The 56,464-nt window shown below is 63.7% G+C and carries 53 protein-coding genes (1 of these 53 cut by a window edge); 39 read left to right on the top strand and 14 right to left on the bottom strand.

Going from position 1 to position 56,464, the window contains the following annotated elements; genetic code table 11:
* The 5 genes in view from NOG11_RS08500 to NOG11_RS08480 are tightly spaced (at most 47 nt apart) and all read left to right on the top strand, a layout consistent with a single transcriptional unit that may run on beyond the window.
* Nucleotides 1–156, top strand: the end of a protein-coding gene (locus tag NOG11_RS08500) for a hypothetical protein (RefSeq protein WP_256619319.1). It extends 969 nt beyond the left edge of the window; 156 of the gene's 1,125 nt are visible here — the last part of the coding sequence; its start codon lies off the left edge, out of view; its stop codon occupies nt 154–156.
* 23 nt (nt 157–179) lie between these two features.
* Nucleotides 180–977, top strand: a complete 798-nt coding sequence (gene folP / locus NOG11_RS08495) for a dihydropteroate synthase (RefSeq protein WP_256619318.1) — start codon at nt 180–182, stop codon at nt 975–977.
* Between the two features lie 47 nt (nt 978–1,024).
* Entirely contained in the window at nt 1,025–2,389 is a 1,365-nt protein-coding gene (glmM, locus tag NOG11_RS08490; RefSeq protein WP_256619317.1) for a phosphoglucosamine mutase, read from the top strand.
* The gene (gene thiD, locus NOG11_RS08485; RefSeq protein ID WP_256619316.1) at nt 2,386–3,168 is read left to right on the top strand and encodes a bifunctional hydroxymethylpyrimidine kinase/phosphomethylpyrimidine kinase; all 783 of its coding nucleotides are present in this window, start codon (nt 2,386–2,388) and stop codon (nt 3,166–3,168) included. Before glmM ends, thiD begins: the two co-directional genes overlap by 4 nt.
* Before the next feature lie 21 nt (nt 3,169–3,189).
* Entirely contained in the window at nt 3,190–3,816 is a 627-nt protein-coding gene (locus NOG11_RS08480; protein ID WP_256619315.1) for a hypothetical protein, read from the top strand.
* A gap of 6 nt (nt 3,817–3,822) precedes the next feature.
* Here NOG11_RS08480 and NOG11_RS08475 read toward each other — a convergent pair whose 3' ends face one another.
* Together NOG11_RS08475 and NOG11_RS08470 are read right to left on the bottom strand one after the other, a co-directional pair.
* Nucleotides 3,823–4,494, bottom strand: a complete 672-nt coding sequence (locus tag NOG11_RS08475) for a uracil-DNA glycosylase (protein WP_256619314.1) — start codon at nt 4,492–4,494, stop codon at nt 3,823–3,825.
* Entirely contained in the window at nt 4,491–5,078 is a 588-nt protein-coding gene (locus NOG11_RS08470; RefSeq protein ID WP_256619313.1) for a LabA-like NYN domain-containing protein, read from the bottom strand. Before NOG11_RS08470 ends, NOG11_RS08475 begins: the two co-directional genes overlap by 4 nt.
* A 64-nt stretch (nt 5,079–5,142) precedes the next feature.
* On the opposite strand from NOG11_RS08470, the gene folK reads away from it, so the two are divergent.
* Together folK and serS are read left to right on the top strand one after the other, a co-directional pair.
* Complete coding sequence (gene folK / locus NOG11_RS08465; RefSeq protein WP_256619312.1) at nt 5,143–5,664, top strand: 2-amino-4-hydroxy-6-hydroxymethyldihydropteridine diphosphokinase; 522 nt, start codon at nt 5,143–5,145, stop codon at nt 5,662–5,664.
* 135 nt (nt 5,665–5,799) lie between these two features.
* Complete coding sequence (gene serS, locus NOG11_RS08460; protein ID WP_305888999.1) at nt 5,800–7,437, top strand: serine--tRNA ligase; 1,638 nt, start codon at nt 5,800–5,802, stop codon at nt 7,435–7,437.
* 218 nt (nt 7,438–7,655) lie between these two features.
* Here the strand turns inward: serS and NOG11_RS08455 are convergent, their stop codons facing one another.
* Nucleotides 7,656–7,946 (bottom strand): hypothetical protein, encoded by a 291-nt coding sequence (locus tag NOG11_RS08455; RefSeq protein WP_256619311.1) that lies wholly within the window; start codon nt 7,944–7,946, stop codon nt 7,656–7,658.
* Between the two features lie 126 nt (nt 7,947–8,072).
* On the opposite strand from NOG11_RS08455, the gene surE reads away from it, so the two are divergent.
* Nucleotides 8,073–8,825 carry a 5'/3'-nucleotidase SurE gene (gene surE / locus NOG11_RS08450; protein ID WP_256619310.1) on the top strand — a complete coding sequence of 251 codons (753 nt, stop codon included), beginning with the start codon at nt 8,073–8,075 and terminating at the stop codon, nt 8,823–8,825.
* A gap of 247 nt (nt 8,826–9,072) precedes the next feature.
* Complete coding sequence (locus tag NOG11_RS08445) at nt 9,073–9,423, top strand: hypothetical protein (RefSeq protein ID WP_256619309.1); 351 nt, start codon at nt 9,073–9,075, stop codon at nt 9,421–9,423.
* Between the two features lie 60 nt (nt 9,424–9,483).
* On the opposite strand, the gene trxB is transcribed toward NOG11_RS08445, so the two are convergent.
* Nucleotides 9,484–10,500, bottom strand: a complete 1,017-nt coding sequence (trxB, locus tag NOG11_RS08440; RefSeq protein ID WP_256619308.1) for a thioredoxin-disulfide reductase — start codon at nt 10,498–10,500, stop codon at nt 9,484–9,486.
* Between the two features lie 291 nt (nt 10,501–10,791).
* On the opposite strand from trxB, the gene NOG11_RS08435 reads away from it, so the two are divergent.
* Complete coding sequence (locus tag NOG11_RS08435) at nt 10,792–13,893, top strand: TonB-dependent receptor domain-containing protein (protein ID WP_256619307.1); 3,102 nt, start codon at nt 10,792–10,794, stop codon at nt 13,891–13,893.
* Nucleotides 13,894–13,987: 94 nt separating this feature from the next.
* On the opposite strand, the gene NOG11_RS08430 is transcribed toward NOG11_RS08435, so the two are convergent.
* Nucleotides 13,988–15,061 (bottom strand): mitochondrial fission ELM1 family protein, encoded by a 1,074-nt coding sequence (locus NOG11_RS08430; RefSeq protein WP_256619306.1) that lies wholly within the window; start codon nt 15,059–15,061, stop codon nt 13,988–13,990.
* A gap of 167 nt (nt 15,062–15,228) precedes the next feature.
* On the opposite strand from NOG11_RS08430, the gene NOG11_RS08425 reads away from it, so the two are divergent.
* Genes NOG11_RS08425 through NOG11_RS08415 form a run of 3 tightly spaced genes read left to right on the top strand, consistent with a single transcriptional unit; the run spans nt 15,229 to nt 16,342 of the window.
* A complete protein-coding gene (locus NOG11_RS08425) occupies nt 15,229–15,474 on the top strand; it encodes a FitA-like ribbon-helix-helix domain-containing protein (RefSeq protein WP_256619305.1) in 246 nt (81 codons plus the stop codon).
* Nucleotides 15,474–15,911 (top strand): type II toxin-antitoxin system VapC family toxin, encoded by a 438-nt coding sequence (locus NOG11_RS08420; RefSeq protein ID WP_256619304.1) that lies wholly within the window; start codon nt 15,474–15,476, stop codon nt 15,909–15,911. Before NOG11_RS08425 ends, NOG11_RS08420 begins: the two co-directional genes overlap by 1 nt.
* Complete coding sequence (locus tag NOG11_RS08415; RefSeq protein ID WP_256619303.1) at nt 15,908–16,342, top strand: DNA polymerase III subunit chi; 435 nt, start codon at nt 15,908–15,910, stop codon at nt 16,340–16,342. The genes NOG11_RS08420 and NOG11_RS08415 overlap by 4 nt, the downstream gene beginning before the upstream one ends.
* Here NOG11_RS08415 and NOG11_RS08410 read toward each other — a convergent pair.
* Nucleotides 16,314–18,482 carry a lytic transglycosylase domain-containing protein gene (locus tag NOG11_RS08410; RefSeq protein WP_256619302.1) on the bottom strand — a complete coding sequence of 723 codons (2,169 nt, stop codon included), beginning with the start codon at nt 18,480–18,482 and terminating at the stop codon, nt 16,314–16,316. The genes NOG11_RS08415 and NOG11_RS08410 overlap by 29 nt on opposite strands.
* 148 nt (nt 18,483–18,630) lie before the next feature.
* Here NOG11_RS08410 and dapA point away from each other — a divergent pair, with 148 nt between their 5' ends.
* The 3 genes from dapA to NOG11_RS08395 are packed head-to-tail and all read left to right on the top strand — an operon-like array spanning nt 18,631 to nt 20,322.
* On the top strand, nt 18,631–19,515 hold the full coding sequence (dapA, locus tag NOG11_RS08405; RefSeq protein WP_256619301.1) for a 4-hydroxy-tetrahydrodipicolinate synthase: 885 nt from the start codon (nt 18,631–18,633) through the stop codon (nt 19,513–19,515).
* Nucleotides 19,515–20,000 (top strand): SsrA-binding protein SmpB, encoded by a 486-nt coding sequence (gene smpB, locus NOG11_RS08400; protein WP_256619300.1) that lies wholly within the window; start codon nt 19,515–19,517, stop codon nt 19,998–20,000. The genes dapA and smpB overlap by 1 nt, the downstream gene beginning before the upstream one ends.
* Nucleotides 19,993–20,322, top strand: coding sequence for a hypothetical protein (locus tag NOG11_RS08395; RefSeq protein WP_256619299.1), 330 nt, complete (start codon nt 19,993–19,995; stop codon nt 20,320–20,322). Before smpB ends, NOG11_RS08395 begins: the two co-directional genes overlap by 8 nt.
* Nucleotides 20,323–20,325: 3 nt before the next feature.
* Here NOG11_RS08395 and NOG11_RS08390 read toward each other — a convergent pair whose 3' ends face one another.
* Together NOG11_RS08390 and NOG11_RS08385 are read right to left on the bottom strand one after the other, a co-directional pair.
* Nucleotides 20,326–20,682: a hypothetical protein gene (locus NOG11_RS08390; protein WP_256619298.1), complete on the bottom strand. Its 357-nt coding sequence runs from the start codon at nt 20,680–20,682 to the stop codon at nt 20,326–20,328.
* A gap of 207 nt (nt 20,683–20,889) precedes the next feature.
* Complete coding sequence (locus NOG11_RS08385) at nt 20,890–22,272, bottom strand: NAD-dependent succinate-semialdehyde dehydrogenase (RefSeq protein WP_256619297.1); 1,383 nt, start codon at nt 22,270–22,272, stop codon at nt 20,890–20,892.
* A 21-nt stretch (nt 22,273–22,293) separates the two neighbouring features.
* On the opposite strand from NOG11_RS08385, the gene NOG11_RS08380 reads away from it, so the two are divergent.
* Nucleotides 22,294–23,019 (top strand): TerB family tellurite resistance protein, encoded by a 726-nt coding sequence (locus NOG11_RS08380; RefSeq protein ID WP_256619296.1) that lies wholly within the window; start codon nt 22,294–22,296, stop codon nt 23,017–23,019.
* Nucleotides 23,016–23,804 (top strand): PhzF family phenazine biosynthesis protein, encoded by a 789-nt coding sequence (locus NOG11_RS08375; RefSeq protein WP_256619295.1) that lies wholly within the window; start codon nt 23,016–23,018, stop codon nt 23,802–23,804. The genes NOG11_RS08380 and NOG11_RS08375 overlap by 4 nt, the downstream gene beginning before the upstream one ends.
* Here the strand turns inward: NOG11_RS08375 and NOG11_RS08370 are convergent.
* A complete protein-coding gene (locus NOG11_RS08370) occupies nt 23,736–24,770 on the bottom strand; it encodes a DMT family transporter (protein ID WP_256619294.1) in 1,035 nt (344 codons plus the stop codon). The two genes, NOG11_RS08375 and NOG11_RS08370, sit on opposite strands and share 69 nt — an antisense overlap.
* A 235-nt stretch (nt 24,771–25,005) precedes the next feature.
* On the bottom strand, nt 25,006–27,279 hold the full coding sequence (locus tag NOG11_RS08365) for a hypothetical protein (protein ID WP_256619293.1): 2,274 nt from the start codon (nt 27,277–27,279) through the stop codon (nt 25,006–25,008).
* 413 nt (nt 27,280–27,692) lie between these two features.
* Between NOG11_RS08365 and NOG11_RS08360 the strand changes: the two genes are divergently transcribed.
* The 7 genes from NOG11_RS08360 (at nt 27,693) to NOG11_RS08330 (ending at nt 34,300) form a co-directional block, all read left to right on the top strand.
* Nucleotides 27,693–29,189, top strand: a complete 1,497-nt coding sequence (locus NOG11_RS08360) for a CoA-acylating methylmalonate-semialdehyde dehydrogenase (RefSeq protein WP_256619291.1) — start codon at nt 27,693–27,695, stop codon at nt 29,187–29,189.
* 51 nt (nt 29,190–29,240) lie between these two features.
* Complete coding sequence (locus NOG11_RS08355; RefSeq protein ID WP_256619290.1) at nt 29,241–30,782, top strand: MmgE/PrpD family protein; 1,542 nt, start codon at nt 29,241–29,243, stop codon at nt 30,780–30,782.
* A gap of 9 nt (nt 30,783–30,791) precedes the next feature.
* Nucleotides 30,792–31,178, top strand: a complete 387-nt coding sequence (locus tag NOG11_RS08350; protein ID WP_256619289.1) for a VOC family protein — start codon at nt 30,792–30,794, stop codon at nt 31,176–31,178.
* Nucleotides 31,179–31,685, top strand: coding sequence for a DUF421 domain-containing protein (locus NOG11_RS08345; protein WP_256619288.1), 507 nt, complete (start codon nt 31,179–31,181; stop codon nt 31,683–31,685). It abuts the gene before it with no gap.
* Nucleotides 31,686–31,688: 3 nt separating this feature from the next.
* The gene (gene prpB / locus NOG11_RS08340) at nt 31,689–32,600 is read left to right on the top strand and encodes a methylisocitrate lyase (RefSeq protein ID WP_256619287.1); all 912 of its coding nucleotides are present in this window, start codon (nt 31,689–31,691) and stop codon (nt 32,598–32,600) included.
* 6 nt (nt 32,601–32,606) lie between these two features.
* Entirely contained in the window at nt 32,607–32,909 is a 303-nt protein-coding gene (locus NOG11_RS08335; protein WP_256619286.1) for an antibiotic biosynthesis monooxygenase family protein, read from the top strand.
* Nucleotides 32,910–33,139: 230 nt separating this feature from the next.
* Entirely contained in the window at nt 33,140–34,300 is a 1,161-nt protein-coding gene (locus tag NOG11_RS08330) for a bifunctional 2-methylcitrate synthase/citrate synthase (RefSeq protein ID WP_256619285.1), read from the top strand.
* 217 nt (nt 34,301–34,517) lie between these two features.
* On the opposite strand, the gene NOG11_RS08325 is transcribed toward NOG11_RS08330, so the two are convergent.
* Nucleotides 34,518–35,969, bottom strand: coding sequence for a sigma-54-dependent transcriptional regulator (locus tag NOG11_RS08325; RefSeq protein ID WP_256619284.1), 1,452 nt, complete (start codon nt 35,967–35,969; stop codon nt 34,518–34,520).
* Between the two features lie 203 nt (nt 35,970–36,172).
* Here NOG11_RS08325 and NOG11_RS08320 point away from each other — a divergent pair, with 203 nt between their 5' ends.
* The 12 genes from NOG11_RS08320 (at nt 36,173) to NOG11_RS08265 (ending at nt 46,272) form a co-directional block, all read left to right on the top strand.
* A complete protein-coding gene (locus NOG11_RS08320) occupies nt 36,173–37,267 on the top strand; it encodes an NAD(P) transhydrogenase subunit alpha (RefSeq protein WP_256619283.1) in 1,095 nt (364 codons plus the stop codon).
* Between the two features lie 12 nt (nt 37,268–37,279).
* Nucleotides 37,280–37,747, top strand: coding sequence for an NAD(P) transhydrogenase subunit alpha part 2 (locus NOG11_RS08315; RefSeq protein ID WP_256619282.1), 468 nt, complete (start codon nt 37,280–37,282; stop codon nt 37,745–37,747).
* A 7-nt stretch (nt 37,748–37,754) separates the two neighbouring features.
* Nucleotides 37,755–38,924 (top strand): iron-containing alcohol dehydrogenase, encoded by a 1,170-nt coding sequence (locus NOG11_RS08310; protein WP_256619281.1) that lies wholly within the window; start codon nt 37,755–37,757, stop codon nt 38,922–38,924.
* Nucleotides 38,924–39,361, top strand: a complete 438-nt coding sequence (locus NOG11_RS08305; RefSeq protein ID WP_256619280.1) for an acyl-CoA thioesterase — start codon at nt 38,924–38,926, stop codon at nt 39,359–39,361. The genes NOG11_RS08310 and NOG11_RS08305 overlap by 1 nt, the downstream gene beginning before the upstream one ends.
* Nucleotides 39,362–39,501: 140 nt before the next feature.
* Entirely contained in the window at nt 39,502–40,917 is a 1,416-nt protein-coding gene (locus NOG11_RS08300) for an NAD(P)(+) transhydrogenase (Re/Si-specific) subunit beta (protein WP_256619279.1), read from the top strand.
* A 142-nt stretch (nt 40,918–41,059) separates the two neighbouring features.
* The gene (locus NOG11_RS08295) at nt 41,060–41,296 is read left to right on the top strand and encodes a hypothetical protein (RefSeq protein WP_256619278.1); all 237 of its coding nucleotides are present in this window, start codon (nt 41,060–41,062) and stop codon (nt 41,294–41,296) included.
* A 37-nt stretch (nt 41,297–41,333) separates the two neighbouring features.
* Nucleotides 41,334–42,521 carry an endonuclease/exonuclease/phosphatase family protein gene (locus NOG11_RS08290; RefSeq protein WP_256619277.1) on the top strand — a complete coding sequence of 396 codons (1,188 nt, stop codon included), beginning with the start codon at nt 41,334–41,336 and terminating at the stop codon, nt 42,519–42,521.
* Between the two features lie 49 nt (nt 42,522–42,570).
* Nucleotides 42,571–43,386, top strand: coding sequence for a metallophosphoesterase family protein (locus NOG11_RS08285; RefSeq protein WP_256619276.1), 816 nt, complete (start codon nt 42,571–42,573; stop codon nt 43,384–43,386).
* Nucleotides 43,383–44,306, top strand: coding sequence for a diacylglycerol/lipid kinase family protein (locus NOG11_RS08280; RefSeq protein ID WP_256619275.1), 924 nt, complete (start codon nt 43,383–43,385; stop codon nt 44,304–44,306). Before NOG11_RS08285 ends, NOG11_RS08280 begins: the two co-directional genes overlap by 4 nt.
* Before the next feature lie 33 nt (nt 44,307–44,339).
* Complete coding sequence (gene gpmA / locus NOG11_RS08275; protein WP_256619274.1) at nt 44,340–45,059, top strand: 2,3-diphosphoglycerate-dependent phosphoglycerate mutase; 720 nt, start codon at nt 44,340–44,342, stop codon at nt 45,057–45,059.
* 2 nt (nt 45,060–45,061) lie between these two features.
* Entirely contained in the window at nt 45,062–45,970 is a 909-nt protein-coding gene (locus tag NOG11_RS08270; RefSeq protein ID WP_256619273.1) for an alpha/beta fold hydrolase, read from the top strand.
* Nucleotides 45,967–46,272, top strand: coding sequence for a hypothetical protein (locus NOG11_RS08265; protein ID WP_256619272.1), 306 nt, complete (start codon nt 45,967–45,969; stop codon nt 46,270–46,272). The genes NOG11_RS08270 and NOG11_RS08265 overlap by 4 nt, the downstream gene beginning before the upstream one ends.
* Nucleotides 46,273–46,444: 172 nt before the next feature.
* Here NOG11_RS08265 and NOG11_RS08260 read toward each other — a convergent pair whose 3' ends face one another.
* A complete protein-coding gene (locus NOG11_RS08260) occupies nt 46,445–47,581 on the bottom strand; it encodes an acyl-CoA dehydrogenase family protein (RefSeq protein ID WP_256619271.1) in 1,137 nt (378 codons plus the stop codon).
* A gap of 54 nt (nt 47,582–47,635) precedes the next feature.
* The gene (locus tag NOG11_RS08255) at nt 47,636–48,790 is read right to left on the bottom strand and encodes a CaiB/BaiF CoA transferase family protein (RefSeq protein ID WP_256619270.1); all 1,155 of its coding nucleotides are present in this window, start codon (nt 48,788–48,790) and stop codon (nt 47,636–47,638) included.
* Nucleotides 48,791–49,001: 211 nt separating this feature from the next.
* Between NOG11_RS08255 and NOG11_RS15165 the strand changes: the two genes are divergently transcribed.
* Nucleotides 49,002–50,336 (top strand): glycosyltransferase family 4 protein, encoded by a 1,335-nt coding sequence (locus NOG11_RS15165; RefSeq protein WP_256619269.1) that lies wholly within the window; start codon nt 49,002–49,004, stop codon nt 50,334–50,336.
* 53 nt (nt 50,337–50,389) lie between these two features.
* Here the strand turns inward: NOG11_RS15165 and NOG11_RS08245 are convergent, their stop codons facing one another.
* On the bottom strand, nt 50,390–51,352 hold the full coding sequence (locus NOG11_RS08245) for a glycosyltransferase family 2 protein (RefSeq protein ID WP_256619268.1): 963 nt from the start codon (nt 51,350–51,352) through the stop codon (nt 50,390–50,392).
* A gap of 341 nt (nt 51,353–51,693) precedes the next feature.
* On the opposite strand from NOG11_RS08245, the gene NOG11_RS08240 reads away from it, so the two are divergent.
* Nucleotides 51,694–56,418, top strand: coding sequence for a glycosyltransferase (locus NOG11_RS08240; RefSeq protein WP_256619267.1), 4,725 nt, complete (start codon nt 51,694–51,696; stop codon nt 56,416–56,418).
* The last annotated feature ends 46 nt before the right edge of the window (nt 56,419–56,464 follow it).

Genomic DNA, 56,464 nt, shown 5'->3' with positions numbered 1-56,464 from the left:
CAGCACTTCGCTGAGGCTCCGGTGATGATGCGCCGTGACCGCGCGCCGGAAGAGGGGCCTGCCAGCGCCATGTTCGCCGCCGCTTCGGGCGAGCGGGCGGAGCCGCAAGGCAAGCGCAGCTCGATCTCCTTCGTGCGCCGCCGCTTCCGCGGCTAGGCGCCCTCTGATAGGCGGCGCCCATGAAGATCATGGGCATCGTCAACGTCACCCCGGACAGCTTCTCCGACGGCGGGCGCTATCTCGCAGTAGATGCCGCCGTGGAGCACGCCTTGAAGCTGGAAACCGAGGGGGCGGACATCCTCGACATCGGCGGCGAGAGCACGAGGCCCGGCGCTGGCAAGGTGCCTGCCGATGAGGAGCTTCTCCGGGTGCTGCCCGTGATCGAAGCCTTGGCGAAGCGCAGCCGGACACCCCTCTCCATCGACACCAGGAAGCCGGAGGTGGCCGAAGCCGCCGTCGCCGCAGGGGCCACGATCTGGAACGATGTCTCGGCCCTGACCCACTCGCCTCGAAGCCTCGAGACAGCGGCCCGGCTCGGCTGCCAAGTGGTCCTCATGCACATGCAGGGGCTGCCGGAGACCATGCAGCAGAACCCATGCTACGGCGATGTCATTTCGGAGGTGATACGGTATCTCTCATCTCGTATCGACGCCTGTATAGAGGTCGGGATCGCTAAGAGCCGCCTCATCGCCGACCCAGGCATCGGCTTCGGCAAGACGCTGGAGCACAACCTCGCTCTCTTTCGCGGGCTTGAGCGGTTCGGTGAACTGGGCGTGCCCCTCCTCATGGGCGCGAGCCGCAAACGCTTCATCGAGGCCATCGCCGGTCCGGGAGAGCGGCTGGGGGGCTCGGTGGCCGCAGCCCTTCGCGCGCAGCAGGCAGGCTGGGACTGGGTCAGGGTGCACGACGTGCAAGCGACCAGACAGGCGCTGCGCGTAGCCGACGCGATTGCCCCGCCCCGTTCTTCTAACGGTTAGGTTCTTCCGCTAGAGGGGGCGGACAAGCCCTGGAAGGAACAAGAGACATGGCCCGAGACGAGAAGCTGCGCGAGCGCAAGGTCTTCGGCACCGATGGTGTGCGCGGCATGTCGAACAAGGGGCATCTGACGCCTGAGGGCGTGATGCGCCTGGGGACGGCGGCGGGGCGCTACTTCCTGCGCGGCGAGCACCGCCACCGGGTGGTGATCGGCAAGGATACGCGGCTCTCAGGCTACATGATCGAGCCCGCGCTGACCGCCGGGCTGATCGGGGCGGGGATGGACGTCCTCCTTCTCGGGCCGATCCCGACCCCGGCCATGGCGATGCTGACCCGCTCGATGAGGGCGGATCTAGGCGTGATGATCTCAGCCAGCCACAACCCTTATCACGATAACGGGCTGAAGTTCTTCGGCCCCGACGGCTACAAGCTCTCCGACGAGACCGAGCTCGATATCGAAGCCCTGATGGAGGAGGACGCGGAGAAGGCGCTGGCGCCCGCGGGCAAGCTCGGCCGTGCCAAGAGGATCGATGACGCGGGTCCTCGCTACACGGAGTTTGCCAAGGCGACCCTGCCGCGCAGCCTCAACCTCGACGGCGTCCGCGTGGTGCTCGACTGTGCCAACGGTGCCGCCTACAAGGTAGCGCCCGTGGTGCTGTGGGAGCTCGGTGCCGATGTGAAGACCATCGGTGTAGAGCCGAACGGCACTAACATCAATGACGGCGTGGGCTCGACGCACCCGGAGAAACTCCATGCCGCCGTTCGCGAGTACCGCGCCGATATCGGCATCGCCCTCGACGGCGACGCGGACCGGGTCATCATCGCCGACGAGAAGGGCCGCATTGTCGATGGCGACCAGATCCTCGCCACCATCGCCTGCTCGCTGAAGAAGCACGGCAACCTCACCGGCGGCGGCGTGGTCTCGACCATTATGAGCAATATGGGCCTGGAAAAATTCCTTACGCGGCAGAAGCTCGACCTCGTGCGCACCAAGGTGGGCGACCGCTATGTGGTAGAGGCCATGCGCGAGCGCGGCATCAACCTCGGGGGTGAGCCCTCCGGCCACGTCATCCTTTCGGACTACGCCACAACGGGCGACGGGCTCATCACGGCACTGAACATCCTTCGGGTGATGCACGACAGCGGGCGGCCCGTTTCCGAAGTGACGAGCAACTATGAGCCCTACCCCTTGCTTCTGAAAAACGTTCGTTACACGGAAGGGAATCCGCTTGCGGCGGACAGTGTGAAGAAGGCGATCGAGGCGGCGGACGAGAAGCTCGGCGACAAGGGCCGCACGGTGATCCGCAAGTCCGGCACCGAGCCCCTCATCCGCGTGATGGCCGAGGGCGAGGACAAAGCCCTCGTCCAGAACGTCGTGGACGATATCTGCGAAGCGGTCGAGAAGGCTTCGTGAGAGGCAGGGTCCTCATCATCGCTGGCTCTGACTCGGGCGGCGGGGCCGGTATTCAGGCGGACATCAAGGCGGTGACGGCGCTGGGCGGTTATGCGGCGACGGCGATCACGGCGATCACCGTTCAGGACACGGTGGCGGTGCACGACATCTTTCAGATGTCTCCCGAGATCGTTCGTAAGCAGATCGAAGTAGTGCTCGACGATATCGGAGCGGACGCCTTCAAGATCGGCATGATCGGAACGGCTAGTGTCGCAGAGGCGGTGATCAGTATACTGGAAAGGAATCCTGCCGTCCCGGTGGTGTTCGACCCGGTGCTGGTGGCTACCTCCGGCGATGCGCTGGCGGGCGAGGGTCTGGCCGAGTTGTTTCTGAAGCGCCTGGTTCCTCTTTCCACCATCATCACGCCGAACATTCCCGAACTGCGCGCGCTGACGGGCGAGGTTGACGAGCAGAAGGCCGTCGACATGCTTCTCAGCCGCGGCGCGAAGCATGTCCTTGTCAAAGGGGGGCATGAGGAGGAGCAGACCGTGACCGACCGGCTCTACAGCGTCGGCGCCAAGGAGACCTTCGAGAGCGTTCGCATCGAGACGACCTCGACCCACGGCACGGGCTGCACCCTCTGTTCCGCCATCGCCGCGGGGATCGCCCAGGGTCTTTCCGTCAGTACAGCAACCGAGCGCGCCGTCCGCTACGTCCATGACGCGATCGAAGCGGCGCCGGGTTTCGGGCGAGGCCACGGTCCTATCGCCCACACGGTCTGGAACGCCGCCCGCTCCTAGAGCGGCACTGGAGATCACACCATGCTACTCCTTCTCCTCGCGATCTCTTCGCTCACCGACCACGTTGTCAGCGATGCGCCCGATCCCTCAGCCTGCTCTTATGAAATCACCATGGAGAGCAACAGCAACGGCGAGACCGAACTCATGACCATCCGCTACGATCAGGAGACGGACGAGCTCGAAGCCTTCGATGCCGATGGCGAGAAGATCGAAAGTGAGCGGGACGGGGATGACAGCGAGAAGCCCATGATGGGTTTTCCGACCTATGCCGATGTCGCCGAGAAGCTGGACCTGCCCTGGAGGGCGACGGACAACCCTGCGATCTATATCGCCGCCGACCTTCCGAAAGGCAGCGCCGATATGGGCGGGGTCGATCTATCGAAGAACGCGCTTCTCACCCTTCGGCTCGCCGATGAAGCCTCGCCGACATTCGTCGAGAGCTACCGCGCCGAACTGACCAAACCACAACGGGTCAAGATGGTGGCCAAGCTGAAGCGCTTCGAGCAGGAGACGGAGTTCGCCGTAGTCCAGGGCTGGCCCCGCCCCGTCCGTTGGCAGATGGCAGGAGAGGTCAGTGCACTAGGTAAGGCGCAGGACTTCTCCATGCTCGCGACCTATCAGTACGGTGCGTGTGCGGATGCGCGCTGACGTCTGTCAGGCGGCGCCGACATCCGCCGCCGCCCTACCGATGACGGTCTCGAACATCTCCGTGGTCAGCTTGCCGGTGTTCGTGTTGTAGCGGCTGCAGTGGTAGCTCGACCGTAGGCGGAGGGCTCTGCCACCGGTCTCGATGGCGTAGCTCGTATCGTGGCCGAAGGGGTGGGCCGCGACCCTCGCGCCCAGCGCGCGCACGGTGCTGTCGTGGCTGATCTTGCCCAGACAGACCAGCGTTTTAAGGTTGGGCAGAGCTTCAATCCGAGAGCTGAGAAAGTTGCGGCAGGTGGTGGTCTCGTGGCCCGTCGGCTTGTTCTCCGGCGGGGCGCAGCGCACGGCGTTGGTCACCATGGTGTGCTTGAGGCGAAGGCTGTCATCGGGCCGCTTGTCGTACTCGCCCGCCGCCAGGCCGAACTTGAGAAGCGTCGCGTAGAGAAGATCCCCCGCCCAGTCGCCGGTGAAGGGGCGGCCCGTGCGGTTGGCCCCCATCCGGCCAGGTGCGAGCCCGACAATCAGCACCCGCACGGCCTCTTCTCCGCCTTCGGGTAGGAAGCTCGGCACCGCGCCGTTGAACCAGGAGGGCTCCAGCCGCTCGTTCTCCTGCCGGTACTCCACGAGCCTGGGGCAGAGGGGGCAGTCCGCTGGTGCCTCGGGCGGGGCGGTGGTGGTCACTCTTCCTCGAAGGAGGCTCGCGGCTCGCGCCGGGGGGCGTCTTTCCTGGCGATGACGTCCTCGAGCTCGGTGAGGTCCACGAACAGGTCCGCCTGCCGCCTGATGTCGTCGCTGGCGAGGGGCGGCTGGGTTTTGACGGTGGAGACACAGATGACCCGGCAGCCCATGCTCTGTATGCGGGAGATGGCGGGCTTGAAGTCGCCGTTCCCGGTGAAGAGCACGATGCAGTCGAGCTTCTCGGCCATCAGCACCATGTCCACGGCGAGCTCGATATCGGTCGTGCCCCGATAGCGCTTGCGCCCGTCCTGGCCCACGAACTCGCGGGCGGGCTTGGTCACCATGGTGAAGCCGTTATAGTCGAGCCAGTCCACGAGCGGCCTCAGGGGCGAGTGCTCCGAGTCCCGATCTTCCTGCATTGCCGTGTAGTAGGAGGCGCGCACCAGCCGTGTCTCGCGCTTCAGCCGCGCGAGGAGGCTTCTATAGTCGATGTCGAAGCCCAGGGTCTTCGCCGTCTTGTAGAGGTTGGCGCCGTCGATGAAGACAGCGGTGCGGTCATCGGGGTCGAGCCCCATCCAGTCACTCATAATATGCTTGCTCTATCAGCTCAGGTTCAAGTATCGAATCGCGCCTTAGCAAAGGAGCGGGTCAGTGACAAATAGAGCGGCGCTGATCGGCCTCGGCTCGAACAAGCCGTTCCTTGGGCGGTCTTGCGAGGAGGTGATGAGGGGGGCCTCGGCGGCTCTTTCTTCTCTTGGTACGGATGTTGTGCTGTCGCCGCTCTACCGCAGCCCGGCCTGGCCCGACCCTTCACAGCCGCCCTACGTGAACGCGGTGGCGCGGCTCGAAACGGCGCTCTCGCCGGAAGCGCTTCTGACGGGGCTCCAGGCGATCGAGGCGGGCTTCGGGCGGGTTCGTCATGATGACCCCGCGCTGCGCTATGCGCCGCGGACCCTGGACCTAGACCTCTTGGCGCTGGGCGGGGAGGTTCGGGAGGGGGAGGCGCTGTCCTTGCCTCACCCAAGGCTCGCCGAGCGTGATTTCGTGCTGCTGCCGCTGAGGGATGTGGCATCGGAATGGGTGCACCCTCTGACAGGGGAGGGGGCGGAGGAGATGCTGGCCCGGCTCAGTGAGGTGACGGCCACCAAGACCGTCATCCCGGAAAGCCGCTAGGCTTATCCGGGATCCACGGACCGAACCGCCGAAATGATCCGAACGGGATGGTCCATGGGTCCCGGATAAGGCTTTGCCTTTCCGGGATGACGGAGGCACGGGAACCGCCCGCTTGCCCCCACAAAATCTCTCCCTATGGTGCGCGCGATCAAGGAGAGCCCCATGCACGACATCCGCTGGATCAAGGAGAACCAGGCCGCCTTCGACCGCGCCATGGAGCGCCGGGGGGCGGAGATGCGCTCGGCTTCCCTCGTCGCGCTGGACGAGGAGCGCGCGGCCACCGTCAAGGCGATGAACGATGCGCAGGCGGAGCAAAAACAGGTCTCCAAGAAGATCGGCATGGCCAAGGGCAAGGGCGACGAGGCCGCAGCGCAGGCCGCCTTAGAGGAGGTCGGCGCGCTGAAAGCCCGCGTGAAGGAGCTGGAGGAGCGCGAGCGTGAGCTGGCCGCCCAGCTACGCGAGGAGCTGCTGCCCATCCCCAATATCATGGATGACGACGTGCCCGAGGGCGCAGACGAGGCGGACAATAAGGAGCTGAAGAGCTGGGGCACGCCGCGCGAGATTGAGGCGGCGCGCGACCATGTGGACCTCGGCGAATCCTTACGCATGATGGACTTCGAGGCGGCGGCCAAGATCTCCGGCAGCCGCTTCGTGGTGCTGAAGAAGGACCTCGCCAAGCTGGAGCGGGCCCTCGCCACCTTCATGCTGAACCTGCATACGGAGGAGTTCGGCTATGAGGAGGTGCTGCCGCCGGTTTTGACTAATCCGGAGTCACTGGTTGGCACTGGACAGCTTCCGAAGTTTGGTGAGGACTTGTTTGAGGCGTCAGATTGGCTTTTGCGATCAGCCCACGTCGCTGAGCAAACGGTACTGAAAGCCTTGACCGCAGCTATCAAGCAGAAGGACTTGCTTACCTTTCAAGCTATCGTCGATAACTCTAATATAACGGAAGACGATACGAAAGTTGTCGACGAGATTTATGAGCGTGTAACGCAAGGGGGTAAGTTCACAGAAGAAGATGCCGGTAAGCTTCTCGAATACGAGTTTGATTCGGAAAAGGCGTTTGCTAATATTTTTATGTCAGAAGTCCAGTTCGCCAAATCTCGAGCCAAGGCGGTGTCGAAGTATCGTGAGATTGCACCAGAAAAATGGACCGAGAGAACTAATCATTTCTACCTCACCCCCACTGCCGAGGTCACCCTCACTAACCTCGTGCGCGAGAGCATCCTGTCCGAGGAGGAGCTGCCTAAGCGGATGACCGCCTGGACCCAGTGCTTCCGGGCCGAGGCTGGCTCGGCTGGCCGGGACACACGGGGGATGATCCGTATGCACCAGTTCTCCAAGGTGGAGCTGGTCTCGATCACGACCCCCGAGAAGTCGGACGAGGAGCATGAGCGCATGACGGGGTGTGCGGAGGAGGTGCTGAAACGCCTCGATCTGCCCTACCGCACCATGCTGCTCTGCACCGGCGATACGGGCTTCGGCGCGGCCAGAACCTACGACATCGAGGTGCATCTGCCCGGCCAGGGGCAGTACCGGGAGATCAGCTCTTGCTCGAACACGAGAGCCTTCCAGGCCCGCCGCATGAACGCCCGCTTCCGCAGGGAAGGCGAGAAGAAGCCGCAGTTCGTCCATACGCTGAACGGCTCGGGATTGGCGGTGGGCCGCACCATGGTCGCGGTGCTCGAGAACTATCAGCAGCCAGACGGCTCGATCGCCGTGCCCGACGTGCTGAAGCCGCTGATGGGCAAGGACGTGATCGAGCGGGGGTAGTCGCTTCCCACCGTCATCCCGGAAAGCCGTAAGGTTTATCCGGGACCCATGGACCGGACGTTGCAACTGGTACAACCGAGCGGTCCATGGGTCCCGGCTCTCCGCTTCGCTTCGGCCGGGATGACGTTGACAGTTTTGCTGTTATGAAATGTGGGCGGTGCTCGCGACCGAATGCGTGTTGCAAGCCGGTCTGACGGCGGAAAGCTTCCCGCGCCGCCCTACCGCCCGCGATACCCCGCCAGCCTTCTCGCATTGCTGCGCAGGGTCTTCCGGCCCGCCTTGGCAAAGGTGCCGTAGGGGTCTTCCCAGCTCTTCTTGTCGCCGGTCATCAGGCCCATGGAGAGGTCGAGATAGCCCTGGGCGGCGGCGGCGACCTTCTCGCTGACCATGCGCTGGGCCTCCTTGCCCGCGGCGGCGTCGCCCATCGAGAGGCGCCACATGCGGTTGCCGATCACGAGGCCCGAGAGCCAGAAATCTTCGACGGACTTGTCGTCCATGAGCTTGTCCACTTCGCCGGTAATGTCGGCCCGGCCTACAGGTTAGACAAGGCACGATTGTGTTCAGGTGAACGCTTGCGCGTGAAGAGCGGCGAGTGGTTAGAGGGCGCCCAACTCGAGACCAAAGGCGGACCATCCATGCGCATCCTCTGCTCCAACGATGACGGCATCAACGCCAAGGGGCTTTCCAGCCTCGAGACCGTCGCCCGCCAGCTTTCGGACGATGTCTGGACGGTAGCGCCGGAGCAGGACCAGTCCGGTATGGCCCGCTCCATCACCCTGACCAGGCCCTTGCGGATCAGGAAGGTAGGGCCGCAGCGCTACGCCGTTGACGGTACGCCCACCGACTGCGTCCAGCTCGGCGTGGAGCACCTCCTGAAGGATGCCCGCCCGGACCTCATCCTCTCCGGCATCAACAACGGCGCCAATGTCGCCGAGGATGTCACCATGTCGGGCACCATCGCCGCCGCCTTCCAGGGTATGACCATCGGTATCCCCTCGGTAGCGCTCTCCCAGGTGCGCCAGGACCGCAACAAGCCGCCCTTCCACACCGCCGAGGCGCACGCGCCGGGCATCCTCAGGAAGCTGCTGGAGAAGGGCTGGGGGGACAAGGTGGTCGTCAACCTCAACTTCCCCAATTGCGAGCCGGAGGAGGTGGAGGGGGTCGAACTCACCCGTCAGGGCAGCCGCGACAGTCTCGAACTCTTCGTCGAGGAGCGCATGGATATGCGCCAGCGCCGCTACTACTGGTTCGGCTTCGAGGGGAAGCCGCAGGAGCCTGCCGAGGGCACCGACATCCACGCCCTCTGGCACAAGCGGGTATCCATCACGCCGCTTCACCTGCAGCTCACCGATGACGAGACCTTGGAGCGGTTTGCCGGGGTGTTTTAGGAAGTCTGGGTTTCTCCCATCGAGAGCGCAGCCCCCTCCGCCCTTCGGGCACCTCCCCCACCAGTGGGGGAGGAAAGGAGAACCAGCGCTCGCTCTCTATTTCGCTCCCCACTGGTGGGGGAGCTGCCGGTAGGCTGAGGGGGTAGAGCCGACTGGCGGAAGCTTTGCACTTCGGGGCAAGGCCGTTAAAGGCTCTTCCACCAAGGCGGGCCATAGCCCGACCGACCGAACAAAGGACGCCATCTCCATGCTCTACGCGATCACCCTCGCTCTCGTCTTCGCCTGCGGCTTCGGCCTGCCCTTCGCCACCAAGAAGATGAGCGTGGCGCTGGTCTTCCTCGCGGCCGCCGTGGTGCTGTTCGTCGGCGCGATCCCGATGGCGAACTTCGCCAACGAGCAGTCCCAGCGCTCGATCTTCCTCGTCGTCCTGGCCTTCTCCGTCCTGCCCTTCGCCGCCGGTGCCCTGGCCCGGGTAATCAGCCTCGCCATGTTCGCGGACAAGGACAAAGAGTGGGTCTATGTGCTGGCCACGGGCGCCGTGACCACGGTGGTGTTCCTCGGACTAGGCACGCTGCTCTATGGCGGCGCGGTGATCTGAAAAGAAAAGCCCTCGTCTCGACGCCGAAACGAGGGCTCGTTCTACCGGGTGGGGGAGGGTTCAGCCCGCGACCCGTTCCTCGCTGAGGTGCCGCTCGATCTCGTGCTGCTCCTCGGCGGCTTTGTCGCCCAGCTCCTCTTGCGCGGCCAGGTACTTCTCCGCCTCGAGCGCCGCCATGCAGCCCATGCCCGCCGCGGTGACGGCCTGGCGGTAGATCTCGTCGGTCACGTCGCCCGCCGCGTAGACGCCCGGTAGCGAGGTGGCGGTGCTGTCGGGTGCGGTGTCGATATAGCCGCTCTCGTTCATCTCGAGCTGGCCCTTGAAGAGGCTCGTCTGCGGGGCGTGGCCAATGGCGACGAAGAAGCCGTGGCAGTCGATCTCGATGGTCTCCTCGCCGGTGGTCGAGGCGAGGCGCAGGCCGGTAACCCCTTTGGGCTCTTCGGTGCCGAGGACCTCCTCCACCTCGCGGTTCCAAAGAATTTCCACCTTAGGGTGCTTAAGAAGACGCTCCTGCAGGATCTTTTCGGCCCTCAAACTATCCCTGCGGTGGATGAGAACCACCTTCTCTGCGAAGTTGGTGAGGAACAGCGCCTCCTCGACAGCCGTGTTGCCGCCGCCCACCACGGCCACGGTCTTGCCTCGGTAGAAGAAGCCGTCGCAGGTCGCACAGGCCGAGACGCCGAAGCCCTGGAAGTGCTGCTCGGAGGGCAGGCCTAGCCACTTCGCGGTGGCGCCGGTGGCGATGACTACGGCGTCGGCGGTGTAGGTGTCGCCGCTATCGCCCGTGAAGCGGTAGGGGCGCTGGGAGAGGTCGGCATGGGTGATGATGTCGGTGATCATCTCCGTGCCCACGGCCTCGGCCTGCTTCTGCATCTGCTCCATCAGCCAGGGGCCCTGGATGACATCGGCGAAGCCGGGGAAGTTCTCGACATCGGTGGTGATGGTGAGCTGCCCGCCGGGCTGGAGCCCGTGCACGATGGTCGGCTTCAGCATGGCGCGGGCGGCATAGATCGCCGCGGTGTAGCCAGCAGGGCCGGAGCCGATGATGAGCAGTTTGCGGTGCTTGGTCTCTGCCATGGAACGCCTCGAATCTTGTGGGTGCGGTTATGTGCGGGTCCCAGCGCACGGGTTCAAGCTCTGATAGGTCGACGCCACACTTTCGGACGACCATGCCAACACAAAACCGTGTGACAAAACTACAACAACAACGGCTGGTTCGTCCGAAAATTGCCGGACTATGTCGTAAGCGACTTGAACACCGCTTCTAACACCCCCTTAATCGCAGCTTCATGATTGTGCAGTGCACCAAACGCGTGCCGTGCATGAGCTGACTTGGCCATCCGGCCGATCTATCGGGAAGGGGTTCTCATGAGAAACCGAAAGTCGTCCTACAAACTCTCATTGGGTGCGAGCGTAGCTGCTAGCGCGTTCGTGCTGGCTGCCGGTAACTACGCCGCCGCTCAGGAAGTGACCGAGGAGCAGTCCGAGGACCGCGACGTCATCGTCGTCACCGGTTCGCGCATCGCGAGCGATAGCACGCTCGATGCTGCTGGCCCGATCATCGCCGTTGGCGGCGAGACCATTCGCGAAAGCGGTCAGATCGACATCACAGCTCTGCTGCGCGAGTCGCCTCAACTTCAATCGTCGCTCCCAGGATCGTTCTCAGCCTTCAATGGAACGCCGCTCGGCGCATCGCTTCTGGACCTGCGTGGGCTGGGAACCGTTCGGACTCTCGTTCTGGAAGACGGACGCCGCCACGTGGCCGGTATCGAAGGCACTGCCTCGGTCGATGTGAACACGATCTCCACAGCCCTTCTTGACCGTGTTGATGTCTCCACGGGTGGTGCGTCGTCGATCTACGGTGCGGACGCTGTCTCGGGCGTCGTGAACTTCATTCTCCGCGACGGCTCCAGCTTCGACGGCTTCGAGGTTCGTACCCAGGGCGGCATCACCGATGACGGCGATGCCGAAGAGTTCTTCATCTCTGTGGCAAACGGCTTTGAGACTGCCGATGGCCGCGGTCAGGCGGTCTTCGCTATCGAGTATCAGATGACCGAACCGGTCTTCGCTGGCGACCGCGACTTCGCAGGTAACGGCCGCGGCTTCCTCGGACCGAACAATGAAGACGCCACGGGTATCAGCTCTGATATCCGCAACGTCTGGCTTGTCGATCAGCGCCTGCCCATCTCATCGGCTGGCGGCGTGATTGCGCTTGGCGATGGCAACACCGCTGGCTTCTCCAGCGCCTTCGTCGAAGTTGCAGGCTCGGGCGGCACCGTTGGCTGTGACACGATCGGCTCGGCCGAGATCCCGACCTGTCAGTTCTTCGACTCCGGTAGTGGTGTCTTGCGCGCCTACAATCCTGGCGACATCTTCCTCGGCGCGTTCGATGCCCAAGGCGGCGACGGTGTGTCGGCGGAACCCGATGATGAGCTGCTGCTTCCTGAGAACGATCGTGTGTTGTTCCAGGCACGGACGAACTACGAGCTGTCCCAATTCGCCAATCTGTTCCTCGATGCGAAGTTCGTCTCCACGCGGACCAAGGAGTCGAACCAGGTCAACGGCTTCAACGATGATATCCCGATCGCACTGGACAACCCCTTCATTCCTGAACCGCTGCAAGCCCAGATCGCGCAGCTTGAGGGCGAAGGTATAGACCCGATCCTCGTCATCTCGCGGGACGTTCTCGACGTCACGGCACGTTCCAATCCGGTCGCGGAGCGGCAGACCTTCCGTATCGTCGGCGGGATTGAAGGTCAGGTTGAGGATTACAACCTCAACTACGAGGTATCTTTCAACTACGGCCGTACGGATGCTGATATCAGCAGCTTCAGCCGCGTAGAGGACCGCTACTTCGCTGCGCTTGATGCGGTCGTCGATCCGGACTCCGGTGAGATCGTGTGCCGTGCCGATATCGACCCGGATGCGGTGGTCCCGCCCGCCTCAACCTTCCCGCGTCAGAACGACAACTTCCAGATCTCGACCTTCGTGCCGGGCGACGGTCAGTGCGTTCCGATCAGCATCTTCGGTGAGAACTCGATCTCCGAGGAGGGTGCCGCCTTCGTCTTTCAGGAAGTCGTCTCCCGCAACGATATCGAACAGCGCAACTTCCTCGCAACGCTCGCTGGTGATACCGGCTGGTTCTTCGAACTTCCCGCAGGTCCCGTCAGCTATGCTCTCGGTTACGAGTTCCGTAACGAGCAGTCCTCGGCAACTCCGGATGCTCTGATCCGTAGCGGCCTCACCTTCGGTTCGATCGAGTCCCGCGGTGGTCCGGACTTCCCATCGGACGGCGAATACGAGGTCTCTGAGTTCTTCGGGGAGCTAAAAGTTCCGCTTCTGGCCGATCTTCCCTTCGTCAAGATGCTCGAAATCAATGGTGCCTACCGCTACTCCGACTATGACGTGTACGAAGATACGGACACGTGGAACGTGGGTGGTCGCTGGTCTCCGTTCGACTCGCTGACCTTCCGTGCAACCCGGTCTCGTGCTATCCGTGTCCCGAATATCGGCGAAGCCTTCGCGCCCAGGTTCACTGTGAGCCTCAATGCTGGCGACGACCCCTGTAACCCCAACTTCATCGATGGCGGTTCGGAGTTCCGTGCACAGAACTGTGCCTTGTTCATTTCTGATCTAGAGAACTACGACTCCACCAACTTCGTGTCGGCTTTCATTCCTGGCTTCAGCGGCGGCAACCCTGACCTAGAGCCTGAGGAAGCCGATACGCTGACGATCGGTGGTGTGTGGCGTCCGGCGGGTGAGTTCGACGGTCTGTTCGACGGACTGATCGTTACCCTCGACTACTACGACATCGAGATTGAAGGACTGATCGACAGCCTTTCTGCCTTCCAGATCGCTCAAAACTGCGTCGACCTTCCGTCGATCAACAACCAGTTCTGCGACTCCATTGATCGTGACCCGACCGATGGCTTCATCACCGGTTTCCGCTCCGGTCTCATCAACCTCGGCGCGGTGGAAGTGTCTGGCCTCGACTGGCGCGTCGACTACAGCTTCGATACACCGGATGTGTTCGGCATGGGGTCGTCCGTCAGTCTGAACTCGCAGGGCACTCGGTTCCTTGAGAACGAGTCGGTGCCTGATCCGTCGCAGCCGGACGATGTCTTCGACAACCAAGGAGAAGCCACCCGTCCTGACTGGATCGTCAACTTCGGAGCCAACTGGCAACTGGGTGACAACTACCGCATCGGATGGCGCGGTCGCCTCGAATCCGAGCAGCTTTTGGTTGGCATCACCAACCGCGATGCCGAAGACGATAACTTCGCCAACATCCTCTCCAATGACGGCTCTTTCGTACACGACATCAATGCGTCGTACACGATCAAAGAAGGTCTGGAGATCTACGGCGGTGTGAACAACCTGACCGAAGTCGAACCGTACCTCGGCAGCCTGTCTCGCCCGGCAGGTCCGCGTGGCCGGTTCTTCTTCCTCGGCGTGAACGCGACGTTCTAAGACCGACGGGAGGGGCGCTATGAGCGTCCCTCCCGCAATACAAAAGGGCTCGGCAACTGATCGTTGCCGAGCCCTTTTTCGTGAAGCAGTTGGGTTATATCCCCGCCTCGATGATGCCTCGCGCGACGAGCTTCTTGACGAGCTCTTCGGCGACGCGGTCGGTTTCGCGCAGCGGGGGGTAGGTCCACTCCTCGCTGAAGTCCGCTTTGGGGCGGAGGACGCCGCGGCTTTCGAGGCTTTCGTGGAAGCGCTGCCATTTCGCACCGCCGCCGGGGAGGGGGAGAAGGTGGACAGGGGCGCCGGTGAAGGCGGCTTCGGTGATCATGTTGGCGCTCTCTTCGGTCACCAGCACCCGGTCGGCCATGCCGAGCATGCCGAAATAGGGGTTGTCCACGGGACCGACGGGCTCGCCGTCCCATAGCCAGAGCTTGGAGGGCTTGAAGGCGTTCTTCAGCCTGGTCGCAAAGGATGCCGGTGTTCTCCGCGAGACCGTTGCGAGGACGAAATGACCGCGCTGGATGACGGCGGCGATGCTGGAGAGGATCTTGTCCTCCGCCTCGGCGTTCCAGCGGTAGTCGCGGCTCGGCCCGCCGATCATCACCGCGGCGTAGGGGTTCTTGAACTGGATGTCGCGGGGCAGGGAGAGGCTGAGAAGCTGGGCTTCGAGGTTGAGCCGCTCCTTGGAGAGGCGGTTGGGGCTTCCCTGGATGGGCAGCACGTTAGTGCCGCGAAGCTGGTCATGGGCGGGGGGGACGACCATGCCGAAATCGCCCGGCTTGGCCTTGGGGTCCTGGGTCTGCACCGTGAAGCAGTGCTGCTTCAAAGCGCGGGTAAAGGGCACGATGCGCCTGCCGCAGCCGATGAGAAGGTCCGGCCAGGGGGCCTGCAGCTTGTCGCTCTCTGGCGTCAGGCGCGAGAAGGGGTCGCCCCAGAGGGCGCGGGGCAGCTTTTCGGCGCGGGCGTCGACGGCTATGCGTTTGGTGACGATGGAGGCGGGGGTCTTACGCTGAACGGCTTCGGCAAGACCCAGCACCTGGTTCTCGAGCCCGGCACGCCCGTCGCTCACGGCCCAGATGACGATGCGCCGCCGCTCGGTCATGGAGACGTTCCTTCGTCTGGTTTCAGCGCCGAGGCCCGATCCAAATCGCAAACTGTGGCGGCTACGCATGTCCCCTCCCATGGCCAATCGGCACCCAGGCTGTCATCACTAACAGCGATTTGCCGCAGAACTGACGAGAAATCGTTAAGGCTAACGAAGGACCAACGAGCCGTGCTGTGCAGTGGGGTCATTGCGTCCAATGGGTGCGTTGCGTAAGTGTGTTTCCAGGAGGACCTATGGCCAACATCAACGTGCGCGGACTGTCGGACGAGACGAAATCAGCCCTGCGCGTGAAGGCGGCGAAGGCGGGTCTCTCTCTCGAGGCTTTCGCCAGGGAGGCGCTGCGGCGGGAGGCTTTACGAGAGCCGGACGAAGCGCCCTCGCTGGCGGACATGGCCGAGCGCTATTTCGGTGGTGAGAACGGGGTCGAGCTTGAACTGCCGCCGAGAGAGAGCAGGCGAGGCGAAGCGGACTTCTCCTGATGATCGTGCTTGACACCAATATTGTGTCCGAAACGATGCGGCCATCACCGGACCGTTCGGTGATGGAATGGCTGCGCGGCCTTCATGCTACGGAGCTTGCGGTCACGGCTATCTCTATGGCGGAGATTCAGCGCGGCCTTCTCCGCTTGCCGGAAGGAAAGAAACGCGGTGCGTTGTTGGCGCGCTTTACAGACTTCGCCGACGAGGCCTTCGCCGGTCGGGTCTTGGCCTTCGACCGGGCTGCCGCGCACCGAACCGCCGAAGCCTCGGCCGCGCGGGAAGCTGCAGGTCTTCATGCGGAGATGGTGGATATGATGATCGCCGGGATCGTGCTCGAGCGAGGCTTACGGCTCGCCACGCGGAACACACGTGACTTCGAGGGGTGTGGTCTCAGACTGATGAACCCCTTTGCCGAACAAGGTGAACCGGGACGATGACCGAAATCTTCTTCTACCAGCTCGAACGCTCCCGGCTTGAGGAGGCACTGCCGAGCCTTCTGGAGAAGACCCTGGCCAAGGGGTGGCGGGCGCTGGTCAAGGCGGACACGCCCGAAGCGCTGGAGGCGCTGGACGAGGCGCTTTGGACCTATCGCGACGAGAGTTTTCTGCCCCACGGCACGAGCGGCGCGGAGGAGCCCGTCCTTCTGAGCCTGAGTGACGAGGCGCCCAACGGCGCAGCGGCGGCATTCCTGACGCCGGGCACCGAGATGGACGCCGAGGCGATGAAGGGCTTCGAGCGCTGCGTGCTGCTGTTCGATCAGGCGGGCACGGCGGATGCTCGCGAGCGCTGGAAGGCGCTCAAGGCCGAGGGCTTCGACGTCACCTATTGGCGCCAGGACGCTAGGGGGCGGTGGGAGAAGGCTGGCTGAGCGTCCCCTGCTCCCACACGGCGCTGAGCGAGGGGCCTAGGGTGTCGATGTCGATCAGCGGACCGCCTGCATCGGCGGCCCTGCCCCAGAGGACCGGCACCGGCACGGGCTGACCGATGGCGGCGAAGCTCGCCGTGCTGCCGCGGGTGAGGTCCTCGGAGAGCTGAAGCCCCAAGGGCAGACCGTCGAGGCGAGAGCGGTAGACCTGCGTGTTCTCCAAAACCCGCATGACGTAGTTCCTGGTCTCGGAGAAAGGGATCAGCTCGACCCAGTCGACGGGGTCCACATCGCGGCGCCGGGGGTCGCCATACTCGGCCACCCAGTCGTCCACCCGGTGCGGCCCTGCGTTATAGGCGGCGAGCACCATGACGTAGCTGCCGCCGAAGCGTTCCACGAGGTGGCTGAGATGGGCGGCGCCGAGGGTGAAGTTGTAGTCCGCATCGGTGAGAAGCCGGTCTGAGTAGAAGGGGATACCCTCCTTCCTCGCGGTGATCCTGGCGGTAGAATCGAGGAGCTGCATCATCCCCTTGGCGCGGGCGGAGGAGTAGGCGTCCACCTTGAACTCCGACTCCTGGCGGCTGAGGCCGAGAATAAGGGGCTTCTCGGTGAAAGCCGCTGCGCGGGCGGGGACGGGGACTAGGGGGTAGATGACCTCGGGCACGATGGCGCCGGAGCGCCTCGTCGTCTTACCGGCGCGCACGATGAGGTCGAACTCCCCTGCATCGCGGACGAGCTCGGCGAAGGCTTTCACCTCGCCGGGGCGGGTGAGCTGATCATCGAGGGCCAGGGCGAAGCGGCGGAAGTCCGTATCGGCATCGAGATGGTCGAGGATGCGCATGGCACGTGCCAGGTCGCGCTGCTGAAGGAGCGCCCGCTCGCCCTCGGTGACCGGCTCGGCCGCGGGGAAGGCGAAGAGCGGCGCGCCCTGGCCGATCGTTTCGATGGCGAGCTGGCCGTAGAAGGTGTAGGGGTAGTCCGCCGCTACGAGGTAGTAGGCCCGCGCCCGGACATCGTCGCCTAGCGCCTCATAGGCGCGGGCGAGCCAGTAGTTTCCCCTGGCCAGGCTGATGGGCGAGCTCACCCCCTGGGTCAGAAAGCCGAAATGCTGCCGCGCGCGCTCGGCATCGCCCAGGAACCGAAGCGCCACCCAGCCCGCCATGAACTCAGCCTCGGCGAAGTCCGCGCCCTCCTTCAGCCCTGAATAGGCGGACAGCGCGTAGGCGTCGGAGAAGCGGCCCTGCTTCAGCGCCCATCGGGCCAGGAGCTTGCGCTCGTAGAACCAGCCTTCGGGGCTGCGGAGCTCGTCGGGGTTCAAGGGGGCGAGCCCTGCGAGCTGCACCGCCTCCTCCTCCCGGCCAGCCCGGCGCAGATAGCGGACCGCGGCGTGGAGGACCCCTGGGTCCATGCGGGTCTCCCGCGGCAGGCGCTCATAGGCCTGCCATCCCCTTCGGCGTCCGCGAAGAAGGTCGACGCGCACGGCGACTTCGGCCGCGCGGGTCCTGCTCAGAAGGCCCTGCACATCCTCGACGCCCCCGGTGCTGCGCCGGAAGAGCGCGCGGTCGGCCTTGGCGAAGTGGTCGTCGGGGCCGAGATAGCGCCCGAAATCGGCCAGGAGCGCGCGGCTGTCGGCGGCGTTGAAGTTGTGCTCGGTCCAGGCGCTGAGAAGGTAGCCGCGCGCCGCCTCCTCGTTGCGCAGCGCATAGAGCGCGCGGGCGAGATGGAGCTTGCCGAAGCCGGAGACAGGCTCCCGCCTCTCGAAGAAGGCGACGACCTCTTCGGGCGGTGTGTCCTCGTCCATCAGCGCCTCGGCCTTGCGCTGCAGGGTGATCGGGTTCGGCCAGCCCGGGTGCTGGTCGAGGAAGACGTCGTACTCGGCAAGCGTCAGGTCGAGCGCGCTGGAAGAGAGCAGCTTCCAGTTCGCCATGGCCCGCGCCAGCGGGTCCTGCAGCACGAGGCGGCTCTCGCGCGCATGGGTGTAGCGGCGGTCATCCACGCTCTCGAAGACATCGCGCAGCACGCGGGCCTCCTCGCGGGAGAGGTAGGGCGGCGCGGGGGGCTCGGGCTTGAGGCGTGGCGGGCCAGGCGCGAAGCCCGTCGCCGCCGTCAGGAGAAGGATCAGAAGAAGTACGCGCCCTAGCATTGGGGAAAGCCTAGCGGTTTTGCAGCGCAGTGCCACCTGACATTATGCACGCTTTGCTAAAGCCGCTGCAGACCGCGCGGCTTGCGAAGTGCCGTCTCGCGGCGTAGCCCCTGGCTTCGTTTTCACCCGAAGGAAGAGGAGGCCGATGATGGCTCCGGACTGGCTGCGCGGATCGATGGTTGCCCTGGTCACCCCCTTCAAGAAGGGCGAGGTGGATGAGGCGGCCTTCGAGACCCTGATCGAGCGGCAGATCGAGGGCGGCACCTCCGCCCTCGTCATCGCAGGCACCACGGGCGAGGCGGCGGCGCTGACCGATGACGAGCATATCGGCGTGATCGGCCGGGCGGTGAAGCTTGCCGCAGGCCGCGCGAAGATCATCGGCGGGGTCGGCGCCAATGTGACCCGCGACGCGGTGATGCTGGCCGAACGGGCGGCCGAGGTCGGGGCGGACGGCCTCATGGCCACCACCGGCTACTACAACAAGCCGCCGCGGGCGGGCATCATCGAGCACTACCGCGCGCTAGGCGGCGCGACGGACCTGCCCGTCATCGTCTACAACGTGCCCGGACGGACAGCCTCGGACCTTCGCGAGGATCTCATCGCCGAGCTTGCGGGCCTGCCGAACATGGTGGCGCTCAAGGATGCCAGCGGCGATCTCGCCCGCATGGCGCGGCACCGCCTCTCCTGCCCTGAGGGTTTCGCCTTCCTCTCCGGCGAGGACGTGACTGCGGTGGGCTTCAACGCCATGGGGGGTGTGGGCTGCATCTCGGTCAGCGCCAATGTCGCGCCCCATCTTTGTGCGGAGCTCCAGGCGGCCTGTGCCGAGGGAGACTATGAGAAGGCCCGCGCGCTGCAGGACACGCTGACGCCGCTTCACGACGCTATGTTCTCCGATGCCTCCCCTGCACCCGCGAAATACGCGCTGTCGCGGCTGGGGCTCATCGAGGAGGAGCTGCGCCTGCCCATGATGCCTGCGGGCGAGGCGGCAAGGGCGAAGGTGAACAAGGCTCTTTCCGCCCTCGGAATGATCTGATGGCGAAGAAGCAGGGACCGGAGCGAAAGCTGATCGCGGAGAACAGGCGCGCCCGCTACGAGTACAAGCTCGACGACGTGATCGAGGCGGGCATCGTTCTTCAAGGTACGGAGGTAAAGGCCCTGCGCGAGGGCAAGGCCAACATCGCCGAGAGCTACTGCTCGCCCGAGCGCGGACCGAACGGGCCGGAGATCTGGCTCATCAACGCCAACATCCCCGAATATTCAGGCGGCAACCGCGAGAACCACGAGCCCAAGCGCCCGCGCAAGCTGCTGCTGCACAAGCGCCAGGTGAACACGCTGACCGGCAGCGTCGAGAAGCAGGGCAGAACGATCGTCCCCCTACGCATGGTCTTCGACAAGTCCGGCCGCGTGAAACTCGACATCGCCGTGGCCGAGGGCAAGAAGCTCCACGACAAGCGCCAGACGGAGAAGGACCGCGAGTGGGGCAGGCAGAAGCAGCGGCTCATGAAGGATTATGGGTAGAGGCGAATTGCGTGATCTCGGCATTGTCGGCGACGGTGATGATAAGGACCTAACGAACGCGCTGGAACAGGCGTTTGCAGTCGAGTTTGCCGAGGATGCGTTTCTAGATGCGATCACGGCAGGAGACGTCTACACAATCATTCAGCGCGAGATTGCCTCTCAGGAATCTTCGGCAGTCTTGACCTGGGAAGGTTTTACAAACGTCCTTCATACAAAAGCTGATGTCAGACGCGGTCAGATCGTTCCACATACTCAAATACTTGCAGCTCCAGTCAGCGTGGCGTTGAAGCGTTTGATCAGAGGGCTTGCCTTCAGGAAGTAGGTTCTACTCCGGCTCGAACGACACGCTCCATACAACGCTCAGGGTACGCTCCTCGATTTCTGCCGAAGAGCCCACCCGGAAGAGGATGCTGGGCTCGCCGACCGGGTCGCAGGGCGACGTCTTCGGTCTGCAGACGGTCATCTGGATTTCGGCCACGCCGCCGTCGATAGCGATGGTACCCTCCAGCATGGGATCGCCCGCATTGGTGCCGATCTCGAACGGGCCTTCCTCCAAAGGAGTGATGCGCGAGACGCGGACGCTCTGCGAGCCGAAAAGGCCCTTCTTCTCCTGCACCATGACCTCGACCTCGTAGGCTGGTGCGGCGAGGGTCAGTGCGGCGATGGCAGTGGTGAGTAGCATGGTGATGGCCCCTTGCATTTCGACGGATAAGGTATGAGCTTTTCTTGGTTAACGCTATCGCACGCCGCACCGTCATCCCGGAAAGCGCATAGCGCTTATCCGGGACCCATGGACCTGACCGTTGGTAAGGTCGACAATGATAGTCAGTCCATAGGTCCCGGCTCTCCGCTTCGCTACGGCCGGCATGACGGTGAGGGTTTGTACTGACTATAGCCCGCTCACCGTCACGGTCTTCTTGTTCACGAAGGCCATCATGCCGTCCTTGGCGAGCTCCCGTCCGTAGCCGGAGGTCTTGATGCCGCCGAAAGGCAGGCGCGGGTCCGACGCCACGATCCGGTTGACCGCCGTGGCGCCCGCCTCTAGCCGCCTGACCGCGTGGTCCACCTCGGCCCGGTCCTTGGTGAAGATCGCCGAGCCGAGGCCGAAGGCGCTGTCGTTGGCGAGCTCGATGGCGGCATCTAAGCTCGGTACGCGGAAGAGAAGAGCCACCGGGGCGAAGATCTCGTCCCTGAAGGCGGGGGCCTCCTCGGGGATGTCCTCGAGCATACCGGGTACGAACCAGTTCCCTTCGGGGCAGCCCTCGACCTCTCCCCTGGTGCCGCCTAGGGTGAGCTTCGCGCCGGCTCCCACGCTCTTCTCTATCTGCTCCAGCACCTCGTCGAGCGCCGACGCCGAGGCGAGCGGTCCGATATCGGTATCCTCCGCCAAGGGATCACCGAGGCGCAGCGCGCCTAGCTTCTCGGCGAAGGCGTCCCTAAAGCGGTCATAGACCTCGTCATGAACGATGAACCTCTTGGCGGCGATGCAGGACTGGCCGTTGTTCTGGGTACGTCCGGTGATGGCGGCGTCCACGGCGGCGCCTATATCGGCGCTCGGCATGACGATGAAGGGGTCCGAGCCGCCTAGCTCCAGGAGGGAGGGCTTGATCTCCTCGCCTGCCGCCTTCGCCACCGCCGCGCCGGCCGGGCCTGAGCCGGTCAGGGTCACGCCCTTGGCCCTCGGGTCGCGGATGACCCCCTCCACCCTCTTCGAGCCGATCAGCAGTGTTTTGAAACTGCCCCTAGGGAAGCCTGCATCGAGGATGACCTTCTCGATGGCGAGGGCGCAGCCGGGCACGTTGCTGGCGTGCTTGAGGAGCCCCGGATTGGCAGCCATCAGCGCCGGGGCGGCGAAGCGGAAGACCTGCCAGAAGGGGAAGTTCCAAGGCATGACGGCGAGGATCGGCCCCAGGGGCAGATGCGCCACATAGGCCGAGCCCTCGTCGATCTTCACCGGCTCGTCGGCAAGAAAACCCGGTCCTTCCTGCGCGTAGTAGCGGCAGGCGAGGGCGCATTTTCTGACCTCGGCCTTCGCCTCGCGCAGGGTCTTGCCCATCTCCAGGCTCGCCAGCCTGCCATACTCTTCGGCCCGTTCCTCAAGGAGGTCCGCCAGCCGCTCGAGCCCCCTGGCCCGCTCCCGCACGCCCATCAGGCGCAGCGCCTCGGTGCCCTCCTCGGCGCAGGCGAGCGCCTCTTCTAGCGCGTCGGGGCTGGTTTCTTCATAGGTTTCGAAGGCTTGGTTCGTGGCGGGGTTGCGGCTTTGGATCGTCATGAAAGCTTTCCAACACAAGGCTTGGCCCAGCGCGAGGGTTTGGTGCAGAAGGACCCCATGACGATGTGGGAGCGGATCGGGGCCATCCTCGACAGCGCGCGGGAGAGAACCCTAGGCGCGGTCATGGATGCGATGGAGGAGCGGCGGCGCAGGCGCGACGCGGCGGTGTTCTCGATCGCGCTGATCGCGCTTTCTGCCAAGATGGCCAAGGCGGATGGCATCGCCACCGATGACGAGTTCGAGGCCTTCCGCCGCTTCTTCTCCGTGCCCGCCGAGGAGGCGGCGAAGGTGTCCATGGTCTACGGCCTGGCCACCTCGGATGTGGCCGGGTTCGAGAGCTATGCGCGGCAGGTGGCGAAGCTCTTCCGCGGCGAGCCGACCGTGCTTGAGGACGTCCTCGACTGCCTCTTCTACGTGGCGATGGCGGACGACATTCTTCATCCGGGTGAGGAGCAGCTTTTGGAGGCGGCGCGCGATGCCTTCGGCCTCGACGAGGGCGCCTATCGCCGGATCCGCTGCGCCCATGTGGGGCTCGCGGATGACGACCCCTATCTGGTGCTCGGCGTTGCGTTCGAGATCGAAACGGAGGAGCTGCGCCGCGCCTATCGCCAGCTCGCCAAGGAGCACCACCCCGACGCGATGATGGCCCGCGGCGTACCCGCCGAGCTCGTCACCATCGCAGAGCACCGCATGGCGGCGATCAACGATGCCTATGAGAAGATCTTGAAGGAGCGAGGCGCAGCATGAACGAGTACCCTTACGTCGTGGTCGATGCGTTCACGGACAGACCCTTTGCAGGCAACCCGGCGGCGGTGATGGTGCTGGACGCCTTCCTGCCCGACGACTTACTCCAGAACATCGCCATTGAGCACAACCTCGCCGAGACCGCCTTCCTCGTGAAACGGGGGGAGGCGCAGTACGATCTGCGCTGGTTCACCCCCGGCGGCGAGGTGCCCCTTTGCGGGCACGCCACCATGGCGTCCGGTTTCGCCCTGATGACCGAGTACGGGGTAGAGGGCGATGAGGTCGCCTTCGAAACGAAGTCGGGTACGCTGACGGTTCGGCGTGAGGGGGAGCGCTTCGTCCTCAACCTGCCTGCCCAGAAGCCAGAGCCGATGGAGAACCCGCCGAGCCTCAAGGCGGCCATCGACATGGAGGCCGAGGAGGTGCTGGTGTTCGGCCATATCTGCCTTGCTGTGCTGGAAAGCGAAGAAGCGCTGCGTTCCGTCGTGCCAGACCAGGCGGCGATCTCCGCCCTGCCGGTGCCGGAGCTCGGCATCACGGCACGCGGTGAGAAGACCGATATCGTCAGCCGCCTTTTCGCGCCTGAGCTCGGTATTCCCGAGGACCCCTTTACCGGCGCGCTCCACGCCGTCGCGGTGCCCTATTGGGCGGAGAAGCTTGGCCGGAACACTCTTACGGCGCACCAGGCCTCCGCCCGCGGCGGCGATGCCGAATGCGAGCTAGCGGATGGCCGGGTGATCCTTCGGGGGCAGGCCGTGCTGACCATGCGGGGCAGCCTGTTCTTTTGAGTTCGGCCCGCCGGGGGTCTTCTCCTCGGCTGCCGTGATGCCCGCCTGGGAGGAGGCGGGGGCGGTCTTGTGGCCGCCGGACTGGGTAAGCGCGACACCTGCGAGAATGGTCAGAAGGCCGAGGATCTGCGTCGCTGCCAAGGGCTCGCCGAAGAAGCTGATGCCGAAGAAGACCGCGATGACCGGCGAGGCATAGGCGCTCGTGGCGAGGAAGCCCGCCCCCGCCCGCCTGACGACCGTGACGATGACGATGGCGTTGATGCCGGTGGGCACGAGGCCGAGGAAGAGGATCGCCGACCAGCTCGCGGCCGAGATGCCCTCTAGCTCCGCGCCCACCGCGAAGGGCGTCGCCATGACCGCCGCCGCGAGCATCATCATGGTGGCGAAGCTCCGCGCGGGATGGTCTGGCGCCCGTCGCATGATGACCCCCATCACCGCGTATCCCAGGACGGCCAGGAGTAGGAGAAGGATGCCGAGGGCCGTGCCCGAGATACCGCCGAAGACCGCAGGACCGAGGAGGAAGAGAACTCCCAAAGAGCCCACCAGGACGCCGCCCAAAGAGCGCTTGGTCATCGGCTCGCCTGCGAAGAGCGCCGCGAATACCACCGCCATCACGGGCAGGAACGCCATGACGATCCCCGCCATGATCGAGCTCACCTGGAGCTGGGCGTAGGGGAAGAGGAAGAAGGGCATGGCGTAGCCCACGAACCCCGCCGCCGCCGCATAGAGCCAGAGCTCTAGTCCGGCGGGGCTGGTCGGCATGACGAGCCTGCGCCCCGTGGCATAGGTGTAGACCAGCAGCAGCACCGCCGCCGCCCAGATCCGGAAGGCCGCGATCACCGCAGGCGGCGCGCTCTCGATAGCGAGGTTGATGGCCGAAGGCGCCGACCCCCCGCCAACCGCCACCATCGCCCAGCCGATCCAGTCGCCGCGTTCGGGTTTCTTGAGGGGAGGGGGCGCTGCCATGGCTTGCCGCTAGGGGGGAAAAGTGTGCGGTGCAAGATGAGCCAGGCCGTAGGGCGGACAGCGGCGCAGCCGTTGGCCGCGTTCGTAGTGCCATCGCCAGCATCCGCGGCCAGCTTCGCTGTCCGCCCTACGGGTGTGGTCCCGGCATCATACCTTCTCGTAGGGTGGACGCTGGCAGGCGGCCACCTGTTCTGGGGCGGAGAGCTCGGCTGGTAGCCGCCTTCCGGGGTCACCCCTACGGGCGGAGGGGGCGTTGGCGCCAGGTTTGGACGCGACCGTCGGCTTCCAGGATCTCTTCGGGGGCTAGGAGCTGGGAGACGCGGTTGGCCTCGTCGCCGGCGCGGTCGTCGCCGCGGGAGGAGGCGAGGCGGAACCAGTAGTAGCTCTCCTGGGCGCTGCGCTCCTCGCTGGCGAGGAAGGCTTGGGAGGGGTCGTAGAAGCGGCCGAGATTGAACATTGACGCGACGAGGCCAGCATTGGCTGCGCGCTCGAAGCCCAAGAGGGCCGCGTCGGTGTCGAGGGGGCCGCCGACGCCGGTGGCGTCGAGGAAGGCAAGGCGGTGGATGGCGCGAAGATGGCCGTTCTCCGCTGCCCGGTCGAACCAGGAGCGGGCCAGGATGTCGTTGCGCGGCACGCCCTCGCCGTTGAGGTAGAGCTCGCCGAGATCGTGCTGGGCGAGGCTGGAGCCCGCCTCGGCGGCGCGGCGGAGATCGCCGATCGCCGCGGCGGTCTCGTCGGGGCTGCGGGCGGCGGCGAGCCTCGTCTTGGCAGCCGTATAGAGCGCCTCGGCATCGGAACCTTCGCTGGTTCGCGCAGCACCGGGGGCGCCGGGCCAGCCGGAGGGGGAGGTCATCTCCTCCATCACCATGGGCTCCTCGCCGGGGGCGTCGATCAGCCGGTAGGCGGTGAGACCGATGGCGCCGACGATGACGGCGATGAGAAGCCATCCGAGGGTCGGGTTGTTCTCGACGGGCTGGGCGACGAGGCGGCCGAGACCCTCGCGCAGCCGCTCGTTGAAGGAGAGGGGGGCCTCCTCGAAGAGGCCGTCGCCCTCGAAGCGGACTTCAGCCTCGTCGTCATCCTCCCCCTGGGCGAAGGGGTTGGACGGCTCGCCGTCCCAGCCTGGCAGGGGCTCCGGCTTGCGTGCGGAGGGCTCTGGGTCGCGGTCGAAGAAGCTCGACGGCCGGGCGGTGTCTTCGGCAAGAAGGGGGGCGGCGCTGAAGCGGTGGTCCAGCTCGTCCTTGGGCGGCTCGGTCTCTGAGTCCGGCTCGGTAACAGGTGCGGTCTCGACCGTGCCGATGCTGCCCCCGCCGAGCTTGAGGGGGTCGTCGAAGACCCGGTCGAAGGCCTGATCATCGAGCTCGCTCCTGGCTTGTCTCGACTTGAAGTCGTCGAGAAAGGCGTCCTGGGGCAGGGGCGGGGCCGCAGGGGGCACGGTGGCGCGCTCTTCGGGGGCGTTGCGCTCCTCGAGCTTGCCGACCACGGCGGCGAAGGCGTTGTCGAGGTCGCCGGCGCGCTCGCCCGCCTCCTCGACCGCGCGCTTGATCTCGCCCAAGGGGGTGTCTTCGCCCTTCGCGAGGCTCGCCTCCTGATAGGACTGGCGCAGGGTCTCGACGCTCTGGGCGACGCGGGCGATGCCCTCGGCGCTGCGCTCCTCGCCGGCCTCGATCTTCTCGGAGAGGCGCCCGACGGAGCCCTCCAGGGTCCTGATCTGGTCGGAGGTGCGCTTGATCTCTCCGGCCAGGAGCTGAAGGCGCTGGCTGGTGCGCTCGATGAAGGTCTCGTCGTGGCTTTCGGAGGCCTCGCGGGCGAGGCTCAGCGCTTCCTGCACCCGGCGCTCGGCCTCGGTCAGGCGCTCGGAGGTGCTGTCGATGGCCTGGTTGAGGGCGCGGGTCTCGGCCTCCAGAACCTCGTCCTCCTGGTCGAGCCGCGCCTTGATCGCTTCGATCAGCTCCTCGTTGCGGGTGAGGCGGGTGTCGGCGTCCTCGCGGGAGGTCTCGACCTGCTCGACCAGAGTCGAGAGGGCGCGCTCCAGGGCGACGAGGCTCTTGACCCAGGAGTTCTTCTCGGCCGCCGTTTCCAGCTTTTCGAGCCGGGCATGGACCTGTTCGGACTGCTCGCCGCGAGCCTCGGCTTCGAGGCGCTTGACCCGCTCGAAGACGGTCTCGAGACCCCGGTTGAGCCCGCCCATCACCTCGCGAGACTGGCTACCGGAGACGGAGAGCTGCAGCTCGGCGCTCTTCAGGCGCTCGTTGAGGCGGTTCAGCGTGTCGACGACGGCGTGGAGCTGGTCGGTGGTGACACCGGAGACGACCTTGCCCTTGGGGCCTTCTCGCGGGCTCTCCTGTTCGCTCGGCTCACCGGCGGCGTCGAGCCCTTTCTGGCGGATCATGTCGGTGATGAACTCGCCGAGGGTCATGCCCTTCTGGCGCGCCAGCTCCTTCGCCACCGAGCGCGCATCGGGGTCGATACCTTTGACGCTCCAGGGGACGTTGGACTTCGCGCTCATCGAGCCAGACCTCATCTACAGCCGAGAAGCGGCGCGGGTGGTCCGCACCAGGACTCCTCAAAGAACCCCTGGGTTACGGTGATTGCAACTCGGGGTGAAGCTCTCTTGACGAGAAAACTTCTCTCGGACTGCACGTGATTCTCGCCGTGCCTGCCCGAGGCCCAATCTGTGGAGAAACGGTTAACGCCCGGTTACCCTCTTTAGCGTGGGGTTATTTCGGCGCTGCGCTGCGGCGGGGGCCGTTTGTGCTCATAGCGGGCCGGGAAGCGCCTTAAAATCGCGCCCTTCGGACCCGCCGCTTCAGTCGCGCACCCAGCTTGCGCCGCGCTTTCGCCTGGGGCAGGTGCTGGCCACGACAAGCGGCCGCCTACCCGGCTGAGAGAAGCCGCACCGCTCATTCTTGGGAGAGAGATATGTACGAGGTCACCCACTTCATCGGCGGCGAAAGGGTCCAGGGGACCTCAGGGCGCACGAGCGACATCTTCGATCCCAATCTCGGCCGCGTGCAGGGCCAGGTGGCGCTGGCCACCGAAGCGGAGGTGGCGAAGGCCGTGGAGAACGCCAAGGCTGCGCAGCCCGCATGGTCCGCGACCAACCCCCAGCGCCGGGCGCGGGTGATGTTCGAGTTCAAGCGCCTGGTCGAGGCGCATATGGACGAGCTCGCCGAGCTGCTCTCCTCCGAGCACGGCAAGGTGGTCTCGGACAGCCGCGGCGACGTGCAGCGCGGCCTCGACGTGGTCGAGTTCGCCTGCGGCATTCCGCACCTTCTCAAAGGTGAGTACACGGAGGGTGCGGGCCCCGGCATCGACGTCTACTCCATGCGCCAGCCCCTCGGCGTGACGGCGGGGATCACACCGTTCAACTTCCCCGCCATGATCCCCTGCTGGATGGCGGCGGTGTCCATCGCCTGCGGCAACACCTTCATCCTGAAGCCCTCGGAGAAGGACCCCTCGGTTCCCCTTCGCCTCTGCGAGCTGTTCATGGAAGCGGGGGCGCCTGCCGGTGTGCTCAACATGGTCAATGGCGACAAGGCGGCGGTGGACGCGATCCTTCAGCACCAGGACATCAAGGCGGTGAGCTTCGTCGGCTCCTCCGACATCGCCCACTACGTCTATTCGGAGGGCACGAAGAACGGCAAGCGCGTCCAGGCCATGGGCGGGGCGAAGAACCACGGCATCATCATGCCCGACGCCGATATGGACCAGGTGGTCAAGGACGTTGTCGGCGCGGCCTACGGCTCGGCCGGCGAGCGCTGCATGGCGCTGCCCGTGGCGGTGCCGGTGGGCAAGAAGACCGCCGACACCTTCGTCGAGGCGATGCTCGATGCTGCCCAGGGTCTTCGCGTTGGCACGTCCACCGACATGGACGCCCATTTCGGCCCCGTGGTCTCCTCCGCCCATAGAGAGAAGATCGAGAGCTACATCGAGATGGGGGTCAGTGAGGGAGCGGACCTGAAGCTCGACGGGCGGGGCCTGAAGCTTCAGGGGCATGAGGAAGGCTTCTTCATCGGCCCGTCGCTGTTCGACAACGTCAAGCCGGAGATGCGCTCCTACCAGGAGGAGATTTTCGGCCCCGTCCTTCAGGTCGTCCGTGCCGAGAGCTTGGAGGAGGCGGCTTCCTATCCGTCCAACCATCAGTACGGCAACGGCGTGGCGATCTTCACCCGTTCGGGCGGCGCGGCGCGGGAGTTCGCGCAGTCGGTCAATGTCGGCATGGTCGGCATCAACGTGCCGATCCCGGTGCCCGTCAGCTACCACAGCTTCGGCGGCTGGAAGCGCTCGGCCTTCGGCGATGTCAACCAGCACGGCCCCGAGGGCGTGCGCTTCTGGACCAAGGTCAAGACCGTCACCCAGCGCTGGCCCGAGGGCGATATCGGCGACCAGAGCTTCATCATCCCGACGATGCAGTAGACGCCGAGGCGTCCGCTTCGTCACAAGATCAAAGAGTAAGGAACGATACCCATGGAAATGCACGACGTCCGCGCCCATCCGTCCAAGGACGAGCTTCCGCGCGAGAAGCAGCTCGCCTGGAAGATGGCCGAGGTGGCCGCCGACCCGGTGGAGGTGGACGAGGAATCCACCTCGATGATCATCAACCGGATCATCGACAACGCCTCCGTCGCCATCGCGTCCCTCAACCGCGGCCCGATCAAGACCGCGCGGGCGCAGGCCAAGGCGCATATGCGTAACGGCGGCGCGACCCTGTTCGGCCTGCCCCAGGACACGCGTGTTCACGCCGAATGGGCCGCCTGGGCCAACGGCACGGCCGTCCGCGAGCTCGACTTCCATGACACGTTCCTGGCGGCCGACTACTCACACCCAGGCGACAACATTCCGCCGATCCTCGCCGTCGCGCAGCAGACGGGCAAGGACGGCCGCGATCTCGTGCGCGGCATCGCGACGGGCTACGAGATCCAGGTGAACCTTGTGAAGGGCATCTGCCTCCACGAGCACAAGATCGACCACATCGCCCATATAGGCCCCTCAGCCTCTGCCGGTGTCGGCACGCTCTTGGGTCTCGACAAGGAGGTCATCTTCCAGGCGATCCAGCAGGGCCTTCACACGACGGTCAGCACGCGTCAGTCGCGCAAGGGCGAAATCAGCTCCTGGAAGGCCTTCGCCCCCGCCTATGCGGGCAAGCAGGCTATAGAGGCGGTCGACCGCTGCATGCGCGGGGAGGGTGCTCCGTCCCCGATCTATGAGGGCGAGGACAGCGTCTTGAGCTTCATCCTCAACGGCCGCACGGCGCGCGACCAGGGCAAGAGCCCTTACGAGCCGACCTACCAGGTGCCCCTGCCGGGCCGCGGCGAGGCCAAGCGCGCCATCCTCGACACCTACACCAAGGAGCACTCGGCCGAGTACCAGTCCCAGGCGCTCATCGACCTCGCCTTCGACATGGGGCCGAAGATCAAGGATGCGGGCGGCTTCGACAACGTCAAGTCGATCGTTCTGCACACCTCGCACCACACCCACTACGTGATCGGCACGGGTTCGGGCGACCCGCAGAAGATGGACCCGAACGCCTCCCGCGAGACCCTCGACCACTCGATCATGTATATCTTCGCCGTGGCGCTTCAGGACGGCGAGTGGCACCATGTCCGCTCTTACGCCCCCGAGCGTGCCCAGCGCCGCGACACGGTGCAGCTCTGGCACAAGATCTCGACCACCGAGGACCCCGAGTGGACGCGCCGCTACCATTCCCAGGACCCCAAGGAGAAAGCCTTCGGCGCCAAGGTCGTGGTGACCATGGAGGACGGCACCGTGCTCGAGGACGAGAAGGCCCTCGCCAACGCCCACCCCGACGGCGCCCGCCCCTTCGAGCGCGAGCAGTACATCCACAAGTTCAAGACGCTCACGGAGGGTATTCTGGAAGCCTCCGAGAGCGAGCGTTTCCTCGACCTCGTTCAGCGCCTGCCCAACCTCTCCGCGGAAGAGGTGCTGACCCTCAACCCCGTGGCCCCGAACGGCTTCCTCGAAGAGAACGGCCTCAAGGGCATCTTCTAAGGACCCGCTATGCTCGCCTACGTCACCGTCGGCACCAACGATCTGGAGAGGGCTCGCGGCTTCTACCGCGAGCTCTTCGCCCTGATCGGCGTGAGGGAGACGTTCGAGCGCTATGACGGCCGCTATGTAGGCTTCGGCACGGAAGAAGGCGTCTGGCGCTTCGGCGTGGCCGAGCCGTATGAGGGCGGCGAGGCCCATCCCGGCAGCGGCATCATGGCAGCTATCGAGGCGAGCGACCCCGCCCAGGCCAAGGCTCTCTACGACAAAGCCATCGAGCTGGGTGCGATCTGTGACGGCCCGCCCGGACCGAGGCTGAAGGGCGCTGTCACCTGCGCCTATGTGCGCGACCTCGACGGCAACAAGCTGAATTTCTTCTGCCATGGAAGCGAGGGCTAGATGCTGTTCGGAGGGTGGCAACCCATACTTCATACACTGATCGTCGGCGTGCTGGGCTATGTCGGTATCATCCTTCTGCTGAGGGCTTCGGGCAAGAGAACGCTGTCCAAGTTCAACATGTTCGACTTCATCGTCACCGTGGCCTTCGGCTCGGTGCTGGCGAGCATGATGCTGTCGAAGTCCACCAGCCTCGCCCAGGGGCTGGCGGCGTTCGGCGTGCTGATCCTCGGTCAGTACGCGCTGACATGGATGTCGAGCCGGTTCGAGAAGTTCGACAAGCTAATCAAGGCGGAGCCTCGGCTCCTCTTCCACCATGGCCAGGTCATCGAGAAAGCCATGAAGGACGAGCGGGTGGCGCGGTCCGAACTCGACAGCGCGCTGCGCGACAGTTCGCTCGGCTCCATCGGCGAGGTGGCGGCCATGGTGCTCGAGACCGACGGCACCATTAGCGTTATCCCCAAATCCAAGGCCGGTGACGAGGCCTCCATTCCCAACGCGAAGGAGTAGATTGTGCTCTTTACCAAGAAGACCGCTGCCGAGAAACGTGAAGACTTCCGCCGCCTACTGAGTGACGGCAAGCTGCATCAGGTGCCCGGCGCCTTCTCCCCCTTCGTGGCGCAGATGATCGAGCGCAAGGGCTATGAGGCGGTCTATATCGGCGGCGCCATGCTGACCGCCGATCTGTGCCTGCCCGATATCGGCATCGCCACCCTCAGCGAGTTCGCCGATAGGGGCGAGCAGATCGCGCGGGTGACGGACCTTCCCGCCTTCATCGACATCGACACGGGCTTCGGCGAGCCGATGAGCGCCGCGCGCACCGTCCGTATGCTGGAGGAGAAGGGCCTCGCCGGCTGTCACATCGAAGACCAGGTGATGCCCAAACGCTGCGGCCATCTCGACGGCAAAGAGATCGTCGAGGAGTCGGTCATGGTGCAGCGGGTCCGCGCCGCGGTGGACGCCAAGCGTGATCCGAACTTCGTCGTCATCGCCCGTTCCGACGCCCGCGCCATCGAGGGTCTCGACAAGGCCATCGACCGCATGAAGGCCTATGTCGATGCAGGCGCGGACATGATCTTCCCCGAGGCGATGAAGTCGGAGAAGGAGTTCGAGGCCGTCCGCGAGGCGATCGACGTGCCGATCCTCGCCAACATGACCGAGTTCGGTAAAAGCCGTCTGCTGACGAAGAAGGAGCTGGAGGATCTGGGCTTCAACCTCGTCATCTACCCGGTCACGACCTTCCGTCTGGCCATGGGCGAGGTGGAGCGCGGGCTCGACCACATTCTAGAAGCAGGGGACCAGAACGCGCTTCTGGACCGGATGCAGCACCGGAAGACGCTCTACGACTACCTTCGCTACGAAGAGTACTCGCGCTTCGACCAGTCGATCTTCAACTTCGAGGTAGGTGATACGCCTACGGAGTAGAAAGCCATGACCGTCCTTGTCGTCTTCACCGCTAAGCAGACCGGCGACGACCTGGAAGGCTATGGGCGGATGGCGCAGCGCATGGACGAGCTGGCGCGGAAGATGCCCGGCTTTCTGCGCATCGACAGCGCCCGCAACAAGGACGGCTTCGGCATCACGGTCTCGGCCTGGGAAAGCGAGGCCCATGCCGCCTCCTGGAAGCGTGAGGCGGAGCATCTCGGCGCGCAGAAGCTGGGTCGGGAGCGTTGGTACGAGCACTACCGGGTCGAGGTGGCGGAGGTGACGCGGAGCTACAGTTTCAAGCGGTGAGCTTCATCTCTCCCTCCAGGAGAGATCGACATCTTCGATGTCGAGTGGGGGCGAGCAGTTTTAGACGGTCGAACGCCCTCACCCAAGACCTGCCTATGGTCAGGTTTTGACCTCTCCCAAGGGAGAGGTAGCGGCGTCAGGGCGATAGGGCGGACAACCGCCCCGCCTGCAGGGTTCCCCGCTCGCCCGCGTCCTGCTAACGGCGCTGCAACAAACGAAGGAGCGCGAGCATGTCTGATGAGGTGAAGTACGGCCTGGCCGGTGTCCTGGCGGACGACACGGCGATCTCGAAGGTGGTACCGGAGACCAACTCGCTGACCTATCGGGGCTACGCGGTTCAGGACCTGGCGGTGAACGGCAGCTTCGAGGAGACCGCCTACCTCATCTGGAACGGCGAGCTGCCGACCACCAGCCAGCTTGAAGCGTTCCGCAAGAAGGAGCGTTCCGAGCGCGGTATCTCGAAGGACCTCCACGAGACGATCCGGCGCTACAACAAGAGTGCGCACCCGATGGATATGATCCGTACCTCGCTCTCTTTCGCGGGGCAGGAGGACAAGGACGCCAATACCGGCTCCGGCATGACGTCAGCGGGCTTCGACAAGGAAGGTCTCTACGACCTCTCGGTACGGATGTTCGCGCAGATCCCGGAGATGGTCGCCGCCGAGTTCCGCCACCGTGAGGGAAAGGACGCTATCGCGCCCGATGACAGCCTCTCGTGGTCGGAGAACTTCTTCCACATGTGCTTCGGCGAGGTGCCCGCGCCCGAGGTGGTCAAGTGCTTCGACGTCTCCATGGTTCTTTATGCCGAGCATTCTTTCAACGCCTCCACTTTCACCGCCAGGGTGATCGGCTCTACCACCTCGGATCTCTACTCCGCCTGCGTTGGCGGTATCGGCGCCCTCAAGGGCCCGCTCCACGGCGGCGCCAACGAGGCGGTGATGCATATGCTGAAGGAGATCGGCGAGCCCGGCAAAGCCAAGCAGTGGATGCAGGGTGCGATCTCCGAGAAGCGCAAGATCATGGGTTTCGGCCACCGGGTCTACCGCTCGGGCGACAGCCGTGTGCCGACCATGACCGACTACTTCCAGAAGATGGTCGAAGTGACCGGCACGGACGAAGCCAAGAAGTACTGGGAGATGAGCCGCATCCTCGATGACACCATGGTCGAGGCGAAGGGCATCTATCCCAATCTCGACTTCCCAGCTGGGCCTGCCTACTACCTCATGGGCTTCCCCATCCCCATGTTCACCCCGCTCTTCGTCATGAGCCGGATCACCGGTTGGACCGCCCATGTCATCGAGCAGCTCGAGAACAACAAGCTGATCCGTCCGCTCTCCGCCTATAATGGCGAGGCGCAGCGGAAGTTCGTGCCGATTGGTGAGCGGTCGTAGGGCGGGCGGCGGAGCCGACCGCGTTCGAAGCGCTTTCACCAGTATCCCGCGGCCAGCTACCCTGTCCGCCCTACAGTTAGTTTCCTTGGTCCGCCTTCCTACGGTCGCGTAGCGATCCGTGGGATCCAACTCCCGACGGTGCGCTTTTCTCCATCGTTAGGGGATGGGTCCCGCGGACGTCGCTTTGCGCCGCCGTGGGAAAGCGCATAGTGGGGGACTACCCCGCCCGTTTCACCTCGATGCCCTGCTCCTGCACTTTGCGGTAGAGCGTGGAGCGGCCGATGCCGAGGCGGCGGGCCACTTCGGACATCTGGCCGCGATACTTGTCGATGGCGGCGACGATGAGGTCGCGCTCGATGGCATCGAGGGAGCGCAAGTGACCGTCCTCGTCGAAGAGGTCGATGCCGCCGGTATTGGCCGAAGAAGCGACAGGCCGCGGTGCCGGTTCCTGATCCTCGGACGACGGAGCGTCGATGGGGAGGCCGGCGTCCTCGAAGATGGCAGCCATGGTCGGGAAGTCACCTGCGGTAAGCTGCTTGCCCTCGGCTAGGACCACCGCTCTGTAGACGGTGTTCTCGAGCTGGCGGACGTTGCCGGGCCAGTCCTGGTCCTGCAGCACGCGCATGACCGAGGCGACCACCCCTTGCACGTCGCGGCCTTCCTCGGCGTTGTAGCGGGAGATAAAGTGCTCGATCAGGGAGGGGATGTCCTCGCGGCGCTGGCGCAGGGGAGGGACCTCCACGGGGAACACGTTGAGGCGGTAGTAGAGGTCCTCGCGGAAGCTGCCCTCGGCGACGCAGTCCTGAAGGTCGCGGTTGGTGGCCGAGATCACCCGGACATCCACCTTGACCGGGCGCTTCGAGCCGACGGGGTCGACCTCGTTCTCCTGGAGGGCGCGGAGCAGCTTGACCTGGGTGTCGAGCGGCAGCTCGCCGACCTCGTCGAGGAAGAGCGTGCCGCCGTTCGCCTCCTGGAACTTGCCCACATGCTTGGAGGTGGCGCCCGTGAAGGCGCCCTTCTCGTGGCCGAAGAGGATCGACTCGACAAGGTTCTCGGGGATGGCGCCGCAGTTGACCGTGACGAAGGGCGCGCCTGCGCGCTCCGAGCTGCCCTGGATGGCGCGGGCGATCATCTCCTTACCGACGCCGCTCTCACCGGTGATGAGGATCGGAATGGTGGAGGCGGCGGCACGCTCGGCGAGCTTGAGGCAGCGCGTGAAGGCGGGCGAGGTGCCCACCACATCGCCGAAGCCCATCGAGCCCTCTTCCTTGCGCTTACGGCGAGAGACTTCCGATTTGAGGTTCTGCACGTTGAGGGCGTTGCCGATGCCCACGGTGATGCGCTCGGGCGAGGCGGGTTTGACGAAGAAGTCGCAGGCGCCCGCACGCATGGCCTCGACTACCACATCGACCCCCGCCTTGGCCGTCAGCATGATGACGGGCAGATCCGGTGCGATGGAGGGCAGCTCGGCGAGAACGGCCATGCCGTCCACCTCGGGCATGACGAGGTCGAGGAGCATGACGTCGATGGCCTTGTCGCGGCGCAGAAGGTCGAGGGCGCTGTCGCCGCCATCGGCGAGCTTCACCCGGTAGCCGGCGCGCTCGCACACGGACTGGACCAGGCGGCGCTGGGTCGGATCGTCGTCGGCGATCAGGACTGTCTTCGGCATGAAATCCCCTCGAGCCGCGTATCCGGCTGCGGCCTTGAAAGCCGGGTTCTAGGGGAAAGGCCGTAAAGATCGGGTTCACCGAAGAGGCGCAATGCCGCCCCTTCACTGCACTTCACCTGCGCTCCGTGCTTTCAGCGAGGCCCGCAGCAGCGTTAGAGACGATGGACCACGTCTTCGCAGCGCACCGGTGAGGTTGAGTACCTATGAAACTAGCAGGGATGATCGCGGCAGACGAGAACCGCTCCCCCCTCACCCCCGATACGGCCAAGAAGCTCAAGGGTTTGGGCTATGATGTCGCCATCGAGCCGGGGCTCGGCGCCGAGGCGGGGCTGCCTGACCGCGCCTTTACCGATGCCGGTGCCGAAGTTTCCGCCGATGCCGTCAAGGGCGCCGATGTGGTGCTGGTTGCGGGGCCGCCGGACGAGGCGCAGCTCGGCAAGGTGGCCAGGGGCGCAAGGCTCGTGGGCGTGCTCGACCCCTATGACAACCCCGACCGGCTGGCGGCGCTTGCCCATGGCGGCATCGACGCCTTCGCCCTCGAGCTTCTACCCCGGATCACGCGTGCCCAGGCGATGGACGTCCTCTCCAGCCAGGCAAACCTAGCGGGCTACAAGGCGGTTGTGGATGCCGCGAGCCACTACCGGCGAGCCTTTCCGATGATGATGACGGCGGCGGGCACGGTGCCCCCGGCCAAGGCCTTCGTCATGGGCGCGGGGGTGGCGGGGCTTCAGGCCATCGCCACGGCACGCCGTTTGGGCGCCGTGGTCTCGGCGACCGATGTGCGCGCCGCGGCCGGTGAGCAGGTGCAGAGCCTCGGCGCCAGCTTCGTCTTCGCCAAGGAGGCGCTGGAAGCGGGCGAGGGGAAAGGGGGCTACGCCTCCGAGCTGACGCCCGAGCAGCAGAAGGCGCAGAGCGATCTCGTCGCCGAGCACCTCAAGAAGATGGATGTGGTGATCACCACGGCGCTGATCCCCGGACGGCCTGCCCCGAAGCTGATCACCCAGGCCATGCTGTCGGCGATGAAGCCCGGCTCGGTGGTGGTGGACCTAGCCGCCCCCAGGGGCGGCAATGTCGAGGGCGAGGCGGACGGCGTCACGGTGCTCAGACCCAGGAACATCCTCTCCGGCCTCCCCGGCGAGGCTTCGAACCTTCTCGCGCGCAACTTCCTCTCCTTCGTGACCCTGATCACCGACAAGGAGGCGGGCGCGATCCATGTCGACCCCGAAGACGAGATCGTCCGCGGCGTGCAGCTCACCCGCGACGGCGATGTCGTCCACGAACGTTTTCTCCAGAACTGACGGAGACCGATGATGCAAGAGACCCACGCAGAACAGACCACGGAAGAGCTCGAGGCCGCCGCCGAGGAGCTGCGCCGTGCCTCCGCCGAGCTGGCCGAGGCTTCGGAGGCGGCCGACCTCGCCGCCGACCGGGCCACCGAGGCGTTGAACACGCTCGATACCCTGGCGCACTCTTCCGGGGTCAGCGAGTTCGTCTACCTGGCCGCTGCCTTCGCGCTGGCCTGCTTCGTCGGCTACTATGTCGTCTGGTCGGTGACGCCTGCGCTTCACACGCCGCTCATGTCGGTGACCAACGCGGTGAGCTCGGTGGTCATCGTCGGCGCCCTGATCGCGGTGGGCGCGGATGTGGCGCAGTCGCCCGCAGGTGGGCTCAGCCGGACCCTCGGCGTCATCGCCGTGGCGCTGGCATCGGTGAACATCGTCGGCGGCTTCATGGTCACGAGCCGCATGCTTTCCATGTACAAGAAGAAGGCCGGGTGAGGCGAGCATGGTCAGCCCGTTCGCGTTCCGCGCCGTGAAGACGATCCTCTTCGACCCTGGCGCAGCCTCAAGGCTGGCCGAAACCGTCTGCCCCATGTTGGGCGAGCGGGTGATGATGGTCACCGATCCCGGCCTCATGCAGCTCGGCCTGCCAGGCCCCGCCATGCGAAGCCTTCAGGAGGCGGGGGCTGAGCTGACCATCTTCCACGAAGTCGAGGCCGACCCCTCCCTCGGCACGCTGATGAAGGCGGTGGAGAAGGCGAAGGCCGACAACGTCACGGGGGTCTTGGGTTTCGGCGGCGGCAGCTCCATGGACGTGGCCAAGCTCGTCGCGCTGCTTGCGGGTTCCGGTGAGGATCTGGACGAGGCCTGGGGGGTGGGCAACGCCAAGGGTCCGAGGCTCCCCCTCGCCATGGTGCCGACCACCGCCGGCACCGGCTCCGAGGTGACGCCGGTCGCGATCATCACCATGCCGGACGAGGAGAAGCGCGGGGTGAACTCGCCGCTTCTCATTCCCGACGCGGCGATCCTCGACCCTGAGCTGACCTTGGGACTGCCCCCCCATGTCACCGCCGCCACCGGCATCGACGCCATGGTGCACGCGGTGGAGGCCTACACCTCCAAGAACGCGCAGAACCCCCTGTCCCAGAGCATGGCGAGGGAGGCGCTGCAGCTTCTAGGCCAGAACATCGAGGCGGCGGTGGAGCGTCCCGGTGACATCACGGCCAGGGGCGCGATGCTGCTCGGCGCGATGCTGGCCGGGCAGGCCTTCGCCAACGCCCCCGTGGGCGCCGTGCACGCGCTCGCCTACCCCTTGGGCGGGCGCTTCCATGTCAGCCACGGCCTCTCCAACAGCCTCGTCCTGCCCCATGTGCTGCGCTTCAACGCCGCCGGGTCCGAGGAGGCGAGGCGGGCCTATAGCGACCTCTCCCCCTTCGCCTTTCCAGGGCTGCCCAAGGCGGACGGCAGCCAGGCCGCCGCCGCCGCCTTCGCCGAGCGCTTCGCCCAGCTCGCCAAGGATGTGGGCCTGCCGACCAAGCTGCGCGAGGTAGGCATCGGGCGAGGACATCTGGACGGGCTCGCCGGCGACGCGATGAAGCAGACGCGCCTCCTCGTGAACAACCCACGCGAGATGACCGAGGCGGATGCGCGCCTCATCTACGAGCAGGCCTACTGATGGCCGAGCGGCGAGCCCCTTCGACAAGGGATGCCTACAAGGCCTTCGTCGAGCTGACCACGCGCTGGTCGGACAACGACGTCTACGGACATATGAACAATGTGGTGCATTACGCTCTCTTCGACACGGCGGTGAACCAGTGGCTGATCGAGCGGGGGGCGCTCGACATTCATAAGGGCGAGCAGATCGGCCTCGTGGTCCATACCGAGTGCCACTACTTCGCCGAGATGGCTTTTCCCGACCGGGTGACGGCGGGCTTGCGCGCCGACCGGGTGGGCAACAGCTCCGTGACCTACGGGGTGGGGCTGTTCCGCAACGATGAGGAGCAGGCAGCGGCGGAAGGTCAGTTCACCCACGTTTATGTGGCGCGGGAGGGGCGGCGGCCTGCGCCGCTGAACGATGACCTTCGCTCTGCCGTGGAAAAGATAGCCGCATGAGTTCAACGAACCCCTCTCTCGGCATCTTAGATGCCGGTCTCTCCCCAGGGAGAGACGGAAACCTCTCCCTGGGGAGAGGTCCAAACTGCAAGGCAGTTTGGGGAGAGGGCCTGCTGCCAGTTCGGGAAGAAAGCTCTTAGATGTCCACCAACCTCACCGCCATTCTCTATGTCGTCTCCGGCATCCTGTTCATCCTTGCGCTGAGGGGGCTTTCGAGCCCAGCAACCTCCAGGCGCGGGAACCAGTTCGGGATGATCGGTATGGGGATCGCCGTCTTCGCGACCTTGTTCTCCGAGGCGTTCCTCGGCGCCGCCGGGCCGGGGGCGTGGCTTTTGGTGCTGCTGGCCATCGCGGCGGGCGGGGTGCCCGGAGCGTTCATCGCGCGGAAGGTGGCCATGACCTCCATGCCGCAGCTCGTCGCGGCATTCCACGCCCTCGTTGGTCTAGCTGCGGTCCTGATCGCCTGGTCGGCGTTCCTCGCGCCTAGGGCCTACGGCATCGGCGTGCCGGGCGAGGTTGAGGCGCAGGCGATCATCGAGATGTCAATCGGCGTCTTCATCGGCGCGGTGACCTTCACAGGGTCGATCATCGCTTTCCTGAAGCTCGACGGGCGGATGTCGGGCAAGCCCATCCTTCTGCCCGCGCGGCATGTGATCAATCTGGCGCTGGCCGGGGCGGCGCTTCTTCTGATCGTGCTTCTCTGCACAGGCGCGCAGAACCCGCTTCTCTTCCTCCTCCTCACGCTGATCGCCCTGGCGCTCGGCGTGCTGCTCATCGTGCCCATCGGCGGGGCGGACATGCCGGTGGTGGTCTCCATGCTGAACAGCTACTCAGGCTGGGCGGCGGCGGGGATCGGCTTCACCCTGTCGAACATGGCGCTGATCATCACCGGGGCACTGGTGGGGGCGTCGGGGGCCATTCTCTCCTACATCATGTGCCGCGGCATGAACCGCAGCTTCATCAACGTCATCGCGGGCGGCTTCGGCGGTGACGATGCGGCGGCGGCAGCGGGAGGCGGTGAGGACGACCGACCGGTCAAGCAGGGCTCGGCGGAGGATGCGGCCTTCATCATGAAGAACGCCGGCAAGGTCATCATCGTGCCGGGCTACGGCATGGCCGTCGCCCAGGCGCAGCACGCCCTGCGCGAGATGGCCGACCAGCTCAAAGCCGAAGGCGTCGACGTCAAATACGCCATCCACCCCGTGGCGGGCCGAATGCCAGGGCACATGAACGTGCTCCTGGCCGAGGCGAGCGTGCCCTATGACGAGGTCTTCGAGCTAGAGGACATCAACTCGGAGTTCTCGAACGCCGACGTCGCCTTCGTCATCGGCGCGAACGACGTGACGAACCCCGCGGCCAAGACTGACAAGTCCTCGGCCATCTACGGCATGCCGATCCTCGATGTGGAGAACGCGGGCACGGTGCTCTTCGTCAAAAGGGGCATGTCCTCGGGCTATGCGGGGGTGCAGAACGAGCTCTTCTTCCGCGACAACACCATGATGCTGTTCGGCGACGCGAAGAAGATGTGCGAGGAGATCGTCAAGGCGATGGATTGAGGCGGTAGGGCGGAACGCGAAGCTTTCCGCCGCCGCGGGTGAAGGGGGGTGGCTACGCAATCCGCCCGACGGGTGCTCATGGACCTGTAACCCCCCTTGCGCTAAGGGCGGCGCCAGATCCAAGACCCATGGGGACGCAGCCATGCATATCGAGAAGAACCCGAACGACCAACTGCCCGCACAGACCGTCGAGAACCGAGGTAAGACCTATCAGCGGATGATGGATATCGGCTATGTCTGGGGCCTGCCCATCACCCTGGCGATCGTAATGTTCCTCACGCTGCTGCTGATGGACACGAACTGGTTCCTGAGCCTCATCATCTCCTTCTTCACCTGGCTCGGCGTTCTGGGGTTCTCGAAGACGTTCTTCGTCCACTAGGCAGCCAAGTCCCGATAGCGAAAGAGTGTTGCCGCACGTGCGACTGCTAGCCCTCGTCCTCTTCGCCATAGCCGCCTGCGCCGCCGAAAATGAGGCGGACGCGGAGGTTTCCGTCTTGGTAGCCGAAGAGACCATCCGTGTGGCGACCTTCAATGTCAGCCTCTACCGCGACGAGCCGGGGGCGCTGCTGGCTGACCTCGAAGCCGGTAGCAAGCAGATCGAGGCCGTCCGCGAGATCATCCGTGTGGTAGAGCCGGACGTCCTGGTGCTGAACGAGTTCGACTATGAGGAGAGCGGTGAGGCGCTGGCGCTGTTCGCCGAGCAGCTAGACCTCGGCTACGAGCACCGCCTGGCCTTGCCATCGAACACTGGTGCGGCGAGCGGCGTCGATCTCGACGGAGACGGCCGCGCCGACCATGAGCCCGGCAGCCGCGAGTACGGCAATGACAGCTTCGGCTACGGCACCCATCCGGGCCAGTACGGCATCGCGGTGCTGTCCCGTCTGCCCGTGGACGAAGATGCCGTTCGGACCTTCCGTATGCTGCGGTGGAAGGATATGCCGGGCAACCTTCTGCCTGCTGGCTTCTACAGCGAGGAGGCGGCGGATGTCCTTCGGCTTTCGTCCAAGACCCACGCCGTGGTGCCAGTCCAGGCTAAGGGGAGCGTCCTGAACCTGGTCCTCGCACACCCCACCCCGCCGGGCTTCGATGGCGATGAGGACCGCAACGGCCGCCGCAACTATGACGAGGTCAGGCTGCTAAGCGATATCGTGGCGGGTGCGGACTATCTCATGGATGATCAAGGCAGGCGAGGCGGTCTGGAAAGAGGCGCGTTCTTCCTGATCGCGGGCGACCTCAACGCAGACCCCTCCGACGGCGATGTGGTCGCGGGACGGAGCGAGCGGGCCATCGAGCAGCTCCTAGGCCATCCCCTCATCCAGGACCCCCAGCCGAAAAGCGCGGGCGGGGCCGACGCAGCCAGGCGGCAGGGCGGCACCAACGAGCGGCACCAGGGCGACCCAGCGCTCGACACAGGCGACTTCAACGACCGCTACGCCGGTAATTTGCGCATCGACTATGTGCTGCCGTCGGCCAACCTCCATGTGGTGGATGCAGGTGTGTTTTGGCCAGCCGAGAACGAGCCGCTCTACCGGCTGACGGGGCCTGGCTACCCGCCGGTGAGCTCGGACCACCGCCTCGTCTGGGTCGATATCGCGCTGCCCTAGGCTATCTGCTAGGCTGAGAGGGTTCCGTTCCGGGCGTGTTCGTTCGGCCATGAGCAGGATAGCGCATCTCTCCGACCTCCACTTCGGCAGCACCGACCCCGCCCAGCTTGAAGCGCTGGCAGGCATTCTGGCGAGCGACGGGATCGAGGCGATCGTCGTCAGCGGCGACATCACCCAGTCCGGGCGCAAGCACGAGTTCGCGGACGCCGCCCGCTGGTTCGAGGCCCTCGACATGGACGTGATGGTGGTCCCCGGCAACCACGATACCCCCGTCTACAACCTCGCCTCACGCTTCCTCAAACCGTGGAGCCGCTATGAGCGGATCGCGGGTTTTGCCGAGGAGCCCATCGAGGAGCGGGACAGCTTCGTCTTTGCCGGGCTGAACAGCGCCCGCCGCATCCGCCCCTCCCTCGACTGGTCGACGGGGAAGCTGTCCCGGCGTCAGCTCGACGCCATCGGCGCCGCCTATGCCGAGGCGGAGGGGCGACTGCGCATCTGCAGCTTCCATCATCCGATCCTAGGCTTCGAGGACGGCGGCAGCGCGGGCCGCGCCGTTCTTCCGAAGGCGGACGAGGTGATGAGGACGCTGACCGATGCCAAGGTCGATGTCGTCATGACCGGGCATGTGCACAAGGCCCGCATCACCGTGGTGGAGGAGGACGGCTGGTCCTTCATTCTCAGCCAAGCGGGCACGGCGGTCTCCACCAGGCTGCGCGGCGAGGCGGCTAGCTACAACGTCCTGACCCAGGAGGGCGAAGACCGCCTGCGCCTCTCGACCCACCGCTGGGGGGAGGGGGGCTTCGCCAAGGAGGTGGCCCACCGTTTCGAGCGCACAAAGGCGGGATGGCAGGAGGTCAGTTCGTGAGCGACTATCTCGTTCTCATCAACTCCAAGTCCGGCCGTGCCAAGGAGCTCGGTGCCGAGGCCATCGAGGCCGATCTTCGCCCGGCATTTGCTTCCCACGGCGACGCCCGGTTTCTTAGCGGTGCGTTCACGGAGCTTGCCGAGGCGGCCCAGGGTTTCGGCGGCAAGGCGGTGGTGACCGTGGGCGGCGACGGCACGATCGGCGGTATCGCTGGTGTCCTGCAGAAGCGCCAGCAGGCACCCATGCTCATCCCGCTACCCTACGGCACCGCCAACCTCGTGCCGCTGGACCTCGACATGCCGCTCGACGCCGATGTGGCGCTGAAGCGCTCGCTCGCCGCCCCGCCCCGCAAGATCGACCTGGTACGGATGGGTGAGCGCGCCATGCTGCACAGTGCCCTCTTCGGCACCTTCGCCGAGATGGCCGAGGACCGCGAGGAGCTTCGACATGCACCCACTTTCGGTGATGCCTTGGGTGCCGCCACCACCATGATCGAGCACTTCCTCAGTGCCCAAAGCGACGCCTACCGCTTCACCCTGGACGGCGAGGTGATCGAGACGGAGACGAGCGCCGTCTTCATCGTCAACGGTCCGGTCTGGGCGGGCAAAGGGGTGGCGCCGCGGCGCAACAAACTGGATGGCGGCAAGCTGATCGTCTACGTCTCGCAGCAGCGCGGGCTTCTGGGGCTGATGCAGCACATTCTCGACGGGCTGACCGTAGGCTTGGAAGGGAGTGACGACCTGCAGCGCTACGAGGCCGACGAGGTGCTGGTCGAGCCCATGGGCAAGGAGCTGCACTACACGCTGGATGGTGAGCCCGGCACCTCGCGCGAGGCGATCTCCTTCACCATCCACCCCCGCTGCCTGACGGTGCCCGACTTGCGCAAGGCAGAGGTGGCGCAAGGGGAGCAGGCGGGCTAACTGGCGGTCAGGAACGATCCGAAGGAGCCTCCCATGCCCAGAACGCTAGCCTTTTTGCGCCACGGCCAGTCCCAGTGGAACCTCGAGAACCGCTTCACCGGCTGGGTCGACGTGCCCCTCACCGAGAAGGGCGAGGCGGAGGCCAAGAAGGCCGGCGAGCTTCTCAAAGCGAGCGGCGTCCAGTTCGACGGCTGCTTCACCTCGATGCTGACCAGGGCCATCCGTACCTTGAACATTGCGCTCGATGCCATGGAGGAACCCTGGCTGCCGGTCATCAAGGACTGGCGCCTGAACGAGCGCCACTATGGCGGGCTGACGGGCCTCAACAAGCAAGAGACCCGCGATAAGCACGGCGACGAGCAGGTGCATATCTGGCGCCGGAGCTACGACACCCCGCCGCCGGTCTTGGAGGACAGCTCACCCTTTCCGTCCCTCGGTGACCGCCGCTATACCGGCATCGACGTTCCGAAGACGGAGAGCCTGAAGCTGACCCTCGACCGGACCGAGCCCTACTGGAACGAAGCCATCGCCCCCGCCCTTCGTCAGGGCCAGGACTTTATCATCGCGGCCCACGGCAACTCGCTGCGGGCGCTGGTCAAGGTGCTGTTCCAAGTGGCCGATGACGACATCAACAAGGTGGAGATTCCGACGGGCAACCCGCTTCTGATCGAGCTGGACGAGACCCTGAAGCCGACTTCTGCGCGCTACCTCGACGCCGAACGGGCGACCGAGCTGCCGCCGTTGCCGAGATAGGGGTGGCCTCGCCAGCGCTCCCCGACGAGGCTCTCCTTCACGAGGAGAAGGTGGAGGCTTCGGGTCTGAAGCTGCATCTTCGCCTATGGGGTAACCGGACGAAACCGCTGCTGCTTCTGCAGCACGGCGGCAAGGATCACGGGCGGAGCTGGGACTGGACGGTCGCGGCCTTCCTCGACCGGTACTGCGTCGCGGTGCCGGACCTGCGCGGGCACGGCGACAGCGACTGGGCCGCAGGCGGGGGCTATGACGGCTTTGACATGGCTACCGACATGGCCTTTATGGTCGAGCATCTGGTGGGTCTGGGGTTCGAGGCGCCGTTCGACTTCATCGGTCACTCGCTAGGCGGAAACATCGTCCTCAACTACGCGGCAGCCCAGCCGCACCGTGTGCGGAAGGTCGTCTCCATCGAAGGCCTCGGTTTCAGTCAGAAAAGCTATGACGAACTGGTCGGCAAACCCACTGCACGGCGGATGGGCGAGACCATGGAACGGCGGCTGAAACTCGCCGGTAGGGGGCCGAGGGTTTTCAAGGATAAAGAGGACGCAGTGAAGCGGCTGGCGAGCCTCCACCAGCAGCTCAGCCCCGAACAAGCGCGGCACCTAGCGCTTCATGCGCTGCGCGAGACCGAAGGCGGCTACCGCTGGAAGCACGACCCGCAGCTCGGGTTTATGCCGCTGCGGCCCATTCCGCCTGCGGAGTATGCCGACGTGCACGAAGCCATCGAAGCGCCGGTTCTTCTTCTCTACGGCTCGGATAGCTGGGCGTCGGACCCTTCGAAAGACGGACGACTGAAACCTTTCAGGAACGCCGAGTTCGAGCTGTTCGAAGGCGCGGGCCACTGGCTTCACCACGACCAGTATGATCGGTTCATCGAACGAGTACAGAGTTTCCTGGGGGATAGCGTATGACGCCGCTGACCAAAGCCAAAGTCAAACTAGTGATCGCTGTGGTCATCGACCTGATCGACTTCACCGCGGGGAGGGTGATCGGATTCGGCACCGCCTTCGATGTGGTTTCCACCGCCTTCGCCGTGGCGCTGTTCGGCTGGAAGGGCCTGATCCAGGCTTGGGAAGTGGTGGAGGTCACCGACCAGATCGACGGCTTCGTCCCCACACTGACGCTTCTCGCCCTGGCCGAGCTGCGCGCTGCGCGGAAGGCGGTAAAAGAGGATGAGGGCGAGGTGATCGAGGGGACGGCAAAGGAAGTGTAGTAGGGCACGTCATCCCGGACTTGATCCGGGATCCATAGCCTAGCCTCTGGCACCAAACCACCGTTGTTCGGAATTGCTAGTAGCCGCTCCATGGGTCCCGGATAAGCCTACGGCTTTCCGGGACGACGGCGGTAGCTGTGTATCGAGTAGATACTAGGGCCTCGAGAGGCGCCTACAAGTTCCTAGCCACGATCTCCTTCATGATCTCCGTAGACCCCCCATAGATGCGCTGTACGCGGGCGTCGGCGAAGAGGCGGGCAATGGGGGCCTCCCACATGAAGCCGTAGCCGCCGTGGAGCTGGAGGGCCGTGTCGGCGACCTCGCTTAGGGTCTCGGATGTCCAGGCCTTGGCCATGGCGGCGGTGTCGGGCTGGAGGCGGCCTGCTACCTCCTCCTCGATGCACTTGTCGACGAAGACCTGGGCGATCTGCGCCTTGGTTTTGAGGTCGGCAAGCTTGAAGCGAGCGTCCTGGAACGCGGCGATGGGTTTGCCGAAGGCGGTGCGGCCTTGCGTGTACTCCTTGGCCAGACGAAACGCCTCGGTCATGGAGGCAGCACAGCCGATGGCGATGATGAGCCGCTCCCAGGCCAGCTCGTTCATCAGCATGGGGAAGGCGCCGTTCTCCATGCCGAGAAGATTCTCCTTCGGCACACGGACATCGTCGAAGGTGAGCTGACAGGTATCCTGGGCTCTGAGGCCAAGCTTCTTGAAAGGCTTGTCCTTGTGGAAACCTTCGCTGTCCGCATCGACCAGAAGAAGCGACATGCCCTTGGCGCCGCCGCCCCGGCTGGTCTTGGCGACGACGATGGCGAAGTCACAGAGATAGCCGTTGGTGATGTAGGTCTTCGCGCCGTTGAGGACGAAGTGGTCGCCATCTTCCTCCGCCCGCGTCGTGATAGCTTGGAGGTCCGAGCCCGTCCCAGGCTCGGTCATGGCGATGGCGCCGATGATCTCGCCGCGCGCCATGGCAGGGAGGTAGCGCTGCTTCTGCTCCTCCGAGCCGTAGTGGGCGATATAAGGTGCGGCAATGTCCGAGTGCAGAGAAAAGCCGATGCCCGATGCGCCGAACCGGTGCTGTTCCTCGATCAGAACCGCGCTGGTTCGGCGGTCCACGCCCGAGCCGCCGTAAGCTTCCGGCATCGTGGCGCAGAGAAGGCCCATCTCGCCGGCCTTCCGCCAGACCTCCCGGTCCACATGGCCGCGCTCCTCCCAATCATCGTGGCGCGGCATGACCTCCTCCTCGAAGAAGCGGCGCACGGTTTCGCGGAAGAGCTCGTGCTCCTCCTCATAGACATCGCGCTTCAGCATGGGTTTCCTCCCTTTATCCTTTGCCGAGAATTGCGAAGGAAGCGGGGAGGGGTGTCAAGCCTTCGCGCCGGGCGTGCGAGAGCCGAGAATCTCCTCGTTGTGCTCGCCCTGTCGCGGTGCGGGCTGCCCCGGTCTTGCGCGCTTACCATCGACGACGATGGGGGAGGCCACATGGCGGATCGCTCCGTCCTCATGGTCGTGCACGTCGTAGAAGACGCGTCGCTCCTCCAGATGCGGATCGTTCAACGCTTCGCTGAGGGTGAGGACAGGCGTAACGCAAGCCTCCAAACCCTCCAGGAGGGCTCTCCACTCATCGAAAGTCCGGGAGCGGAAGAGCAGTTCGGTTTGATGGTGGGTGGAGCCTTCGCCCCTCGTCATGTCGCGGCCCTTGTCCGCAAGGTCCTGCCTTCCGGCCGCCTCGCAGAAGGCCCGCCAGAACTTGCCCTCGAGCGCCCCCATGGCGATCTGTCGGCCGTCCTTCGTCTCGTAGTAGCGGTAGCAGGGCAGGAGGCCCGTCAGCATGTCGCCGCCGGGGGGAGGGGTCTCGCCGCCGCGAAGCTGCATGGTGGCAAGGGGCATGACCGCCGCGGCGAGGGCGGCTTCGGCCAGGCTGATGTCGAGGGTCGCGCCCTCGCCCGTCCGCTCACGGCGGAACAGCGCCATGGCGATGGAGGAAAGCGCCGTCAGCGACCCGCCGGCGATGTCGGCGATCTGAAAATTGGGAGAGCCGATCTCACCGCCTGCCGCACGAGGGAGCTGATCGGCGATACCGGTGAGGGCCAGCATGTTGTTGTCATGGGCAGGCTGGCTCCTATACGGACCCGTCTGTCCGTAGGCGGTCATGGAGCAGACGATCAGGTCTGGCTTCGCCTCGCGCAGGACCGCCGATCCCAGCCCCAGCCTGTCCATCACGCCGGGCCGGAAACTCTCGACCAGAACATCCGCCGCTTCGACCAAACGAAGGAGCGCCGCCCGCCCCTCCGGCTCGCGAAGATCGAGGGTCACGGACTTCTTCTGACGGTTCAGAAGGTGGAAGAGGTGCGACATCGACACCCCCATCGCCATCTCCGAGCGCGCATAATCACCCGCGCCCTCATCCTCGACCTTGATGACCTCCGCCCCCTGATCGGCCATGTACAAGGTGCAGAGCGGCCCCGGCAAAAGCCGTGTGAGGTCGAGAACGCGGATGCCTTGAAGGAGGTTGGTCATAGGGTCTGTTCGCATATCCTGTACGAGGCTATCAACTTCCCCGCCGGACCCCGTCATGCAGTCACGCGAAGGATCTGGGAAGCTGCTGGACACCCGTCCAGAAACGCGAGCCGGCTGGCGGGACGATCGGGCGCAACGAGGAACCAGGAGCCTCGCGGCTGCGGCAGCGGCAAGGGGCGAGAAGTCGGGGAAAGTTCATGAAGGGTAGGACGTGACAGGCGGGCAGGACCATCCGGAGCGCCCGCAAACGCTGCGCCGGTTGTGGCGGACGATCCCGGAACCTGTCCGTCATGCAGTCTGGCAGGCCCTCGGTCCTCAGCTTCGCGACTACCGTGCCTACCGCCTCCTCGCGCGGCCGTCGCCTGTTTTCCCGGACCTTGCTCATGCACCGCTCGTGATCGTTGGGCTTTTCCGAACCGCGAACGGTATCGGAGAGGCCGCCAGGCTGACCTACCATGCGCTCAAGGCCGCGGGACTGAACCCGCTGGCGGTGGACGTGTCGGAGGTCTTGTCATCGGTCGATCTGGAGCCGGATATTCCCCTGTCCTCGATGCCCTCACAGGAGGAGGGCGTGATGATCATCCAGCTCAACGCGCCCGAGACCGCCACCGCTCTTCATCACCTTGGCTTCAACAAAGGCAGGCGGTGGTACACGATCGGCTACTGGGCTTGGGAGCTGCCTTGCTTTCCGAAGGGGTGGCAACGGGCACACCGGTTTCTGTCCGAAGTCTGGGCGATCAGTTCCTACACGGCGAGCTCGCTGATGACGCATCCGGACATGGGTGCCGTTCCCGCAGTCAATCACGCCATCGCCGCTCCACCGGCGGCGGATCCCATGCGGGAACGCTTTGGTTTGCCGCCCGGCGCGCTCGTGACCCTGACCATGGCGGACTCGCTCTCCTCCTTCACGAGGAAGAACCCGTTCGGTGCGATCGAGGCGCACCGGGCCGCGTTCGGCGACAGCGACGAGCATGTCCTCATCGTCAAGACCCGAAACTTGTCCCAGAACCCGAAGGCGGAAGCGGACCTGCGATCGGCTGTGAGCGGATCAGGGAACATCCTGATACTCGACGAAGCACTGACCAGTGAGGACCGTTGGGGGCTGATGGCTTCGTGCGACATCTTTCTCTCTCTTCACCGGGCCGAAGGGTTCGGTTTGACCATCGCGGAGGCCATGCTTCTGGGCAAAGCGTGCGTGGTCACGGACTGGTCGGGCAGCCGCGACTTCGCGGGCGAGGGCACCGCTGCCCTTGTGCCTTATGAACTCATCCCCGTATCCGATCCCTATGGCGTCTACACCGCACCAGGTCAGCTATGGGCCGAGCCCTCACCAAGCGAGGCGGCAGCAGCGCTGAAGAAGCTTTCAGAGCATCCGCATGAGCGTCAGCAGCTTGGACGGCGTTCGAAAGAGGCTGTGCAGCAGCGCCTTAGTCCGAAAACGGTAGGCGCCTGCATGCAGGCCCTACTCTTTGCTCGGCGGTTGGAGACCGTGAAGCAAGGCAAGACCATATTTTGGAAGCGAGATCGGAACGGAAAGCCAAACTGAGTACGGCCAAGGCCGCTAAGCGGCTAGTTCGGGGACCTGCAATCAAGGCCCTCTCAGGACGTCTCCGCCGCCTCGCCGATAAGAGACCGGTGTGCCTTTTCATTCCGCTTGTGGCTGGCAGGGTAGTAGTAGGCTTCCTTCTGAGTGCGCGAGAGGGTTCGGTGCTCGTTATGGCCCTTATAGGTGCCCCAGAACTGGTTGAAGCGAAACAGTAGTATCTCCCCCGCAACGCTCGCAAAGCACCGCTCTTTCAGTGCCTCACCCCAGTCATGGAAAACAGCCGCAGTAAAATAGCGGCAGAAATCCCGGAACGTCACCTGGACCTCCGGCATGATCTCCCGAAGGGTCAGCGCCTCGCGGTAGTAGCGCCGCCTCGTCTGCTTCAACGTCTCTTCATGGATGTGGACCACAGGCGCATCGGCGATATAGGCGATCCGGCCCCCATCAGCCTTGAGCGCTTTTCCAAGGACCATATCCTCCAGCCCCGTTGCCTTCTCGCAGAACCGATAACGCTCCCAAACCGACGTTCGTATCGCCGAGTTTGCATTGTTGACGAAGAAATCGCCCTGGTCCGGTTTGTCGTGTTCGGTAAAGTACTTAGCGAATATCTGTTTCTCGGAAAAACGGCTGACTTCGTGCCCTACCTGCTTGCCGTAGGTATAGTCGGCTTTGTCCGCCAGAAGCGGCTCCGTGAGGTTGACCAACCACCGGGGGTGAGCGGGGATGCAATGGGCTGAGATGAAGACGAGGACCTCGCCCGTGGCCGCCTCGCAGCCCCAGTTCAGCGAGCGGCCGAAGGTGAAGTCCTGCTTCTTGATATGGACGATGCGGCAGCCAAAACGCTCGGCGATCTCGAGCGTACCATCGGTCGAGCCAGAGTCGACCAAGATGATTTCCGTTTCAATATCGCTGCCGGAAAGGTCCTGGTCACGACACGCTTGAAGCGCGTCCGCAAACCACTTCTCCTCGTTGAGCGCCCGAAAGACGATGCTGACGCTACGCTTCTCATGCCCCATGGAAGTCCTCTACCGATCTGGTTCTATGGGGGGCTTCTCGCACAAACGCGTTACCTTGAGAAGTGGAGCCAGTAGCGGAGGCGTTACAATAGGGTCAGTTGCTTTGCGGGTTTCTAGGATCATCACGCAGCCGTTCAATTCGCCTCCTTGGGTAGCCCGAAGCGAGGATGATAGGCTTCTGGACAGGACTGTAGTCAACGGATGCCCGCGTCGATCTGGAACGCTCGCATTGCTGGCAAACGCGGGCTTCCCATTTCGATGGCAAGGTGGTTGAAGCCTGCAATCAGGTCCAGTCTAGGATCGTAGCAGTTTGCCGCCCGCAAGCGGCGTGAGGAACGTTGATGCAAGTTTGTTTCTACCCAGCATTTGAGAATTCCGATAAGCTTACGGATCATTTTTATAGACTGCATTGGTACCTTGCTCCGTTTGCTGAAAAGATCGCCAGTATCGTCCTCCCGGTTGTAACCGATGCTGTCACAGTCGGTGAGGTACCAACCTACCTGGACGAGCAACTTAGGCTGCTAAACGGAACGTTACCGGTCAGGCAAATGGAGCTGTCTACCAGTGATCTGGAGCAAGAGTTGGAGAGAGCCGACCTCGTGCTTCTGTGGCGAACGGATGACGCTAGTGCGAACGGTATTCCCACCGAACTGAAGGGAAAGTCTGTTATCCGTGTTGACCACGACAACGTCCAGAACGCAGGGTCGTTTTATCTGAAGTTCGCTGAGTGGTTCCCAGATCGTCAGCAAGAGTCTCTAGAACGATCGAAAACTGCCCTCGACACCATCAGCCGAGAGTTAACTTCCTCTAAAGGTTATATTTTCGGCACGGGGCCTGGGCTAGGTCTGATGTCCGACCACGACTTCTCGGACGGCGTAGCCATAGCTTGCAACAGTATGGTGCGAAACAAACCGCTTCTGCAGCGGATGAAGCCTCCGCTTGTTGTAGTAGGTGATCCAATATTCCATGCGGGTCCTTCCTCGTACGCCGCTGCGTTCCGCGCGAGTCTTGTAGAAGTGCTTGATGAGTATAGTGCGTATCTCATGGTGCCAATGCGCGACTTTCATATTTATGAGTATCATCTCCCGGAACGTTTCATAACCAAGATCATCGGGATGCCGTTCAAAAAAGGCGAGGAGCCCCAACTCGACCTACTCTCGAACCACGTGGTTACAACTACCAGTAACATCCTTACGCTGTTTCTTCTTCCGCTTGCCACAACCTTTTTCGATGAAATCGCCATTGCTGGTTGCGACGGGCGTCCCGTTTCCTCAGACGACTATTTTTGGAGCCACGACACAGCGAGTCAATTTAATGACCAAATGCCAGTCATTCGACAGGCTCATCCGGCATTCTTCGCCATTGACTATAACGACTATTACCTTCGTCATTGCGAGACATTAGAGACTTGGCTCTCCGCCGCTGAAGAAAAAGGTCATCGAATTGTCAATATGACGCCTTCATTTATCTCCGCGCTTCAAAAGCGCAGCGTTCCTTCCGTCAAAAACCCATCTGAGAACGAGCTGGATAATCAGGCAAGACCGTTAGTCTCAATCATCGTGCCTGCGTTCAATGCAGAACAGTTTCTACAGCAGATGGTGTTATCGATCCGACATCAGGACATGTCGAGCTGGGAACTAGTCATTGTTAACAATAACTCGACTGATACGACAGAAGACTTGGCGCTAGAGTGGTCGGGTCGTGATCCGCGCATTCGTGTAGTGAGTGAACCTGCTGCTGGTGTTTCTCACGCTCGAAACAGAGGGCTTGCTGAAGCAACTGGCCGTTTTATAACTTTTCTAGATGCTGACGACGAAATGGATCGTGGCTCGCTCCGCGCACGGGCGCAAAAGCTTTTGGACAACCCTGATATTGAACTCGTCCACAGTCGGCTTAGGCGTACCGACGAGTACGGAAGAAGTCTTGGACTACATAATGGTGCTGGACGCGATATAACGTTCAAAGACATGTATGGGAACGCTGCGCAAATCACCACGTTGATGGGGCGCGCCGAACTCATGTCTCAATTTAGGTTTCCGACGAACCTCGCCAATGGTGAGGACTGGATGTATCTTGCAGAAATATTACGAACCGGGGTAAAGTCTTATTATGTTCCAGAAGGAACCTGTACATATCGAGTTCATAGCGCGTCTAACACATATCAGAGTATTCTAAGGCATGAAAAGAATCTTATTCCGGCAATCGACTACGTTTATTCGAGAGATGGGCGACCTCAGATTGCTGACGAGTTTAGGGAGGGCCTGAATGAACCGCCTCGCGACCAAATACTTTATGGCCGTTTAGAGGGCCCTTTGATTTGGTCGATTCTTGGTCGCAGCGAGACTGATTTCGATACGATTATGGCGGAACAAGCTTTCGTCGACTATATGCGAAAGAAAAGTGTTGCTGCATGCGCGCACCTCGTCGAGCGGATTGCGGTTCGCATATTCCGCATTCCAACTACGGACATTAAACTATCAGCAAAAATTGATCGCGAGGAAATTGCGGCGTTCATGCGTCAAGCTAATCTCGGCGGGCGTCTACCTCAGCTTGCTGAAGCGGTTGAACAAACCTTGTATATTACCCCGTCGCTAGACGAGGTCGACCTGCCGCGTACTAGGCAATTGAGGAAGCTCAGTGAGGGCCGCCGCATGCTGATTATTGGCAACGGGCCATCGACGAGAGAGCTTGCCGCTATCGGTTTTGATAGGCTTCCAGCCGACATGGACACGTTCGGAATGGGTATTGCCTACCGGTATTTCTCGCGTATTAATTGGTGGCCCACTTACTATGCGTGTGCCGACAGCAAAGTCGTTCATTCGCACAGAGACCGGTTGAAAACGATCATTGAAAGCGAGCAAGTCTCTACTCGCCAGTTTTTCTTCTCACGCCCTCTTACCGATCATCCTCGGTTGACTGAGATACCTCACAGCTCGACAGGGGACTTTTGTTTCGAGAAAGCAGTGGAGCTGGGATACAAGCATATATATTTGATTGGTGTAGAGGGAAGCTATGTAGAAGAGATTGCTGAATCGAGACCTCTTACTGAATCCGAGTTCAAGGAGCTCGGCTATGAAGATATCAACCTTGCCCCAAATCTAAGGAAACTTCTTATTATTGAGAATTCGCCAAACTTCAATCCTAATTATTTCTTTGACGATTACCAAAGGAAAGGAGATGTTTACTCTCTTCCTCAAGCGAAGGGTCACAGATACGCTTGGAAGGAGAAAGCGAAGGCTGCGAAGGTTGCTGAGGTAAGTGTCTTTAATTTAAGTCCACACTCTCTCATAACCCAGTTCCCGAAAATGCGCCTCCAATCTCTTCTGGATATGAAGCCCAGCAATTGGAGTTCTAGCCAGGAGAACTACGCGCTAACACCTGCTGTGCAGGATCCAAAACCGAAGGTGCGTCCCGCAGCGGTAGTGCAAACAAAACCTCCAACTGCATCTGCTCCGGTACCTGAGCAGAAAGTAGCAAGTGGTGAAGAAAAACGGTCACAGGCTGGCGCCCCGGAGAAGCGCCCCTTCTATGCCCCTTTCGGTGACTGGTTGCAGAAACGCTCGCCGCGGAGTTTTGGGCTTTTGCGGTTAGGTAGGAAAGGCTTAGCCGGGGGATGGCGTCGGCGTACTTGGGTTGTCCCCGCGATCGTCCTGGCACTGCTTCCAGCTTTGGTCGGGGCGTTTGCTTTGGAGAGGGTGGGGCCAGTGCCAACCAGTTGGGGCGCACCCCTTATCGGACTATCCGTACTTCTCGTATTCTGTTTCGGCCTGTTCTACTTAGCTCTGCGGACTTACGTAGGGCTAAGTGCTCTTACGGGCGAAGCCGTCGCCGGACGCGCCCGCATGGATGATGTGCTGGCAAGATTGCAAGATCTGACGAACCGCCAAGAACAACAACTGGCTTACCGGCGCGAGTCCGAGCGAACCTTCTCCAAACTGACAAAGCGGATCGATCAGGTCGAAAAGTTCGCAAGAGAGGTGCACCAATCAGCCGAGGAGAAGATCGCTCGCTTGGATCAGCAAATTTGCTCGGACCGCGAACGGATCAACGGTGTGGAGACCCGCCTCTCCTCCGTGGACCAAGTGCTTCGACAGCAATTGGCTAAGGTCAAAAAGCTCGCCGAAGAGAGCACGGCGCTCAGTAAGGAGCTTTCCGATGCGGCGCAGCAGGTTGCAGAAGCAACAGCGCAAGCTTTGAGCTCAAACACGATCGCTCGTCGGGTGGAAGAAGCTGCAAACGCTCTTTCTCAAGCGCAAGCTAACCATGACAGTAAGATTGACACGCTGCAGAAGGCATCGGAAGAAGCAATCAAAGAATTCCGCAAGTTTCAGACAACGTCGATTGGAACCGATCTCGCGGTGGTCGCTAGGTCTCTACGACCTATGTGGCTAGGGGGTTCAGGCCTCGATCGGCGAGAATTCGAGGTCGAGAAGGAGCACGGCCATATCCTTCTGATGGATGCGCTCATCGACCTCGAGCGCCGCTCACCGGGAACCCTCTCTGGCAGAAGCTTGATCGAAATCGGTATGACCCGCGAACTCTGGCAAGGTCAGCGATCCACCCAGAAACTGAGCCTCTTCGCAGCACTTTTGGACCTGCATTACATCGGCGTCGATATGGATACGAAGAACGTTGCCGCCGCAAAGGATATACTCCCGTATCTCAACCCGGCCGCGCAGGTTTTCGTCAGTAAAGGCGAGGACTTCCTTAAGCTTCATACGGGCAGCATCGATTTTGTCTATCTCGATGCCTACGATTTTGACCACGGCAAGCACTCCGACCAGCGTCAGGACAGCTATGAGAGGAATCTAGGCGCAAGAATCAGCGATGAAGACTGCTGGAAAATGCATCTATCTTGTGCGAAGACGCTGACGAAGCGGCTCGCACCTGACGGGATCGTTGCTTTAGATGATACTTGGGTCGATCTCGACGGTGCGTATCACGGCAAGGGTAAGCTCGCCGTACCGTACATGTTAGACAACTCATTCCAGATCATCGCGCAAACCGAAATGACGGTGTGTCTGAGCAGGTCTCAGCAGTACGAAAGCGATACGAAGCCTGCCTGATCGCTAGAGCGTTTTGATGTCATTCCGTCTTGTAGCCAGCGGCGGA

This window comes from Parvularcula maris, assembly GCF_024505085.1.
Classification (GTDB): Bacteria; Pseudomonadota; Alphaproteobacteria; order Caulobacterales; family Parvularculaceae; genus Parvularcula; species Parvularcula maris.
The sequence above is the reverse complement of the archived record's forward strand: the minus strand, read 5'-3'. Positions and strand labels throughout refer to the sequence as shown.

Coding starts and splice junctions, on each gene's coding strand:
- NOG11_RS08300 (WP_256619279.1), top strand. CDS start 39,502: ATGTCCACCAACCTCACCGCCATTCTCTATGTCGTCTCCGGCATCCTG.
- NOG11_RS08420 (WP_256619304.1), top strand. CDS start 15,474: ATGATCGTGCTTGACACCAATATTGTGTCCGAAACGATGCGGCCATCA.
- trxB (WP_256619308.1), bottom strand. CDS start 10,500: ATGGCAGAGACCAAGCACCGCAAACTGCTCATCATCGGCTCCGGCCCT.
- NOG11_RS08415 (WP_256619303.1), top strand. CDS start 15,908: ATGACCGAAATCTTCTTCTACCAGCTCGAACGCTCCCGGCTTGAGGAG.
- NOG11_RS08320 (WP_256619283.1), top strand. CDS start 36,173: ATGAAACTAGCAGGGATGATCGCGGCAGACGAGAACCGCTCCCCCCTC.
- NOG11_RS08470 (WP_256619313.1), bottom strand. CDS start 5,078: ATGAGTGACTGGATGGGGCTCGACCCCGATGACCGCACCGCTGTCTTC.
- NOG11_RS08430 (WP_256619306.1), bottom strand. CDS start 15,061: ATGCGTAGCCGCCACAGTTTGCGATTTGGATCGGGCCTCGGCGCTGAA.
- NOG11_RS08325 (WP_256619284.1), bottom strand. CDS start 35,969: ATGCCGAAGACAGTCCTGATCGCCGACGACGATCCGACCCAGCGCCGC.
- NOG11_RS08330 (WP_256619285.1), top strand. CDS start 33,140: ATGTCTGATGAGGTGAAGTACGGCCTGGCCGGTGTCCTGGCGGACGAC.
- NOG11_RS08435 (WP_256619307.1), top strand. CDS start 10,792: ATGAGAAACCGAAAGTCGTCCTACAAACTCTCATTGGGTGCGAGCGTA.
- glmM (WP_256619317.1), top strand. CDS start 1,025: ATGGCCCGAGACGAGAAGCTGCGCGAGCGCAAGGTCTTCGGCACCGAT.
- NOG11_RS08385 (WP_256619297.1), bottom strand. CDS start 22,272: ATGACGATCCAAAGCCGCAACCCCGCCACGAACCAAGCCTTCGAAACC.
- NOG11_RS08425 (WP_256619305.1), top strand. CDS start 15,229: ATGGCCAACATCAACGTGCGCGGACTGTCGGACGAGACGAAATCAGCC.
- NOG11_RS08410 (WP_256619302.1), bottom strand. CDS start 18,482: ATGCTAGGGCGCGTACTTCTTCTGATCCTTCTCCTGACGGCGGCGACG.
- NOG11_RS08335 (WP_256619286.1), top strand. CDS start 32,607: ATGACCGTCCTTGTCGTCTTCACCGCTAAGCAGACCGGCGACGACCTG.
- NOG11_RS08395 (WP_256619299.1), top strand. CDS start 19,993: ATGGGTAGAGGCGAATTGCGTGATCTCGGCATTGTCGGCGACGGTGAT.
- NOG11_RS08365 (WP_256619293.1), bottom strand. CDS start 27,279: ATGAGCGCGAAGTCCAACGTCCCCTGGAGCGTCAAAGGTATCGACCCC.
- NOG11_RS08240 (WP_256619267.1), top strand. CDS start 51,694: ATGCAAGTTTGTTTCTACCCAGCATTTGAGAATTCCGATAAGCTTACG.
- NOG11_RS08315 (WP_256619282.1), top strand. CDS start 37,280: ATGCAAGAGACCCACGCAGAACAGACCACGGAAGAGCTCGAGGCCGCC.
- folP (WP_256619318.1), top strand. CDS start 180: ATGAAGATCATGGGCATCGTCAACGTCACCCCGGACAGCTTCTCCGAC.
- serS (WP_305888999.1), top strand. CDS start 5,800: ATGGTGCGCGCGATCAAGGAGAGCCCCATGCACGACATCCGCTGGATC.
- NOG11_RS08480 (WP_256619315.1), top strand. CDS start 3,190: ATGCTACTCCTTCTCCTCGCGATCTCTTCGCTCACCGACCACGTTGTC.
- NOG11_RS08255 (WP_256619270.1), bottom strand. CDS start 48,790: ATGACCAACCTCCTTCAAGGCATCCGCGTTCTCGACCTCACACGGCTT.
- NOG11_RS08375 (WP_256619295.1), top strand. CDS start 23,016: ATGAACGAGTACCCTTACGTCGTGGTCGATGCGTTCACGGACAGACCC.
- NOG11_RS08305 (WP_256619280.1), top strand. CDS start 38,924: ATGGCCGAGCGGCGAGCCCCTTCGACAAGGGATGCCTACAAGGCCTTC.
- NOG11_RS08355 (WP_256619290.1), top strand. CDS start 29,241: ATGGAAATGCACGACGTCCGCGCCCATCCGTCCAAGGACGAGCTTCCG.
- NOG11_RS08360 (WP_256619291.1), top strand. CDS start 27,693: ATGTACGAGGTCACCCACTTCATCGGCGGCGAAAGGGTCCAGGGGACC.
- NOG11_RS08260 (WP_256619271.1), bottom strand. CDS start 47,581: ATGCTGAAGCGCGATGTCTATGAGGAGGAGCACGAGCTCTTCCGCGAA.
- NOG11_RS08245 (WP_256619268.1), bottom strand. CDS start 51,352: ATGGGGCATGAGAAGCGTAGCGTCAGCATCGTCTTTCGGGCGCTCAAC.
- NOG11_RS08295 (WP_256619278.1), top strand. CDS start 41,060: ATGCATATCGAGAAGAACCCGAACGACCAACTGCCCGCACAGACCGTC.
- NOG11_RS08285 (WP_256619276.1), top strand. CDS start 42,571: ATGAGCAGGATAGCGCATCTCTCCGACCTCCACTTCGGCAGCACCGAC.
- NOG11_RS08390 (WP_256619298.1), bottom strand. CDS start 20,682: ATGCTACTCACCACTGCCATCGCCGCACTGACCCTCGCCGCACCAGCC.
- dapA (WP_256619301.1), top strand. CDS start 18,631: ATGGCTCCGGACTGGCTGCGCGGATCGATGGTTGCCCTGGTCACCCCC.
- NOG11_RS08265 (WP_256619272.1), top strand. CDS start 45,967: ATGACGCCGCTGACCAAAGCCAAAGTCAAACTAGTGATCGCTGTGGTC.
- surE (WP_256619310.1), top strand. CDS start 8,073: ATGCGCATCCTCTGCTCCAACGATGACGGCATCAACGCCAAGGGGCTT.
- NOG11_RS08350 (WP_256619289.1), top strand. CDS start 30,792: ATGCTCGCCTACGTCACCGTCGGCACCAACGATCTGGAGAGGGCTCGC.
- NOG11_RS08345 (WP_256619288.1), top strand. CDS start 31,179: ATGCTGTTCGGAGGGTGGCAACCCATACTTCATACACTGATCGTCGGC.
- NOG11_RS08310 (WP_256619281.1), top strand. CDS start 37,755: ATGGTCAGCCCGTTCGCGTTCCGCGCCGTGAAGACGATCCTCTTCGAC.
- smpB (WP_256619300.1), top strand. CDS start 19,515: ATGGCGAAGAAGCAGGGACCGGAGCGAAAGCTGATCGCGGAGAACAGG.
- NOG11_RS08445 (WP_256619309.1), top strand. CDS start 9,073: ATGCTCTACGCGATCACCCTCGCTCTCGTCTTCGCCTGCGGCTTCGGC.
- gpmA (WP_256619274.1), top strand. CDS start 44,340: ATGCCCAGAACGCTAGCCTTTTTGCGCCACGGCCAGTCCCAGTGGAAC.
- NOG11_RS08370 (WP_256619294.1), bottom strand. CDS start 24,770: ATGGCAGCGCCCCCTCCCCTCAAGAAACCCGAACGCGGCGACTGGATC.